Source organism: Nocardia sp. CDC519 (genome assembly GCF_059509835.1).
The window spans coordinates 2,165,013-2,220,984 of record NZ_CM183377.1; the positions used below are offsets into that span (position 1 = coordinate 2,165,013).

Genomic DNA, 55,972 nt, shown 5'->3' on the forward strand with positions numbered 1-55,972 from the left:
ACTGTGGCCGAGGCCCGGGCCAGGGACAAAGCCCGCAGGAAGGCCGAGGCCGAGGCGCAGGCCGCGGCCGCCCGCGAGGAAGCGGCTCGGCGCACCCGCAAGCGCGTGATGATCGGCGGCGCCGCTGTGGTCGGCGTGGCGGCCCTGGTCGGCGGCGGTTATCTGGCCTACCGGGCGGTGGCCGCGCCGGACCGGGTCACCGCCTACTGCACCGTCATCGACGACAACGGCAAGGAGACCGTGGTCGAGGACGATCGCTGCGGCCGGGCGAGCTCGGCAGGCCATGCCGGCGTCGGCGGGATCTTCATCTACAACGGCATGCAGTACCGCTATTACTACGGCGGCAACAACACCGTCGGCCAACCGCCCACCGGCGGAACCACGGTCAAACCCAAGGGCGCGGAGATCACCACCAAGAGCGGCACCGTCATCCAGCGCGGTGGCCTCGGCAGCAAATCGGGCGGAGGTTCCTGATGCGGCGGGTCCGCGACACCCCGCGTCCCGGCTGGCAGCAGATCACCGAGGACCAGGGCCTCGTCTATGGTGCGCCGGGCCGCGACGCCAGCGGTAACCCGCGGCCGTACTGGGACGAATCGGTGCACTACGAGTTCGAGATGGACGAGATCCTCGCGCTGGAAGCCGATGTCGAACTGCTGCATTCGATGTGCCTGCACGCCGTGGAACACGTCGTGCTCACCGAGCGCTTCGGCGATTTCGGCCTGCCCGAATGGAGTTGGGGGCCGATCGCCGAATCCTGGCGTCGTGGCGACCCGTATGTCTACGGCCGCTTCGACCTGCGCTACGACGCGCGGCGCCCGGCCAAGCTGCTCGAGTACAACGCCGACACCCCGACCTCACTGCTGGAAGCGGCGATCGTGCAGTGGCATTGGCTCACCGATCGCTATCCCGGTGGGGATCAATGGAATTCGCTGCACGAAAAGCTGGTGCAACGCTGGACTGACCTGCGCGACGCGCTGCCCGGTGCGCATCTGCACTTCACCTGGTCCGGTGCCGACGCCACCGGCGAGGACAACGTCACCACCGCCTACATGCAGGAAACCGCCGCCGAGGCCGGCTTCGACACCATCGCACTGCCCATCGAGGAAGTCGGTTACGACACCGAACTGGACCGGTTCGTGGATCTGGCCGAGGCGCCGATCGAGGCGATCTTCAAGCTGTATCCGTGGGAATGGGTGCTCGACGACGAATTCGGTAAGCGAGTGGTCGACTCGCTGCCCGAGACCGCATGGATCGAACCGCTGTGGAAGACCCTGCTCAGCAACAAGGCGATTTTGGCCGTGCTGTGGGAGATGTATCCCGGCCACCCGAACCTGTTGCCCGCCTATCTCGATCAGCCGAATGAGCTCACCGAATACATCCGCAAACCCAAGCTCGGCCGCGAGGGCGCGAATATGACGATCGTCGGTGCCGGTCTGGAAACCGCCACCGGCGGGGTGTACGGCGAGGAAGGTTACGTCTACCAACTGCTCGATCCGCTGCCCGTCTTCGATGACATGCGTCCGGTGCTGGGTACCTGGGTGGTCGGCGACGAAGCGGCGGGACTAGGTATCCGGGAGACCGCGGGCCTGATCACCGACGACGGCGCTGCCTTCGTACCGCATCGGATCAGCACCGAATAGATTGCGTGGGCGCACCGCGCTCGCATTCGACGTCCCTCGGAAGGATCACGATGACCGCTCTGGCCCTCGATTCGAGCTACTGGAGTTCGCTGGCGGACGGCGTGGGGGCCATCCTGCTCTACGCCGTCGTCGGCTTGGTGCTGATGGTGATCGGCTTCTACGGCATCGATCTCACCACTCCTGGCCGGCTGCGGGCACTGGTGGCGGAGGGCAGGCCCAATGCCATCGTGGTGACCGCCGCGGGCATGATCAGCATGGCGTTCATCGTGGTCCTCGCGATCTTCTCGGCGGGTGGCAGGCTGCTGGAGGGTTTGATCGCGGCGGCGGTCTTCGGGCTGGTCGGCATCATCGCGCAGATCGTCTCGGTGCGGGTGGTGGAGAAGGCGATCGGCATCGATATCGGTGCGGTCATGCACGCGGACCGGTTCGCCATCGAAGCGCTGATCGTGGCGGCCGCGCATTTCGCGCTGGGTCTGGTCGTCGCCTTCGCCATTCTCTGATCGCAGCTGACGGCTCGGGTCGTCGCGGCGACCCTTGACATTCCACTGTGGAAGGCGCATTCTAGGTGCGTATTCCACAGTGGAATGTGGCTCGATCGTTCGCATGCGGGCCCTGTCATGAGGAGCAGCTATGGACATCTCGCCGGGTACCCGCGCTTCCGACGCCGAACGCGCCCAGACCGCGGAGTTGCTGAGCAGGCATCTCGCCGACGGCAGGCTCGACCTCGCCGAGTACGACCAGCGCGTGGCGACGGTGTGGGCCACCACCACCCGCGATGACCTCGCCCTGGTGCTCTCGGACCTGCCGAAGCTGCCGAAGGTGCGCGCCGAGCAGCCGCAGCGGCCACGCATTCCGATCTGGCAGCGCATCGAAGCCGCCTCCTGGGTGTCGGTCAGCGTGCTGGTGCTGGTCATCTGGGGCACCATCTCGCTGGCAGCCGGCGAATTCACCTACCCGTGGCCGATCTGGGTGATCGGACCATGGGGTGCGGTGCTCGCTTTCCGCGCGCTCACCGGATTCGAATCCGGGCGGTCCTGCCGCTCGGCCTGACCGGGCAGCGGATGCTGCCGGTGTGCTGTACTGCCGCTTCGGCGGCCCGGCGCCGCCGGTGAAATGCCGGGGATTCGGCGGCCGGTGATTAGCCTGGGGTGGACCGCGCTCCGTCGCGGGCGGCTACCATGACTGGTCGCCGGATACGACGGGGCGGTGCCGGGCCAGTGCTCTCCACGGCAGTACACGGAAAGGTCGCCGGATTTGCATCTGAAGAGCTTGACGTTGAAAGGGTTCAAGTCCTTCGCGTCCGCGACGACGCTGCGGTTCGAGCCGGGGATCACCTGTGTGGTCGGTCCGAACGGGTCCGGGAAATCCAATGTCGTCGACGCGCTCACCTGGGTGATGGGCGAGCAGGGTGCCAAAGCGCTGCGCGGCGGCAAGATGCAGGACGTCATCTTCGCGGGTACCGCGGGCCGGGCCGCGCTCGGCCGCGCCGAGGTCACGCTGACCATCGACAATTCCGACGGCGCGCTGCCCATCGATTACGCCGAGGTCTCCATCACCCGGCGGATGTTCCGCGACGGCGCCGGTGAGTACGAGATCAATGGCAGCTCCTGCCGATTGATGGACGTGCAGGAGCTGCTCAGCGACTCCGGCATCGGCCGGGAAATGCACGTCATCGTGGGTCAGGGCCAGCTCTCGGCGATCCTGGAATCGCGCCCGGAGGACCGGCGCGCGTTCATCGAAGAGGCCGCCGGCGTGCTCAAGCATCGCAAACGCAAAGAAAAAGCGGTACGCAAGCTCGACGCCATGCAGGCCAATCTGGCCCGGCTCACCGACCTGACCACCGAACTGCGCCGTCAGCTCAAACCGCTCGGCAGGCAGGCCGAGGTCGCCCGGCGCGCCCAGACCGTGCAGGCCGACCTGCGTGATGCCCGGCTGCGCCTGGCCGCCGACGACCTGGTGACCAGGCGCCGCGAGCTGGAAAGCCAGCAGAGCAAAGAGGCATACGCGCGCGAACAGCAGATCACCGTGCAGTCCGAACTGGACGCCGCCAACGCCGCACTCGCCCAGCAGGAATTCCAGCTCGGCAAGCTCACCCCGAGCGCCGAGGCCGCCGCTCAGCTGTGGTTCCAGCTGTCGGCGCTGGCCGAACGGGTCAACGCGACCATCCGCATCGCCGGCGACCGGGCCCGTCATCTGGACACCAGCGCCCCCGTGGGCACCGGCCGCGACCCCGATCAGCTCGACGCCGAAGCCGATCGTGTGGAAGCCGAGGAGGCCGAACTGCGCGAAGCGGTGGAGATGGCCGCCGAAACGCTCGAGGCGGCCCGCGACGCACTCGCCGAACGCGAACACGCCGCCAAAGCCGCCGAGCAGGCCCATCTGGCCGCCGTCCGGGCCATCGCCGACCGGCGCGAGGGGCTGGCGCGGCTGTCCGGGCAGGTCGACACCCTGCGCACCCGGGCGCAATCGGTGGACGCCGAGATCTCCCGGTTGTCGGTGGCCATCGCCGAGGCCAGGCAGCGCGGTGAGGCCGCCCAGGAGGAATTCGATGCGGTGCAAGCCGAACTCGACGATCTCGACGCCGGTGAGGCGGGCCTGGACGCTCAACACGAACATGCCGTGCAGGCATTGAAACTGGCCGATCAGCGCGTCGACGAACTGCGCGAACAGGATCGCGACGCCGGCAAGCGGGTCGCCTCGCTCACGGCGAGGATCGAAGCGCTCGGCATGAACCTGGCGCGTCGTGACGGTGCGGGCTGGCTCACCGAACATCACGGCGCGGATCTGCTGGGCCCGCTGTCGACGTTGATCCGGGTACATCCCGGATTCGAGGCAGCCGTTGCCGCCGTGCTCGGACCGCTCGCCGATGCCGTCGCCGCTGCTTCCGGCAGTACCGCCTATGCCGCGGTGCAGGCACTCAAGGCCGCCGACGGGGGCCGGGCCGCGCTGGTTTTCGGCACGGGTGCGGCGCGGGCCGGATCCGCCGATGCGAGCGCCGAGGCCGCCGGATCGACCGGAGAGGGCGCCGACTCGACCGGTGAGCGCAGGCCCGCTCGCACCGCCGCCGAGGCCGGCGGAGGGACGCTCCCCGCGGGCGCGCGGTGGCTCGGTGCTGTGGTCGACTGCGCCGATGCCGTGCACGCCGCCGTCGCCGCACTCACCGCCGACGTCGTCGTGGTCGAGGATCTCGCCGCCGCCGCCGAACTGCTCGCGGCGCGCCCGCAGCTGCGGGCGGTGACCACCGACGGCGATCTCGCGGGCACCGGATGGGTGCTCGGCGGATCCGACCGCGCACCGAGCCAGCTCGAGATCCAGGCCGATATCGACGCCGCCGAAGCCGAATTGATCGCGGCCAAGCGCCGGGCCGAGGAGCTAGAGGCCGCCCTGGCCGGCGCGCTCGCCGAACAAGCCGATCGCAAGGACGCCGTCGATCACGCGCTGATGGCCCTGCACGAATCCGATCAAGCCCTGGTCGCGATCTATGAGCGGCTCGGCAGACTCGGCCACACCGCCCGGAGCGCGCACGCCGACATCGACCGGCTCACCGCTCAGCGCGCCGAAGCCGAAGACGGCAGGGAGAAGGCGCTCGCCTCGCTCGCCGAACTCGAGGACCGGCTGCGCCACGCCGAACTCGAACAATCCGGCATCGACGACGACGGCCTCGGTGCCGCGAGCACCGAGGCCGCCGGCCGGGCCCGCGAGGAAGCCGCCGCGGCGCTCGCCGAGGCCCGTTCGATGGAGGTGGAGGCCCGCCTGGCCGTGCGCACCGCCGAGGAGCGCGCCGAATCGGTGCGCGGTAAAGCCGACGGCCTGCGCCGGGCGGCCCGCGCCGAACGCGAGACCCGCGCCCGCGCCGAACGAGCCCAAGCCGCCCGCAAACAGGCCGCCGCGGTGGCCGCCGCGGTCGCCGAATCGGGCGCGAAGGTGGCCGCGGAGCTGGAGGGTGTGGTCGCCCAAGCCGCGGCCCGCCGTGACGAGCTGGTGCGTCGGCGCACCGAATGCGCCGCCCAGGTGGATCAGATCAAAGAGCGGGTGCGTGCCCTGACCGCACAGCTGGCCCAGCTCACCGACGCCGTGCACCGCGACGAAGTGGCCAAGGCACAGGCCGCGCTGCGGATCGAACAGCTCGAGGCCACCATCGTCGAACAGTTCGGCATCGCCCTCGGCGATCTCATCGCCGAGTACGGCCCCGACGTCCCGCTGCCGCCGTCGGCGCTGGAATGGCAGGAGTACGAACAGGCCAAGGAACGCGGCGAGGACGTGACACCGCCCGCACCGATGCCGTTCGATCGCGCGAGCCAGGAGCGCAGGGCCAAACGCGCGGAAAAGGATCTGGCCACCCTCGGCAAGGTGAATCCGCTTGCGCTGGAAGAGTTCGCGGCGCTCGAAGAGCGCTACAACTTCTTGGCGACCCAGCTCGAGGACGTCAAGAGCGCGCGCAAGGACCTGCTGGATGTGGTCGCGGAGGTCGATGCCCGCATCCTGCAGGTCTTCACCGACGCCTACGCCGATGTGGAGCGTGAGTTCGTGCAGGTGTTCGCCAAGCTCTTCCCCGGCGGCGAGGGCAGGCTGCTGCTCACCGACCCCTCGGACATGCTGACCACCGGCATCGAGGTGGAGGCCCGTCCGCCGGGCAAGAAGGTCAAACGGCTGTCGCTGCTCTCCGGTGGCGAGAAGTCACTGACGGCGGTCGCGTTGCTGGTGTCGATCTTCCGGGCGCGTCCCTCGCCGTTCTATGTGATGGACGAGGTGGAGGCCGCCCTCGACGACACCAACCTGCGCCGGCTGATCGGGCTGTTCGAACAACTACGGGAGAAGAGCCAGCTGATCGTCATCACCCACCAGAAGCCCACCATGGAGATCGCCGATGCGCTCTACGGCGTCAGCATGCGCGGTGACGGCATCACCCAGGTGATCTCGCAGCGGATGCGCGGGCAGAACCTGGCCCCGGTGGGTGCGTCGGCGAGCTGAGACGCGGTGCTCCGAGTGCCGGTCGGGAGGCGTGAACACGACCGGCGCGAGTGAGTCCGCGCCACTATCGTCGTCGGCATGGTCACCATCGAAGTGCGCGACATTCCCGACGACGATGCCGAGGTACTCCGACAGCGGGCGGCGGCCGCCGGGCTGTCACTGGAAGAACACATCCGCGAGCAGCTGATCGCCTCGGCGCGCAGGCAGTACCGCGTCGAAGCGCTGGAAGACATCCGCAAGGCGCTGGCCGCCAACCCGCTGCCCGGTGAGGACCCGGACCGGGTCGTGGAGGATCTGCGGCGCGAATTCGAGGACTGCTAGCACTTCGGTACGAACCATCGACCACACCGGCGGCCCGCGCGCGGCGGGTCGCCGGATCGGTGTTCACCCGCTCACAGCAGGTCGCTGACGTCGTCGGGGACATCGACGGCGTATTTGCGCAAGATGTCCATCGAGATCACTTCCAGGGCGTTCTCATGGGTGGCCGCGAGCACCACCGGTGCGGCGACACCGTCCTCGTGCGCGTGCAGCCACCGCACCGCCACCACACACCACCGGTCCCCTGGCTGCAGGCCGGGAAAATTGTTCTCCGGGCGCGGGGTGCTCAGGTCGTTGCCGATCGAAGCCTGGTGTTCCAGAAACTCGGTCGTGACGACCGTGCACACGGTATGACTGCCCAGATCCTCCGGGCCGGTGCTGCAGCAGCCGTCACGGTAGAAGCCGGTCAGAGGATCGGTGCCGCACTCTTCGAGCGGACCCCCAAGCACGTTTCGATCGGTCACGTCGCCGATCCTATTGGCACGCCGCGAGAAGTTCCGCAGGACAAGAAATCTCACGGGCTGTGTCTGGACGACTGACCTGCTCCGGGCGGGTCGATGACCGGCGAGAACTCGTTCTGCAAGGATGGTCGGCGTGAGTTCCGAAGCCTGGATTCTGATCGCGGCTATCGCCGCCGTCGTACTCGTCGCGCTCGTTGTCGGATTCGTCCGGTATCGCAGCGGGCGGGTATCGCTGACGGCGCCGACCGAAGACAAGGAGCTGACCGACAAGTCCGGCGGCTATAAGGCCTCAGGGGGCTTCAGTTTCAGCCAGGGCGGCACCGCCACCGCCACCCGGCCCGAGCCGCTGCCCGCCGAACGCACCGACACCGAGGGCCAGCCACACATCGGCGACGACGCGGCGATTCCGCGCGACGCGCCGCGGCGCGGGATCACCAATGTGCCGCTGCCCGAACCGACCGACCTGGCCGAAGCGCCCGCGGGCGACGCGACCACCGCCGAGGCGCCCGAGACGGTGGCGCCGGAAGCGGAATCGGCCAAGACGGCCGACACCACCGACGTGACGGCTGCGCCCGCCGAACAGGCCGCGCCGGAGATCGTCGTCCCGGAGACGGCCCCCGACGCCGCGCCGACCGACACCGCCGCCGCCGACACCGCCCCTCCCGCCGACGCGGCACCGGAGGCCCCGGCCGTCCCCGACACCGTCGCCGAGGCCGAACCCGCGCCCGCCCTCGAGGAGATCGAACCCACCGCGGGCCGCCTGGTCCGGCTGCGTGGCCGCCTGTCGCGGTCGCAGAACGCGGTGGGCAAGAGCCTGCTCGGCCTGCTCGGCGGCGGCGACCTAGACGAGGATTCCTGGGAGGAGGTCGAAGACACCCTGGTGCTGGCCGACCTCGGCACCGCGAGCACGGCCGCCGTGGTGCAGCGGCTGCGCGAGGAGATGGCCGCGCGCAGCGTGCGCACCACCGATCAGGCGCGCGCGGTGCTGCGTGACGTGCTGGTGGAGGCGCTGCGCCCGGAGCTCGACCGTTCGGTGCGGGCGCTGCCGCATCCGGATCATCCGTCGATCCTGCTGGTCGTCGGTGTGAACGGCACCGGAAAGACCACCACCACCGGCAAACTGGCCCGCGTGCTGGTGGCCGACGGGCGCCGGGTGCTGCTCGGCGCCGCCGACACCTTCCGCGCGGCCGCCGCCGACCAGCTGCAGACCTGGGGCGAACGGGTCGGCGCCGACACCGTGCGCGGTAAAGAAGGAGCCGACCCGGCCGCGGTCGCCTTCGACGCCGTCGCCGCAGGAATCGAACGCGGCGTGGACGCGGTGCTCATCGACACCGCCGGGCGCCTGCACACCAAGACCGGCCTGATGGACGAGCTCGGCAAGGTCAAACGAGTCGTGGAGAAGAAGGCCGCGGTCGACGAGGTGCTGCTGGTCCTCGACGCCACCGTCGGCCAGAACGGACTCATGCAGGCCAGGGTGTTCGCCGAGGTCGTCGACATCACCGGCGTGGTGCTCACCAAGCTCGACGGCACCGCCAAGGGCGGCATCGTCTTCCAGGTGCAGCACGAGCTCGGCGTGCCGGTCAAGCTCGTCGGTCTCGGTGAAGGGGCCGATGATCTGGCGCCGTTCGAGCCCGGAGCATTCGTCGACGCGCTGCTCGGCTGACTCCGCTACACCGCGGTCCGGATCGAGCGCCGCCCGATCCGGACCGGGGCGGCGCGCCGACCGCCGCGCCGATCCTGCCTTCTCGCTCCGATACCCCCTGTTAGCTGCGGGTTCGCTGCTTCGACACGCCGCTCACAGCCTCGGGGAAACCTCCTGTGCACAGTTGGAAACGTGGTAGCAACACGGGGGCGCCATCCGTTCACGTAGGTGAAACACGGGGGCGGCACGGATGAAACACCGAATGAGCAACCTTCTGTGCAGGTCCATTTCGCCGGAATCGGCGGGGCCCGAGATGAGGAGGACATTAAGGTGGCATTTCCCGTAATCGGCGCGCCGGACGCCGGTGACACCGCATGGATGCTGGCAAGTTCAGCACTCGTGCTGCTGATGACACCCGGACTCGCGTTCTTCTACGGCGGCATGGTCCGCTCCAAGAACGTGCTGAACATGATCATGATGAGCATCAGCGCCATGGGCCTGGTCGCCGTCCTATGGGCGCTCTACGGCTTCTCGGTCACCTTCGGTGACGACAAGGCCAACCTCATCGGTGATCCCGGTCAGTACTTCGGGCTGAAGCAGATCTTCGGTGGTGCGTACCTGGCCGACGCCGAGTCCGGCGCCGAGGCCGCGATCCCGCTGGCGGGCACCATCCCGCTGACGGTGTTCGTCGCCTTCCAGGCCATGTTCGCGATCATCACCGTCGCCCTCATCTCGGGTGCGGTCGCCGACCGCATGAAGTTCAGTGCCTGGCTGATCTTCGCCGGCATCTGGGCCACCGTCGTCTACTTCCCGGTCGCGCACTGGGTCTTCGCCTTCGACGGCGTCACCGCCGAGGCCGGTGGCTGGATCGCCAACAACCTGAAGGCGATCGACTTCGCCGGCGGTACCGCCGTGCACATCAACGCCGGCGCGGCGGGCCTGGTGCTCGCGATCGTGCTCGGCAAGCGCAAGGGCTGGCCCAAGACCCCGTTCCGTCCGCACAACCTGCCCTTCGTCATGCTCGGCGCCGGTCTGCTGTGGTTCGGCTGGTTCGGCTTCAACGCCGGTTCCGCGGTGGGCTCCAACGGCATCGCCGGCGCCGCCTTCCTGACCACCGTCGTCGCCACCGGTGCGGCGCTGCTGGCCTGGCTGGTGGTGGAGAAGATCCGTGACGGCAAGCCCACCTCGCTGGGTGCGGCCTCGGGCATCGTGGCCGGTCTGGTCGCCATCACCCCCGCCTGCCATTCGGTCAACGTCGTCGGTGCCCTCGCCATCGGCATCGTCGCCGGCGCGTTGTGCGCCCTGGCCGTCGGGCTGAAGTTCCGCTTCGGCTTCGACGATTCGCTCGACGTGGTGGGCGTGCACCTGGTCGGTGGTCTGCTCGGCACCCTGATGGTCGGCCTGGTCGCGGCGCCGGAAGCGCCCGCGGCGGTGAAGGGTCTGTTCTACGGTGGTGGCATCGAGCAGTTGAAGCTGCAGGCCGTCGGTGCGTTCACGGTGCTGGCCTACTCGCTGGTCGCCACGGCCGTCATCGCCTACCTGATCAAGTTCACGATCGGCCTGCGTGCCGACGACGAGGGCGAGTTCGTCGGCATGGACGAGTCCGAGCACGCGGAAACCGCATACGATTTCGCTGCTGTGGGTGGCACGGCACGTTCGGCCGTCAAGGAGGCATGACGACATGAAACTGATCACCGCAATCGTGAAACCGTTCACGCTGGAGGACGTGAAGACCGGTCTCGAGCAGGCGGGCGTGCTGGGCATGACCGTGAGCGAGGTGCAGGGTTACGGCCGGCAGAAGGGGCACACCGAGGTCTACCGCGGTGCGGAGTACTCGGTGGATTTCGTGCCGAAGGTTCGGGTCGAGGTCGTCGTGGATGACGCCTCGGTGGACAAGGTCGTCGAGGTGATCGTCGAGGCGTCGCGCACCGGCAAGATCGGCGACGGCAAGGTCTGGGTGACCCCGGTCGAGACGATCATCCGGGTCCGTACCGGCGAGCGCGGCACCGACGCGCTGTAGCGGGAAGTCGAATCGAGCGGCGGCCCCGCTCCCGCCGGATCTCCGGCCGGGGCGGGGCCGCCCGCATGGAGGGGGGGGGTGGGGAGTGGGTGGAAATCTGAGAGAGTGAATGGGTGGTGTGGGCAGTGGGTAGCAGTCGGCGAGAACACAGCGATGGCGCCGAGTCGGCGGCGGTCGAGAACACGGTGGTGTCCAACGGCGCGGCCGATCTGGTCAAGGCCAGGCGCCGGTTGCTCGAGGGCGGGCAGCCGCGCAATCCGCGCCTGGATGCCGAATCGCTGCGCTCGGCGCTGGTCGACCTGTACGAACTGTGGCTGACCAGCAAGGGTGCCGAACTCGGGATCACCGCCGACAGCGGGCTCGCGGTCGTCGCGGTGGGTGGGCTCGGACGCAAGGAGATGCTGCCCTACTCCGATCTGGACCTGGTGCTGCTGCACGACGACGTCGACCCCGCGCGGGTGGCCGAGGTCGCCGACCAGCTCTGGTATCCGCTCTGGGACGCCCACATCAAGCTCGACCACAGCGTGCGCACGGTGCCACAAGCCCTGCGAGTGGCCAACGACGACATGATCGCGGCGCTCGGGATGCTCGAGGCCAGGCATATCGTCGGCGACGCCGAACTGAGCAACCTGCTCATCGGCGGGGTGCGCCGGGAATGGCGGACCGGGATCCGAGCCCGCTTCGACGATCTGATCGCCCAGGCCAAGGCCCGGTGGGAGCGCAGCGGCGAGATCGCCCACCGCGCCGAACCGGATCTGAAGAACGGGCGCGGCGGACTGCGCGACATCCAGCTGCTGGACGCACTCGCCATCGCCCAGCTGACCGATGCCATGCCGGGGCTCGGTCCGGATGTGCCCGGCGGCGGTGTCCGCCACGCGCATCGTCGGCTGCTGGATGTGCGCACCGAACTGCACCGGGTGGCCGGACGCTCGCGCGATCAGCTGATGGCACAGGACGCCGACGAGATCGGTGCGGCGCTGCGCATCGGCGACCGTTTCGACCTGGCCCGTACGCTCAGCGACGCCGCGCGCACGGTCAGTTACTCGGTGGACGTCGGGTTGCGCACCGCCGCCAACGCGCTGCCGCGGCGCGGCCTGGCCCGGCTGCGCCGGATGCCGGTGCGCCGACCACTCGATGAGGGGGTGGTCGAGCACGCCGGCGAGGTGGTGCTGGCACGGGACGCGCGGCCGCAACGCGATCCCGGCCTGATCCTGCGGGTGGCCGCGGCCTCGGCGCAGACCGGGCTGCCGATGTCGGCGACTACGCTCAACCGGCTGTCGGAGGACGCGCCGGAACTGCGCGAACCCTGGCCCAAGGACGCGCTGAACGATCTGCTGGTGCTGCTCGGCGCGGGCCGGGGCACCATCGACGCGATCGAGGCGCTGGACCGCACCGGACTGTGGGGCCGGTTGCTGCCGGAGTGGGGCGCGGTGCGCGATCTGCCGCCGCGCGACGTCCTGCACACCTGGACCGTCGACCGGCACCTGATGGAAACGGTGGCCTACGCGAGCGCGCTGAGCACCCGGGTGGCCCGGCCGGACCTGCTCGCGCTCGGTGCCCTGCTGCACGACATCGGCAAGGGCCGCGCCGGCGATCACAGCGTGGTCGGCGCGGAACTTGCCACCCATATCGGGCGCAGGCTCGGGCTGTGGCCCTCGGATGTGCGCACGCTCAGCGCGATCGTGCGCCACCATCTGCTGCTGCCCGACACCGCCACCCGGCGCGATCTCGACGATCCGGCCACCGTGCAACTGGTGGTCGACGCGCTCGACGGCGACGCCCAGCTGCTGGAACTACTGCACACCCTCGCCGAAGCCGATTCGCTGGCCACCGGGCCCGGAGTGTGGGGCGAGTGGAAGGCGTCGCTGATCGGTGAGCTGGTGCGGCGCTGCCGGATGGTCATGGCCGGTGACGAGCTGCCCCGGCCCGAGCCCATCGCGCCGGAACTGCTGGAGAAGGCGGCCGCCGGGGGAGTGCATGTGACGCTCGCGCCCGGCGAAGGCAAACACACTCACATCGTCACCGTCATCGCTCCCGACACGCCCGGGCTGCTGTCCGAGGCCGCGGGAGTGCTGGCGCTGCATTCGCTGCGCGTGCTGTCGGCGGCGCTGGGCAGCGCGGGCGAGTCGGCGATCAACACCTTCGTCGTATCGCCGAAATTCGGTGATCCGCCCGACCCGGGCCTGCTGCGGCAAGAGTTGATCCGCGCCATCGCCGGCGAGCTGGACTTGCGCGGTCAACTCGCCACACGCGAACGCGAGGCCGTCGGCGCACAGCTGAGCCCCTACGCCAAGGCACAGCCGCGGCTGCTGTGGACCGACACCGATACCCCCGGTCAGGTGATCGTGCAGTTGCGCGCCGAAGACCGGATCGGGTTGCTGAGCAGGCTCGCCGGTGCGCTGGCCGGTTGTGGGGTGGACGTGCGCTGGGCCAAGGTCGTGACGATGGGCACCGCCGTGGTCGACGCCTTCTGCCTGGATCTGGGCGCCGATTCGGGACCGGCCCGCCGCGCCCGGATCGACGAGGCGATCCTGGCGGTCGTGCCGCGGCCCGCACCGAAGAAGCCCGCCGACGACAACGGTGCGCACGAAGGTTCCTGAGCCACCGAGGTTTTCGTGCTCAGCGCGGCGAACTGCCCTGTGACCTCGCCGTTATCCGAAAACCAGTCCTTTGCACATGATTTGCTGGAAATCCCTACGGCATGGTCGGTGGCCCTTAGGATCGGTGAGTCGGGCTCGCATACGAGGGGAGCAGGTCGGTGGCAATCGAAGTCGTCGCCTCGTCGATCATGACCAGTGATGTGACCCCGCACGTGGCCCGCTGCGTCGGCGGGGATCTGTGGGTGGTGTCCTGGTTGCCTGGCCGCACCCTGACCGGTCGCCAAGCCGTCACCGCGATGACCATCGCGGCCACGGTCGCCACCTCCGGTCTGCCGGTGGAGGGCGATTGGACCGCGTTGGACGGTCTCGCGCTCGAACTCGGGTTGACCGGCCGTGAGGCCGCGTTCATGGTGGCCAGGGAAAACCACGACTATCGGCGCATCCGCACCCCGCGCCGCCGCACTCCGGAGTAACCTCGCCCACCCGGCACCCACCGGCTGCGTGCGCAGTCCGGTGATCCCATTACGCTGGGATGCAGTGACGTCACTCGAGATCAGGAGCGCGATCGGTGTTCGAATCCCTGTCCGACCGGCTTACCGGTGCCCTCAAGGACCTACGCGGTAAGGGACGTCTGTCGCCGGCTGACATCGACGCCACCTGCCGTGAGATCCGCCTCGCGCTGCTGGAAGCCGATGTCGCGCTGCCGGTGGTGCGCGCATTCATCGCCAAGATCAAGGAGCGGGCCAAGGGCGCCGAGGTCTCCGCTGCGCTGAATCCGGCCCAGCAGGTCGTCAAGATCGTCAACGAGGAACTCGTCGGCATCCTCGGCGGCGAGACCCGCAGGATCACCCTGGCCAAGACCCCGCCCACGGTGATCATGCTCGCCGGTCTGCAGGGTGCGGGTAAGACCACCCTCGCGGGCAAGCTCGCCAAATGGCTCAAGGGGCAAGGACATCAGCCGTTGCTGGTGGCCTGTGACCTGCAACGCCCCGGCGCCGTCACCCAGCTCCAGGTGGTCGGCGAGCGCGCGGGCGTGCCGGTGTTCGCGCCGCATCCCGGCACGTCCATCGGCGGCGGTGACAACGCTCTCGGTGTCACGGCGGCCGATCCGGTCGCCGTGGCCGAGGCCGGTGTGGCCGAGGCGAAGCAGAAGCAGTACGACGTGGTGATCGTCGACACCGCCGGTCGCCTCGGTATCGACGCGGAGCTGATGGCCCAGGCCGCCGGTATCCGCGACGCGGTGCAGCCGGACGAGACGCTGTTCGTGCTCGACGCCATGATCGGTCAGGACGCCGTCACCACCGCCGAGGCGTTCCGCGACGGCGTCGGCTTCACCGGCGTGGTGCTCACCAAGCTCGACGGTGACGCCCGCGGTGGTGCCGCGCTCAGCGTCCGCAACGTGACCGGCGCGCCGATCATGTTCGCCTCCACCGGTGAGAAGCTCGAGGATTTCGACGTCTTCCACCCCGACCGCATGGCCAGCCGCATCCTCGGCATGGGCGATGTGCTCACCCTGATCGAGCAGGCCGAACAGGTCTACGACCAGCAGCAGGCCGAGGAAGCCGCGCGCAAGATCGGCAGCGGCGAACTCACCCTCGAGGATTTCCTCGACCAGATGCTCGCCATTCGCAAGATGGGCCCGATCGGCAACCTGCTCGGCATGCTGCCCGGCGCCGGTCAGATGAAGGACGTGCTGGCCCAGGTCGATGACAAGCAGCTCGACCGCGTGCAGGCCATCATTCGCGGTATGACCCCGGCCGAACGGGAGAACCCCAAGATCATCAATGCCTCTCGCAGACTGCGCATCGCCAACGGCTCGGGTGTGCAGGTCTCCGAGGTCAACCAGCTGGTCGACCGCTTCTTCGAGGCCAAGAAGATGATGGCCGCGATGGGCCGCCAGATGGGCATGCCAGGGGCGAACCGGCGCAGCAACAAGAAGGGCAAGAAGGGCAAGAAGGGTGGCCGCGGCCCCACCCCGCCGAAGGTGCGCGGCGGATTCCCCGGCGGCATGCCCGGTATGCCCGCCGGCATGCCCGACCTGTCCGGTATGCCCGCCGGCCTCGACCAGCTCCCGCCGGGCCTGGAGGGCTTCGATCTGTCGAAGCTGAAGTTCCCGAACAAGTAGCCCCCGACGCCCGACCGGCTCGGCTCCACCGCTGCGTGGGGCCGAGCCGGTCGTCGTTGCGCACCCGCTACGCGGAGGCCTGCATCTGCGTGACGATGGTCGCCACCCGATCACTGGCCTGCGTCGCCCAGTGTGGATGGGTGGTGACGTAGAGGCGATCGGCTTCGACGGCCGCCAGGATGATCTCGGCGGCCTCGGCAGCCGGCATCATCTCGTCGGCCAGTTGGGTCAGTGCGCCGAGGCCGGGCGCGAGTCGCTCCCACTGCTCGGCGGTCAGCGTGCTCAGCCAGCCCTCGGCGGGCTGGGTGGGGGCGCCGTCGCCCAGCAGCGCGCCGATGCCGTCGGTGACCCCACGCAGCATCTGGGTGTCCACCGGTCCCGGGCAGACCACGGTGGCGCCGACGCCGGGCGCGAGGATGGTCAGTTCGCCATGCAGCGATTCGGTCAGCGAGACGACCGCATGCTTGCTCGCGGTGTAGGGCGCGTTGAACAGCCCGGTGGTCACACCCGCCAGGGACGCGGTGTTGATCACATGGCCGCGACCGGCGGCGATCAGATGCGGCACGAACGCATGCATCCCGTTGACGACACCCTGCACGTTGACGGCCCAGACCCGTTGCCAGTCAGTGGGTTCCACCTCCCAGATCGGCCCGCCGGCACCCATCGCCGCGTTGTTGAACACCAGGTCGACGCGGCCGTACAGCCGCAGGGTGGTCTCGGCCAACCGGTGCAGTTGGTCGGGATCGGCCACATCGGTGGGCACCGCGGGGGTGTCGCGGCCGATCGCCTCGGCGGTCGCCGCGAGCGCGTCGGCGTCGATATCGGCCAGCACCACGCGCAACCCACGTTCGTGCAGGGCCTCGGCTACCGCTCGTTCAGGCCGACGCCGGCCTGCCGCTGATATACAGTGGAATCGGTTTCTCACTGCCATCGCTGGGTGAGAACCGCTGGTGGGTTCGGTAGTCGAGATCATGCGTTTTCACAGGCACACGACCGGAGATCGGACGGAATCGAGTATGAGCAGTGCCGAGGTTTCGATGATTCATCCCCTGGGCCCGACGAGCGTTGAAGACTGGCTGGCCGAAGACCAGCCGGCCGATGGATCTCGACTCGAACTGATACTGGGGTACCTACACGTGACACCTGCGCCCGGTGGTACGCATCAGCACCTTTCGTACCGACTGGCTCGTCTTCTGGATGACGCGATCGTCGCTGCGCAGCGCGATGACCTACACATGTTGCAAGCGGTCGGGGTGCGCATCAGCACCCCCTTCCGCACCGGCGTCATCCCGGACATCGTCGTCGTCGACACCGACATCAACCAGACCAGCTTCGCGCCCGAGAACGTGGTGCTGGCGGTCGAGATCTGGTCTCCGGGCAATACGCGGGAGGAACGCGACACCAAGATTGCCGGTTATGCCTCGGCGCGTGTTCCGTACCTGTGGGTGGTCGAAATGCCAGTAGGGAAGCCGGTCACCTTCTGCGGATACTCGATGGGTGAGCAGGGTTATCGGCAAGAAGTGCGTGCCGCGGCCGGCGAGACGATCAAAGCTCCGGCTCCGGTTCCGGTCGTGGTCGACGCAACCCTGCTGCGCTGAGGTCGTGTCGGCCCATCCCGGCGGCGAGCGGTGCCGATTTCTGGCGCGGGTGGGCTGTCTGGCAGAATGGTCGATCGTCCGTATGGACAGTGTCAGCCCGTCTCCGGTTACGCACCGCGCGGCGGTCACACACTTCAACCGCAAAACCGGGCTCGCAGACCATGTGAGTCGCCGAATTGCGCCGTGACCAACCCCGAAAGGTAGATCAGCACATGGCTGTTCGCATCAAGCTCACCCGCATGGGCAAGATCCGCAACCCGCAGTACCGCGTCGTCGTCGCGGACGCCCGCACCCGTCGTGACGGCCGGGCCATCGAGTCCATCGGCAAGTACCACCCCAAGGAAGAGCCCTCGCTGATCGAGATCGACTCCGAGCGCGTGCAGTACTGGCTGGGCGTCGGCGCGCAGCCGACCGAGCCGGTGCAGCGACTGCTGGAGATCACCGGTGACTGGCAGAAGTTCAAGGGTCTGCCGGGCGCCGAGGGCACCCTGAAGGTCAAGGAAGCCAAGCCGTCCAAGCTGGACCTGTTCAACGCCGCGCTCGCCGCCGCCGACAACGAGCCCGTCGCCGAGGCCGTCACCCCCAAGAAGAAGGCCGCCAAGAAGGACGAGGCCGCTGAGGGCGCCGAGTCGGCCGAGGCTGCCGAGTAATCGTGAGCGAGCGCAGCGAGCGAACCGAAGTCACAGCGCGCCCTGCGCTCACGACGGAGCCGAGCGCTAGCGAGGTGGAGTCGTGAGTGCTGTCGTCGCCGATGCCGTCGAACATCTTGTTCGCGGCATCGTCGCCAACCCCGATGACGTGCGTGTCGAGCTGATCACCGGCCGCCGCGGACGCACGGTCGAGGTGCACGTCCACCCCGATGACCTGGGCAAGGTGATCGGCCGCGGTGGACGTACCGCGACCGCCCTGCGCACCCTCGTCGCCGGCATCGGCGGCCGGGGCATCCGGGTCGACGTGGTGGACACCGACGCCTGATGGAACTCGTCGTAGGTCGTGTCGCCAAGTCGCACGGCGTGCGCGGTGAGTTGGTCGTGGAGGTCCGCACCGACGAACCCGAGGCGCGATTCGCGCCCGGTTCGACGCTGCGCGGCCGGTTGGCGCGATCGAAAGAAGTTCGTGAGTTCACGGTGGAGTCGGCCCGGGAACACTCGGGCCGACTCCTCGTGCAGCTGAGCGGCGTCGACGACCGCACCGCCGCCGACGCCCTGCGCGGCACGTTGTTCTTCGTCGACAGCGCAGATCTCGGGCCCTCCGAGGACCCCGATGAGTACTACGACCACGAGCTCGAAGGGCTGCGCGTCGAGCTCGCCGACGGCACCGCGGTCGGCACCGTCACCGAGGTATTGCATTCGGCGGCAGGGGAATTGCTGTCGGTGCGGGCCGCCGATGACGGTCGCGAGATCCTGATCCCGTTCGTGATGGCCATCGTGCCCACCGTCTCGGTGGCCGACGGACTGGTCGTGATCGATCCGCCCGAGGGCCTGCTGGATCCCGAATGAGGCGGCCGAGGCCATGAAGATCGACGTGGTCACCATCTTTCCGGAGTATCTGGAGCCGTTGCGCACAGCGCTGCTCGGCAAGGCCATCGATAAGGGCCTGATCTCCGTCGACGTGCACGACCTGCGTCGCTGGACCCATGACGTGCACAAATCCGTCGATGATTCGCCCTACGGCGGCGGCCCCGGCATGGTCATGAAGCCCACCGTGTGGGGCGATGCCCTCGACGAGGTCTGCCCCGACGACGCCCTGCTCGTCGTCCCCACCCCGGCGGGCGTCCCCTTCACCCAGGCCACCGCCCACCGCTGGGCGGACGAGAAGCACCTGGTCTTCGCCTGCGGCCGCTACGAAGGCATCGACCAGCGCGTCTTCGACGACGCCGCGCGCCGGGTCCGCGTCGAGGAAGTCAGCATCGGCGATTACGTGCTGATCGGCGGCGAGGCCGCGGTCCTGGTGATGACCGAGGCCGTGGTGCGGCTGATTCCGGGTGTGCTCGGCAATCAGCAATCCCACCAAGAGGATTCGTTTTCGGTCACGCCGGAATCCGAGGGTCTCGGGCTGCTGGAAGGGCCGAGCTACACCCGTCCGGTGAGTTGGCGCGGCCTGGATGTGCCGCCGGTGCTGCTGTCGGGTGACCACGCGAAGGTGGCCGCGTGGCGGCGTGCGCAGTCAGTGATCCGGACCCGCGAGCGTCGCCCGGATCTGCTGCCCGACACCGACGAGCCGGGTTCGGAGTAGCCCCGCCGATCCTGGCTCATTCGGCTCGGCGCGGTCGAGCTGCTCATAATGCCCCGACCGCACGTGACGCAAGGTACGTGCACGCCCGCACGGTGCGGTGAAGTGTGTCGACGAGCCGTGCGCGTCTCGGTCGGTGGTTCCTTGCGACCGCTGCTGCAATGATGTGACGTATGAGCGGTCCGGACACGCAGCAGGAGCTGCGTCTGACGAATTCAGTACGCCGCAGCCGGGATTCCCCGTTACCTGATCGTCCGGCTCGACCAGAAGGAAGAGCGGATCGAGGCGGTCGAGGAATACCGGCTCGACTGGTCGGGCCGCCGTTACCGCGCCCATGCGGTCCACCGGCGGGTACTGCTCCTCGATGAACCGGTCGAGGTGACGATCCCGTTCGCGACACTGGAGCAGCCCTGACGGCGGCAGAGCTCAGCCGGGGAGGCCGAGCAGCGACCGCGCCATTTCCCGCATTTCGGCTTTACGCACCTTTCCGGTGACGGTCATCGGGAACTCGTCCACGACGTGCACATAACGCGGCACCTTGAAATGGGCGAGTTTGCCCGCGCAGAACACCCTGAGCGCGTCGGCGTCGAGCGGGGCCGCGCCCTCGCGCAGCCGGACCCACGCCATCAGTTCCTCACCGTATTTCGGGTCGGGGACACCGATCACCTGGGCGTCGAGGATATCGGGGTGGGTGTAGAGGAACTCCTCGATTTCGCGGGGATAGATGTTCTCCCCACCGCGGATGACCATGTCCTTGATCCGGCCGGTGACGGCGACATACCCGTCCTCGTCCATCACCCCGATATCGCCGGTGTGCATCCAACGGGCGGCGTCGATGGCTTCGGCGGTGCGCTCGGGATCGTTCCAGTACCCGAGCATGACCGAATAGCCGCGGGTGCACAGCTCGCCGGGTGCACCGCGCGGGACGGTGTGGCCGGTCGCCGGATCGACGATCTTGATCTCGAGGTGCGGGCCGACCCTGCCGACGGTCGCGGTGCGGCGGTCGAGGCTGTCGTCACGGCGGGTCTGGGTGGACACCGGTGAGGTCTCGGTCATCCCGTAGCAGATACACACCTCGCGCATGCCCATCCGATCGATGACGCGTTTCATCACCTCGACCGGGCAGGGGGAGCCTGCCATGATGCCGGTGCGCAACGTGGACAGATCGGTGTCCTGCTCGTCGAGCTGCGCCAGCATGTCGATGAACATGGTCGGCACACCGTAGAGCGAGGTGCAGCGTTCGGCGGCGACCGCCGCGAGGGTGGCACCGGGTGCGAACGAGGGCGCCGGAATCACGATCGCCGCACCGTGACTGGTGGCCGCCAGATTGCCCATCACCATGCCGAAGCAGTGGTAGAACGGCACCGGAACGCAGATCCGGTCCTGCTCGGTGTAGCCGCACAACTCCCCGACGAAATAGCCGTTGTTGAGGATGTTGTGGTGGCTGAGGGTCGCGCCCTTGGGGAAACCGGTTGTGCCGGAGGTGTACTGGATATTGATCGGGTCGTCCATGGACAGCTGCGCCGCCCGCGCCGCCAGCAGGTCCTGGTCCGCGGTGGTGCGCATGAGCGTGTCCCATTCGGGCGTGCCCAGTATCAGCACCTGTTCCAGGCCAGGGCATTTCGGGCGAACCTGCTCGATCATCGCCATGTAGTTCGAGGTCTTGAACTCCGGCGCCGACACCAGCATCCGTACGCCGGCCTGCTCGAGCACGTACTGCAACTCGCTGGTGCGGTAGGCGGGATTGATGTTCACCAGAATGGCGCCGATCTTCGCGGTCGCGTACTGGATGAGAAACCACTCCGGGCAGTTCGGCGCCCAGATGCCCACCCGGTCGCCGGCGGCGATGCCACGCGCGGCCAGCCCGGTGGCCAGCGAGTCGACCGCCGAACGCAACTCACGGTAGGTCCAGCGGCGCCCGGAGGGGCAGTCGACCAAGGCTTCCCGGTCGCCGAACGCGGCCGCGGTGCGGTCAAGGTTCGCGCCGATGGTGTCGCCGAGCAGTGGTGTCTCGGAGATCCCCGAGGTGTAGCTGGGCAGCGGAGTCGTCATCACCGCACCTCCTGCTGACGCAGCAGGAACCGCTGCACCTTCCCGCTGGGCGTCTTGGGCAGGCTCGGGACGAAATGCACCCGGCGTGGGTAGGCATGCGCGGCGAACTTCTTCTTCACCAGCGTCTGGAGTTCGGCCTCCAGTTCAGCGCTGCCCTCGACGCCCTCGCGCACCACGACGAACGCCTCGAGCACCTCACCGCGCAGTTCGTCGGGCATGCCGACGACGGCTGCTTCGGCGACGTCCTCGTGCAGCACCAGCACGCTTTCCACCTCGAAAGGGCCGATCCGGTAGCCGGCCATGATGATGACGTCGTCGTCGCGGGCGGAGAAATGGAAGAACCCGTCGGCGTCCTGGGAACCGGCGTCACCGGTGAGATACCAGCGGCCGTCCGGGGTGTAGCGCTGCGCGGTGCGTTCGGGCGCGTCGAGGTAGCCGAGGAACCACAGGAGAGGGCTGCGTTCGGTATCGATGGCGATGCGGCCGAGCTGCCCGGTCGGCGCCTCGGTATCGGCATCGTCGGCGAGCACCGCGCAGGCCCAGCCCGGCAGCGAACGGCCCATCGAGCCCGCGGGGGCCTCGGTGTTCAGCTCGTCGTGCCAGGCATTGCAGATCACCATGCCGTGCTCGGTCTGACCGTAGTGATCGCGCACGGCCACGCCGAGGGTGTCGGCGGACCAGGCCACCACCTCGGGGGTGAGCGGCTCACCAGCCGAGGAGGCCCGGCGCAACCGCACCTTCGGCGCCTCGGCGCTGTCGGCGCGCAGGGCCCGGTAGACCGTCGGCGCGGCCGCGAAGTTGGTGACCCCGAATTTCTCCATCACCTGCCAGGTCAGCGCGGGGGAGAAGCCCGCGTGCAGCAGCAGGCTGCGGGTGCCACTGGCCAGCGGGCCGAGGATCGCGTAGTAGAGGCCATAGGCCCAGCCCGGGTCCGCGGCATTCCAGAACACGTCGTCCGGGCGGACGTCGAGCGCGAACTCCTGATAGGCGTGGAAGGACGCGAGCGCGCGCACCGGAATCGGCACCCCCTTCGGTGTGCCCGTGGTACCGCTGGTGAACAGCTGGACCAGCAGGCCGTCGCCGCCGACCGCGGCCGCGGGCTCGACGTCCGCGTCGTCGGCCATCAGATCGCGCATGCGCAGCCCGGCAGCGGCCGGCTCATCGCCGGTGACGATGGTGCGCCACGGCGGATCGACCGGGATGTCGTCGCCGGGTGCGAGTTTGCCCGCCTGATCCGGATCGACGATCACGATCGATGCGCCACTGGCCGACAACCGGAACGCGATCGCCGGCGGCGCGAACGCGGTGAACAACGGCACATGCACCGCTCCGCGCCGCCAGATCCCCAGCAGCGCCACCACCAGGTCTTCGGACTTGGCCATCAACGTGGCGACCCGATCACCCGGCTCGACCCCGAGCCGCGCCAGCGCCGCCGCGAACCGCTCGGACTTCGCGCGCAACTGGCCGTAGGTCAGGTCCGTCGACGACAGGTCGCTGTCGATGATCGTGAAGGCGACGGCGTCGGCCGGGTGCCGGTCGCACAGCAGCCAGGCCGCGCTCGCATCGGCGCGGTCGTAACACTCCAGCAGCTCGCGCACCCGCGCGTTCGGGTCGATACCCATCTCGCATCTCCTCGGTCGTGATCCAGCTCACCGGGCTGTTGCCATAGGATGTAGGTCACACCTGATCCCGCACTACCCCCGAAAAGGGGTGACCACCATGACCGACCCGTCACCGCTGCTGCGCCCGCGCGACGGCGACGCACTGCGCGCCGAGATCCGGCGGGTCGCGAGCGTGACCGGGGTTCCGGTGCTGTTCGGCGGCGAGGTGCACGCCGACACGCTGCTGCTGAGCGAATTCTTCGGTGTTCGCACCAACGGCTTGCGCGGGCTGTCGGTGCTGCGGACCTCCGGGCTCGGCGGGCAGGTGATGGACTCGGGGCGGCCGGGACTGGTCGCCGACTACCGCAACGCGCCGACCATCACCCATCACTACGACGGGCCGGTGATGAGCGAAGGCATCCGTTCGGTCGTCGCCGTCCCCGTGGTGGTCGACGACAACCCGCGCGCGGTGCTGTACGCGGCCACCCGCGGCAACGGAGCTCTCGGCGACCGCACCGCGGACGTGCTGTTGCAGGCCGGACGCAGGCTCGCCACCGAGATCACCATCCGCGATGAGGTGGACCGGCGGCTGCGACTGCTGTCGGCCGCCTCGGCCCCGGCGCAGGCCGGCACCGGCGTCGTCGTCGAAGAGCTGCGCGATATCCACGCCGAACTGCGTGATATCGCGCATTCGGCGGCCGACCAGAAACTGCGCGACCGGCTGCATGCCGTGGGCGCCCGGTTGACAAGGGCGCTGTCCGGCGGGCCCGCTCCGGACGCGCCGAAACTGTCGCGCCGCGAACTCGACGTGCTGATCCAGGTCGCGCTCGGCTGCTCCAACCAGGAGGTGGCCCAGCGCATTTCCGTCGGCCCGGAGACGGTCAAGAGCTATCTGCGCAGCGCCATGAACAAGCTCGACGCCCACTCCAGGCACGAGGCCGTCGTGACCGCCCGCCGCCTCGGTCTGATCCCCTGAGCCGCCGCGGAATTCGCGTTCTCCGCACCGCCCGGCCCACATGCGGGACACTGCCCGCCTCGCCTCTATACTCACCGCCGTGCCGCCGTTGCGAGTAGTCGGACTGTCCCTCGACAGTGCCGACCCCGAAACCCTTGCCCAGTTCTACCTGGATCTGCTCGGCGGAAAGACGCTGTGGCGCAAGGAAAGCAGTGTGGGGGTGCGGATCTCGTCAGGGCTCGCGCTCATCGCGCACCGCGTCCCCGACCATCAGCGCCCGGCCTGGCCCGGCTCCTCGATCGTGCACCTGGACCTGGCCGCCGACGATGAGCGCGATCTCGACGAATGTGTCGATCGCGCTGTGGAATTGGGTGCCAGCGTGGCGCCCATGCAGCCGGGCGACCGGTGGCGGGTGCTGCTCGATCCCTCGGGCCACCCGTTCTGCATCACCACGGTGACGCCGCCCGAATAGGCCGAGTGCGGTACGACGGCCCCGGCGCCGGTCACCTGTCGCCCGGCGACGGTAGTGTGCGGGTCGTGACGACAGCGCCTGAGACCTCGAGTCCCGAGACGACGACCCGCACCGACCAGACCACAGCCACCGGGGCAGGCCCGGTGGTGTCCGCTACCGTCAGCCGTCGGATCGCCGACGAGCTGGCGGTGCGCGAGAATCAGGTCCGTGCCGCCGTCGAACTGCTCGACGCCGGCTCGACCGTCCCGTTCATCGCCCGCTATCGCAAGGAAGTCACCGGCGGGCTGGACGACGCCCAGCTGCGCACGCTCGAGGAGCGGCTGCACTACCTGCGCGAACTCGACGAGCGCCGGGCCGCGATCGTGGAATCGATTCGCGCGCAGGGCAAACTCGACGACGAACTGCACCGCCAGATCATGCTGGCCGAAACCAAGGCCCGCCTCGAGGACATCTACCTGCCCTACAAGCCCAAGCGGCGCACCAAGGCCCAGATCGCCCGCGAAGCCGGTCACGAACCCGTCGCCGACGCGCTGATCGGCGATCCGACCACCGACCCGGCCCAGTACACCGCCGAACAGCTCGACGGTGCGCGCGCCATCCTGGTCGAACGCTTCGCCGAAGATGCCGATCTGGTCGGTGAGCTGCGCGAACTCATGTGGCAGCGCGGCCAGATCCGCTCCACCGTACGGGCCGGCAAGGAGGAGGCTGGCGCCAAATTCGCCGACTACTTCGAGTTCAGCGAGCCGTTCGGCAAGCTGCCCTCGCACCGCATCCTCGCGCTGCTGCGTGGTGAGAAGGAAGAGGTGCTCACCCTGCATCTCGAACCCGACACCGAGGAGCCGCAGCCGGGCGAGCGCACCATCTATGAGGGCCGCATCGCGGTGCGCTTCGGCATCGCCGATCAGGGCCGCCCCGCCGACAGCTGGCTGCTGGACACCGTGCGCTGGGCCTGGCGCACCAAGCTCCAGGTCAGCCTCGGCATCGACACCAGGATGCGGCTGCGGCAGTCGGCCGAGAAGGACGCCGTCGAGGTCTTCGCCGCCAACCTGCGCGATCTGCTGCTCGCCGCGCCCGCGGGCACCCGCACCACGATGGGCCTCGACCCCGGCTACCGCACCGGTGTGAAGGTGGCCGTGGTCGACGGCACCGGCAAGGTGGTCGCCACCGAGGTCATCTACCCGCACAAACCGCAAGGCCAGACCGAGAAGTCGCTGGCGGTGCTCGCCGCGCTGGTCGCGCGGTTCGGAGTGGAACTGATCGCCATCGGCAACGGCACCGCCTCCAGGGAAACCGACGCCCTCGCCGCCGAACTCATCTCCCGTATCCCGGAGAACAAGCCGACCAAGATCGTGGTCTCGGAGGCGGGCGCCTCGGTGTACTCGGCCTCGGCCTACGCCTCCCAGGAGCTGCCGGACCTGGATGTGTCGCTGCGCGGTGCGGTGTCGATCGCGCGCAGGCTGCAGGATCCGCTGGCCGAACTGGTGAAGATCGACCCGAAGTCGATCGGCGTCGGCCAGTACCAGCACGACGTCTCCGAGACGTTGCTGGCCCGCTCGCTCGGCGCCGTCGTCGAAGACGCCGTGAACGCCGTCGGCGTCGACGTGAACACCGCCTCGGTGCCGCTGCTGTCACGGGTCTCCGGCATCGCCGGATCACTGGCCGAGAGCATCGTGGCGCACCGCGATCAGCACGGCCCCTTCCGCAGCCGCAGCGCGCTGCTGGACGTGGCGCGCCTGGGCCCCAAGGCGTTCGAGCAGTGCGCGGGCTTCCTGCGCATCCGTGACGGCGACGACCCGCTCGACAACTCCGCCGTACACCCGGAGGCCTATCCGGTGGTGCGGCGGATCCTCACCAGCACCGGCCGCCCCATCACCGAGATCATCGGCAACACCAGCACGCTGCGCGCGCTGCGCCCGGCCGAGTTCACCGATGAGCGCTTCGGTGTTCCCACCGTCACCGACATCATCAGCGAGCTGGAGAAGCCCGGCCGCGACCCGCGCCCGGAGTTCAAGACCGCCGAATTCGCCGCGGGCGTGGAGAAGGTCGCCGATCTGGAACCGGGCATGGTGCTCGAGGGCGTGGTCACCAATGTCGCGGCCTTCGGCGCGTTCGTCGACGTCGGCGTGCATCAAGACGGTCTGGTGCACGTTTCGGCCATGTCGCACAATTTCGTGAAAGATCCGCGTGAGGTCGTGAAATCGGGGGACGTGGTCAAGGTGAAGGTGCTCGAGGTCGATGTCGCCCGTCAGCGCATCGGGCTCTCGCTGCGGCTGGACGACGAGCCCGGTGCGGGTAAGCCCGAACGCGGTCGCGGTCCGGGCGAACGTGGTCGCGGTGGCGCCGATGGGCAGTCCGCGCAGGGACGTGGCCAGGGCGGTAACCGCGGCCAAGGCCAGAACCGTCAGGGGCACAACCGAGGTCAAAGCAAGGGGCGTCAAGGGCAGGGGCAGGGGCGTCAGGGGCAGCGCCGCGAGGCCGCACCGGCCAACGGCGCCATGGCCGACGCGCTGCGCCGGGCCGGTTTCGGAAAGTAGCGGCCGAAGACGGGAGCGGGGGCAGGCATGCGGCGATGGCTCGACGACGATGTGATCGCACAGGGCAGGCTCCCGCTGCTGTGCTTCCTGCTCGGTTTCATCCTCGGCTTCCTGGTGATCCGGGTCAGCGTGCGGCTGATCCGGGCCCAGGTTCGCTGGTGGCCGGGCAATCTGCGGGCGGGCGACACCCACATCCATCACATGGTGTTCGGCGTCATCCTGGTGCTGACCTCGGGTATCGGGATGATCAGCACCTTCGACGACGGCAGCAGCGCGACCGGCGCGTTGCTGGCGGCCCTCTTCGGGGTGGGCGCGGCGCTGGTGCTCGACGAATTCGCGTTGATCTACTACTTGCGCGATGTGTACTGGGAAGAGCAGGGCCGCACCTCGGTCGACGCGGTGTTCGTCGCGCTGGCCGTGACCGGACTGCTGCTGCTCGGTTTCCACCCGCTGTGGCTGCTCGACATCAACGATTTCCGCCACGACCCCAGCGTCGCGGCGCGGGCGCTGGTGGTGGTGTTCGCGGTGGTCAACCTGATCCTGGCCGCCATCGTGATCGCCAAGGGCAAGATCTGGACCGGGCTGTTCGGCATGTTCTTCCTGCCGCTGCTGGTCGTGGGTGCGCTGCGGTTGAGCCGGCCGGGCGCGCCCTGGGCACGGTGGCGCTACGGCGACCGGCGCAGGCTCATGTACCGGGCCATCGTGCGGGAACGGCGTTACCGGCGTCCGGTGATCCGGGCCAAGATCTTCGTTCAGGATCTGGTGGCGGGCAAACCCGACGTCGAACATGTGCGCTCGGCCGCCGAGGCGGAACTGCAGCGCACCGTCGTTCCCGCACCACCGGCGCCGCATCGTCATCACGCGCTGTGGTCGCACGAGCACGACACGCCGCGCTGAACGGGGCGGGTAGGGTGTGGTGCAGCCGGGGAGCACCGGCCGATTTCCGGCCCGCCGCGCTCATCTGGCACAATGCACAGGTTGCCCTGGGCGATATCTGCCCCGGCGCACCCCTTATTCGGAGCATGAACCGGTAGAGCACGTGCCGCCAGGTTCCTCTGTTCGCGCGAACTCCAGAAGGATGAACATGAACACCCTTGACTTCGTCGACGAGAAGTCGCTGCGCACCGATGTCCCCGAGTTCCGGCCCGGTGACACCCTCAATGTGCACGTGAAGGTCATCGAAGGCTCGAAGGAGCGCATCCAGGTCTTCAAGGGCGTCGTCATCCGGCGCCAGGGTGGCGGTATCCGCGAGACCTTCACCGTCCGCAAGGTGTCGTTCGGTGTCGGCGTGGAGCGCACCTTCCCGGTGCACAGCCCCAACATCGACCACATCGACGTGGTGACCCGTGGTGATGTCCGCCGCGCCAAGCTGTACTACCTGCGCGACCTGCGTGGCAAGGCCGCCAAGATCAAGGAAAAGCGCTGAGCTGCTGCTCCGCGCCGCTATCCCGGTCCCGCCCGGAGCGGTGGTAGCGCACAGAAATACCCGGATAGCCCGGCACCGCACGCATTCTCGCGGTGCCGGGCTAATCTGTTCGGCGTGGCAGACGAGAGTGGGCCGGTGACCGTGCCCGGTGCAGACGACGGGCAACCGCAGGGGCGTCGCGCACGGCGTGACCGACGCGGACGCAAGGACAAGAAACAGCGGCCCTTCTGGCAGGAACTGCCGATCCTGCTGGTCATCGCCGCTGTAATCGCCGCACTGATGGTGACGTTCGTCGGACGCCCGTACGTCATCCCGTCGCAGTCGATGGAACCCACCCTGCACGGCTGCACCGGCTGCACCGGTGACCGCATCTACGTGCAGAAACTCAGCTACTACTGGGGCGAGCCCGAGCCCGGTGACGTCGTCGTGTTCGTCGGCCCCGACTCCTGGAACACCCACTACCGCTCCATCCGCTCGGACAATCCGGTAATGCGCGGCGTGCAGAACTTCTTCTCCTTCTTCGGCCTCGTCCCGCCCGACGAGAACGACCTGGTCAAGCGGGTGATCGCGGTCGGCGGCCAGACGGTCGAATGCTGCGATCCGCAAGGCCGGGTGATGGTCGACGGTAAACCGCTCGACGAGCCCTACGTCGAGGACGATTTCCCGTGGGTCCAGGGCGAGAAGAACGCCTCCTACCCGGTGGGGCGGGTGTTCGGCCCGGTCACCGTGCCCGAGGGGCACCTGTGGGTGATGGGCGACAACCGCAACGAATCCGCCGATTCCCGCGCTCACGTCGGCGACGAACTCCAGGGCACCGTGCCGGTGGACAACGTCCGCGGCAAGGCAGTGTTCAAGATCTGGCCGCCCGGGCGTATCGGCCCGGTCCGAGCGCAGGATCCGCAAACCAACTGATGGCTGTTCGCGCGATAATCGGTCTGTGGGCTGTGTGGACCGGTTCGACCTGCACGACTGGGCGGCGGTGACGCCGATGGCCCGATCCGAGCGTCGCCTGCCGAGTGTGGAGCGTGTCAGCTGGCCGCCGCGGGTGGTCATGCGTAAGGCCGGTGGGCTGCGCACCCTCGAGGCGGCCCTGAACCGCAGCGGTCTCGGGCCGGTCGCCGGCGTCGACGAGGCCGGACGCGGTCCGAGCGCCGGGCCGCTGGTGGTCGGGGCGTGCATGTTGTCCCCCAAGGCTCATGACGCGCTGGCCGGTCTCGATGATTCGAAGAAACTCACCGAGGCGGCCCGCGAGGAGCTGTACCCGGTGATCACCCGGCTGGCGCTGGCCTGGCATGTGGTGGTCATCCCGGCCTGGGAGATCGACGCGATCGGCATCCACGTCGCCAACCTCGAGGGCATGCGCCGCGCGGTCGCCGGACTCGGCCGCACCCCCGGCTATGTGCTCACCGACGGATTCCGGGTGCCCGGCATCCCGGTGCCGTCGCTGCCGGTGGTGGGTGGTGACGCCACCGCGGCCTGCATCGCAGCTGCCAGCGTGCTCGCCAAGGTCACGCGCGACCGGATGATGGTCGAGCTGGATCAGCGGCTGCCCGGCTACGGTTTCGCCGCCCACAAGGGCTACAACACGCCCGAGCACAATGCCGCGTTGCGGCAGCTCGGGCCGTGTGCCGAACACCGGCGATCATGGCGCAATGTGCGCGAGCACGAGCCCGCGGGGGCGGGCGGGAGGCCGGTGCGGCACGAGGTGGTGGTGTCCTCCGGTTCGGTCATCGTGGATCAGGTCACGTCCGACCGACTGGCTACCGAAGCGTTACATACGCGATGATGTCAGGACACGCAGTGCCGCGAGAAGGAGGACGTCCCACCCGATGAGCGCCGAGGACCTCGAGAAGTACGAAACCGAGATGGAGCTGTCCCTGTACCGCGAGTACAAGGACATCGTCGGGCAGTTCTCGTACGTGGTGGAGACGGAGCGTCGCTTCTACCTGGCCAATTCCGTGGAATTGCGACCGCAGAACGCCGACGGCGAGGTGTATTTCGAGGTCAGGATGAGCGATGCCTGGGTCTGGGACATGTACCGGCCCGCCCGCTTCGTCAAGCACGTCCGCGTGATCACCTTCAAGGACGTCAATATCGAGGAGCTGGAGAAGCCGGATCTGCGGTTGCCGGAGTAGCGCTGCCGTAGTTATCCACAGGCCCGGGTTATCCCCAGGGTTTCTGTTTCCCCAGGTGAGCGGTCCGGCGCGGGACGGCCGGCACCGCATGCTGACCGGGTGGCACACAACTTGGCGCTCGGCGCACACGGGGAAGACCTGGCGGCACGATTCCTGGAAGCCGCGGGCATGGACATCATCTGCCGGAACTGGCGTTGCCGCTACGGCGAACTGGACGTGATCGCCCGCGAAGGCGACGTCACGGCGTTCATCGAGGTGAAAACCAGAGCCGGGCTCGGCTTCGGCACACCCGCCGAGGCGGTGACCTTCACCAAACGGCAACGCATCCGCAGGCTGGCGCTGCTGTGGCTGTCCGAACAGGACGGTCCCTGGCAACGCATCCGCTTCGACGTGGTTTCGGTCCTGGTCTCCCATGAGCGCGCACCGGTGATCGACCACCTGAAAGCGGTGTTCTGATGGCGCTCGGGCGGGCCTGCTCGGTCGCGGTGAGCGGCGTGGACGGCCAGCTGGTGGAGATCGAGGCCGACATCGGTCAGGGGCTGCCGTCGGTACACCTGGTCGGATTGCCCGACACCTCGCTGCAGGAATCGCGCGACAGGGTGCGAGCGGCGGTCGCCAACTCCGGTGAGAAATGGCCCGACGGGCGGGTGATCCTCGCGCTGTCGCCCGCGACGCTGCCGAAGGTCGGCTCGGTGTACGACCTGGCCTTGGCCGCGGCCGTCATGGACGCCTCCGATGCCATCCCGTCCAAGAAACTCGACCACACCGTGCTGCTGGGCGAACTGGCCCTGGACGGACGCATCCGGCGGGTGCGCGGCATCCTGCCCGCGGTGCTCGCCGCCAGGAAAGCGGGATGCGCGACGGTGGTGGTGCCGGAGGCCGCCCTGCCGGAAGCCGGTCTGGTCGACGGCATCGAGGTGCTCGGAGCTGCGACGCTGCGATGCGCACTGGCCTGGCTGCGTGGCGAAGCCGTCCTGACCGAACCCGACCGCGATCTGCCCGAGCAGCCGCGGACCATCGGCGATCTCAGCGAGGTCGTCGGCCAGCACGAGGCACGCTGGGCGTTGGAGGTGGCCGCTGCGGGCGGGCATCACATCCTGTTGACCGGGCCGCCGGGCATCGGCAAAACGATGCTCGCGCAGCGGCTGCCCGGATTGCTGCCGCCGCTGTCGGAGGCCGAAGCCCTCGAGGTGACCGCGATCCACTCCGTCGCTGGCACACTGTCCGGCGACCATCCGCTGATCACCATGCCGCCGTTCGTCGCTCCGCACCACTCCACCTCCGCGACGGCGATGGTCGGTGGCGGGTCGGGTTCGGCCAGGCCCGGTGCGGTGAGCCGAGCCCATCGCGGGGTGCTGTTCCTCGACGAATGCGCCGAGATCGGCACGAAGGTGCTCGAAGCGATGCGGACTCCGCTGGAGGAGGGCGAGGTGCGCATCGCCCGCCGCGACGGTGTCGCACGGTATCCGGCCCGGTTTCAGCTGATGCTGGCGGCGAACCCGTGTCCGTGTGCGCCGGCGCGTGACGTCGACTGCATCTGCGCGCCCCTGGCCCGGCGTCGCTACCTGGGCAAGCTGTCCGGGCCGTTGATGGATCGGATCGATATCTGGGTGCAGATGTACGGGATGGCCGGTGGCACCTTCGGCGCAGAGGAATCCGAGAGCAGCGCGACGGTCCGCGAACGGGTGACGGTCGCGCGCCGGGCCGCCGCGCACCGCTGGCGGGAATTCGGGTGGCTCACCAACGCCGAGGTGCCCGGACATGTACTGCGGCAACGGTTTCGGCTACCGTCCGAGGTCACGGCACCGGTGGAGGCGGGGTTGCGGATGGGGCGACTGTCCGCGCGTGGCGCGGACCGGGCCATCCGGGTGGCGTGGACGATCTGCGATCTACGTGGTGGCGACGTACCGAATGCGCAAGACGTCATGCAGGCCCTGAACTTCCGGCAGCGTGGTGCGCAGTGACCGTGGCACGCTCCGGCCGGCCCGGCGACGAGATCGCGGTGGCAGCCCGGGCTGCCGTGCTCGGGCAGGACGGCCGCGATGAGTCCGAGCAACGGCTGCTGGCATGGATCTACCTGTCGCGGGTGGTCCAGGGACCGTGCGCGCCGTTGACGGCGCTGATCGATTCGGTGGGTGTGGTGGAAGCGGCGCGGGCGGTGCGGGAATGCCGGTTACCGCAGGTGCTGCGTGCGGCGACAGCGGCTCGACGTGGGGTCGATCGGGCCGCCGAAGATCTCGAACGCATCCGGGCGCTCGGCGGTCGCGTGGTCACTCCAGAGGATCCGGAATGGCCCGCGTGGCGGCTGCTGGGGCTACAACAGCTCGAACCGGGAAGGGACGTCGATGGTGCGGTGCCGCTGGCGCTGTGGGTGCGCGGCCCGCTTTCGCTTCTCGGCGCCAGCGAACAGGCGCTCGCGGTGGTCGGAGCCCGATGCAGTACCGGCTACGGTGATCGCGCCACCGCGGAGATCGCAGGCGAGCTCGCCTGCCGAGGGTGGACGATCGTGTCCGGTGCGGCGTTCGGCATCGACGCGATGGCCCATCGGGCCGCGCTGGCGGCCGGCGGGTCCACCATCGCGGTATTGGCCTGCGGGATCGACCGCGCGTACCCGGTTCAGCATTCACGCCTCATCACTCAGATCGCCGAAACCGGGTTGGTGATCAGCGAATATCCGCCCGGCACCGTCGCACGCAAGCACCAGTTCCTGGCGCGTAACCGGCTGGTGGCGTCGCTGGCCGACGGTGTGCTGGTGGTCGAAGCCGGGCTGCGCAGCGGCGCCCGCAATACCGTCAAATGGGCTCGGCGCCTGGGGCGTCCAGCGCTGGCGGTTCCCGGGCCGATCACCTCGGCGTCCTCGGTGGGCTGTCACCGGATGATCCGCGAGGGCGAGGCCGTGCTGGTCACGGGGCCCGAAGACGTCATCGATGAGGCAGGGCCCCTGCGCCTGTCGTTACCGATCACGGCCGCCGTCGACGCCGGTGACGAACTCGTCGGCGACCAGCAACTGGTGTACGCCGCGCTACCGGCCGCCGGTTCACGCGTACCGCACGAGCTGGCCACCAGCACCGCGCTGCCGGTGGCCACGGTACGGGCGGTGCTGGCCGAGCTGGAGCTGTCCGGGTTGGTCGGAGTCGGGGGAGAGGGGTGGTACCGGGTCGGGTTCGAGCAGCCGCCGGGAATCAGGTGAACTCAGGTGCTCGGCCGGATACACCCGGCGCACCGGATGTGGCGGTGTTCCGGGCCCGGGATGACCGGGAACACCGCCACCATGTGCTCGCCGGTACGACACCGGCGAGCCGGCCTCATTCCATCCGGACCGAGGAGCCGTAGACGCCGGCGTCCGTGGCGGGATCCACCTCAGCGGTGATCTCGCCGTTGCAGCCGGCATCGACATAGACGACCGCCAGGGAGTCGGTGTCGTTGATCATGTGGAACCGGGCGGGCTGCTCGTGTACCTCGACGCAGCCGGTGGGATTTTCATGCTCGGTGCCGTTGATGACGAGGACTCCCTCGGCACCGGAGGCGGTTCCGGCGGCGGTGAGGATCAGTGTTCCTGCGACAGCACACACAGTTGCGATATGACGCACGGGGTGTCCCTTCTGTGAGCATCGGTGAATCGACTGATCGAACCGGGCAATCTTCGCAGTCCGGACACCCGAAGCGTGGGAGGCCGATACCTCGAACAGGCAAAACGGGTTGTGAGCGGGGCGGCGGCGCGCCGACTTGCCAACACCGGTGTCGCGGGTGACGGTGGAGCGATGGATGCGCTGCCCGAGGACCTGGAGGAATTGCTGGCCGAATACGGGCGCAATCTCCGGCTGGGGAGCAATCGTTCGCCACACACCGTGCGCGCCTATGTCGCCGACGCGCGGTCCTTGCTGACGCATCTGGTGGCGCGCTCGTCGGATTCGTCGGTGCGGGAATTGGATCTGGCGTTGTTGCGCTCCTGGCTGGCGGCACAGTCCGCCGCGGGTGCCGCCAGGACCACGATGGCTCGCCGCTCGTCATCGGCTCGCACCTTCACGGCCTGGCTCACCAGAACCGGACGCTTGGGTGTCGACCCCGGATTGCGGCTCGGTTCGCCGAAGGCGCATCGCGTCCTTCCGGCAGTACTGGGCAAACAGCAGGCCGCCGCGGTGATGGACGCAGCGGAATCGGGTGCGGTACAGCGTGATCCGATGGCCCTGCGGGACCGGCTCATCGTCGAGTTGCTGTATTCCACCGGAATACGGGTCAGTGAGCTCTGCGGGCTCGATATCGATGATGTGGATCGGGAACGCCGGCTCGTGCGAGTCCTGGGCAAGGGCAACAAAGAACGCTCGGCCCCCTTCGGCGCCCCGGCCGACGATGCGATCGGCAACTGGCTGCGTTTCGGCCGCCCCGATCTCGCGACCGCCGAATCCGGTCGCGCCCTCTTACTGGGCCGGCGCGGTCGCCGTCTCGACCCTCGCCAGGCCAGAACCGCAGTACACGAGGTGATTTCGGCCATTCCCGGCGCACCGGACATGGCGCCGCACGGCCTGCGGCACACCGCCGCCACCCACCTGCTCGAAGGCGGCGCGGATCTGCGCGTGGTCCAGGAACTACTCGGCCACGCCAGCATGGCCACCACCCAGCTCTACACCCATGTCTCCGTCGAACGGTTGAAAAAGGTGCACGACCAGGCACATCCCCGCGCGTGAGAGGGCCGCCATGACCCTGCCGAACCCGGATGCCGAATCCGACGATGACGAGGAGCAGATCGACTACCGATTCACCCTCGCCAACGAACGAACCTTCCTGGCCTGGATGCGCACCTCGCTCGGCCTGCTCGCGGGCGGCGTCGCCGTGCACACCCTGGTGCAGCCGTTCCATGTGGCGGGATTCCGGCGTGCGATTGTGCTGTGCTGCCTGGCTCTGGCACTCGTGCTCGCGGTCGGCGCCTACGGCCATTGGCGGCGCGTCGGTGAGGCGATGCGCAGGGGTGGCCCACTGCCCGGCACGGTTATGGTGCCGATTTTGTCCGCCGGCATCACCGCCATCGCGCTGCTCGCCAGTGTCGCGGTGCTACTGCGATGACACCACCCGGCCTGGCCGCGGAGCGAACCGCATTGGCGTGGCGCCGCAGCGCACTGGGCGCCACGGCGGTGACGATGCTGTTGCTGAACGCCGCCATCGCCGACGGCTGGCGCGCCACCTCGATCGCCCCGCTCGCCGGCGCACTCACCATGGCCGTGCTGGCCGTGGTGGGTGCCCTGCGCAGCCACGATCTGCGCCACGGCCGCAACCGGCACGGCACCCTCGCGGTCCGGCTGGCGATGCTCTCGACCGCTGTCACAGCGCTGGTCACGGTGCTGATCGGCGTGACGCACCCGATCCGCTGACGAGTGCCGAGGGCTCGCGCCCGCTGCTGTGGCCCAGCTACCCGGAGCGCGGCAGTGCGTCGATGTACTTACCGGCGATGACGCGTTGGGCGAGGCGGGCCACGGGGCCACCGAGGCGGGTGTACCAGGTGGCGCCGCGAGAGAAGGCCGTGACGACGCCGTAGACGCTCTCGTCCGAGGGGGCGTATTCGACGGCGAACAGTTCTTCCCCGGACTCGGGGTGGCCGGGGAGGGTGCCGTAGGCGAAGCCGCGGCGGTCGGGCTCGTCCAGCACATAGACCACGCGGCAGGGGGCGGTGATGGCCAGTGGGCCGATCCCCAGGCGCACCGTGAGCAGGGTCCCCGGTTCGGCGGTCGGGGTGCTCGCGGCGTGGAAGATGCCGGTTCCGCGCTGCATGCGATAGGCGTTGATCGCCTCGCCTGCGCGTTCGAACAGCTCCCTGCCGTGGCCGATGGGCCTGCGGAGCGAGAACTGGTGATAGCCGGCTGGAAGCGGGCCGTGCGTGGCACCGACCTCGGCGTAGGTGAACGGCGGATCGTCCGGGTTCTGCATGCCTCGATCATGGTCGGTCGATGGTCGGGGAGGAAGCGTCACGCACCGGCTTCAACCGAAGTGGACCCAGGTGCAACAGTCCGAGCGGATCCAGGTATTCGCGCCCTCCCCGGCCGGTCGACTCGCGACGCAACCCCCAGTGCAGACAAGCCGCGGCCGAGCAGCCTTCATGCCCGGCCTGCAGCACCCCGATCCGACTGCCCAGCCCCACCCGGCGGCCGACCGGCACCTCGGCCGTCACCGGTTCGTAGGTGGTGCGCAGCCCGCCCGCATGATCGATCGACACCACCGGTTTCCCCGCCACCGATCCCGCGAAAACGACGATCCCGTCTCCCGCCGCGAGCACCGCCTGCCCAGGCGAACCCACCAGATCTACTCCGCGATGCCCGGGCAACCAGTTCTGCGGCGGCTTCTCGAATCGCCGTTCCACCGCCGGCCGCGGCCGCAACGGCCAATCGAATCGGGTGGCCGGCGCCGCCCCGGCAACGTGCCCACCCGCACCGAGCAATATCCCGACCAGCACCAAGGCAGCCAGCCTCCCGACGACCGTCGGGGTCCGTCCTCGCTCGACCGACTGCGTGCCCCGGTGCGCGGCCGGAACCAAGGTGCTCGGCCACGGGGCCGGCACCTGGGTGGGGCGCCCGGCTGGATCGGGAGTGCTCGGCTGCCCGGCTGGATCGGAGGTGCTCGGCCACGTGGTCGGATCCGCGCCGCTGGGTCGCGCAGCTGGATCGAGGGTGCTGCGTCGCCGCGCGGCTGGAACCTGGATGCTCGGCCGGGCGATCGGCTGCGCGCCATGGTGCGTGGTCGTAATCGGGGCTCTCAGCCGCGCGGCCGGAACCGGGGGGTTCGGCCGTGTGCCAGGAACCGGGGTCCGCACGGCTGGTACCCGCGAAGGCGGCGGCCGATTCATCACCGACGCGCGTGGTTTCCGGTCCACCTGCCTGTGCGTCATCTGCGCTCATCGCGACCCGGACGGCGTGCGCGGCAGCGGTGCGTTGCGGGCCAAACCGCGCAGCAACGGCCCGAGCGCACAGGCCGATCCGCTGCTGAGCACCGCACACGCTTCGGGTTGGCGCTGCCGTGGCGCGGCGGCCACCTCGCCGTCGGGAGCTGTCGCGACGAACAGCCCGACCAACAGCCCCAACGGCAGCAGGCCCGACAGCAGCCGGCGCACCGTTCGGATGCCACTGGCGCCGCGCGAGCCGGCCGCGGTCACACTGCTGCCGGGCCCTGCGCGGCCCGGGACCACGGCAGCGTTGTCGGCGGCCTGGGCGGAGTCGCCGGCTGGCAGCGTGCCGTTGCGGGGCGGCAGGGCAGCGCGGTCGGCGGGCAGGATGGTACCGCCGGTCGGCAGAGTGGCGTCGCGGGGCGGTCGGGCGTTGCCGCTGGTTGGCAGGGCGGCCGCGGCACGCGGCCGGGAGTCGCGCATCGATCGGAGGGGCGAGCAATCACGGGGCGGCAGGGTGGCGCGGCCGATTGGCAGGGTGGCGCCGCCGGTTGGCAGGGTGGCGTCGTGGGGTGGCGCGGGAGCGTGGCCGGTGGGCAGGGCGGTGCCGCTAATAGGCGGTGTGGCGTCGCGGGGCGGTAGTGCAGCGCTGTTGGTTGGCAGGGCGGCCGCTGCGCGGGGCTGGGAGGCCCGCACGGATCGGAGGGGCGGAAATTCACGGGGCGGCAGGGTGGAGCCGCCGGTTGGCTGGGTGGCCTCGTGGGGTGGCGCGGGAGCGTGGCCGGTGGGCAGGGTGGTGCCGCTGATAGGCGGAGTGGCGTCGCGGGGCGGTCGGGCAGTGCCGCCGGCTGGCAGGGCCGCCGCGGCGCGCGGCTCGGAGGCCCGCAGCGATCGGGTGGGCGAGGGATCACAGGGCGGTGTCATGGCTCAACAGTGGCGTGCGCAGGACGCGCCGGACAGCCCAGAGCCGCCCCTTGTGGACAACCCCGGTTGATGTGGATAAACCCTCTTCCACCAGGGCGATTTCAATGGTGGTGATCCACGCCGTAGACTGATCGCGCGGTCTGTGTTTCCCATGGACCGACTTCGCGCGCCACCGTGCTCGTTCGTATGGCGCTGATCGATCCGGTGCGCACTTCATCAGAAGTGTGCCCGGTCGCGCCAGCGCAGCAATGGACGGGGAATCGTCGGCTGGTCCCGATCACGAGATCGGGTCCGGCGGTTCGGGGCGCCAGGGCAGCAGGCCGCCGGCGTGCTGCGTCAACCGGCAACGAAAGAGAGATACGGGAGCTATGGCTGTCGTAACCATGAAGCAGCTGCTCGACAGCGGCGCACACTTCGGGCACCAGACCCGCCGCTGGAACCCGAAGATGAAGCGGTTCATCTTCACCGACCGCAACGGCATCTACATCATCGACCTGCAGCAGACGCTGACCTACATCGACAAGGCCTACGAGTTCGTCAAGGAGACCGTCGCCCACGGCGGCACCGTGCTCTTCGTCGGCACCAAGAAGCAGGCCCAGGAGTCGATCGCGGCCGAGGCCACTCGCGTCGGGATGCCCTACGTCAACCAGCGCTGGCTGGGCGGCATGCTGACCAACTTCTCCACCGTGCACAAGCGCCTGCAGCGCCTCAAGGAGCTCGAGGCCATGGAGCAGACCGGTGGCTTCGAGGGTCGCACCAAGAAGGAAATCCTCATGCTCACGCGTGAGATGAACAAGCTGGACCGCACCCTCGGCGGTATCCGCGACATGCAGAAGGTGCCCTCGGCCATCTGGGTCGTCGACACCAACAAGGAGCACATCGCCGTCGGCGAGGCCCGCAAGCTGAACATCCCGGTCATCGCGATCCTGGACACCAACTGCGATCCCGACCTGGTCGACTACCCGATCCCGGGTAACGACGACGCGATCCGGTCGGCCGCGCTGCTGACCAAGGTGGTCGCCTCCGCCGTCGCCGAGGGCGTGCAGGCCCGTGCCGGCCGCGCCGCCGGTGACGACAAGCCCGAAGCGGGCGCGGGCGAGCCGCTGGCCGAGTGGGAGCAGGAGCTGCTGGCGCAGGCCGCCCCCGCCGCCGAGGCTCCCGCTGCCGAGGCCGCTCAGACCGAGACCCCGGCCGAGGCCTGAGTTTCGGCGTCATCCGCTGTTCCAGTGGTGGCCACCTGGCACTGCCATCGTGGCCACCACTGCCCGGTACCTAACCTTTTCGAAGGAGGCTCGCCCCCGATGGCGAACTACACCGCCGCTGACGTGAAGCGGCTCCGGGAGCTGACCGGCTCCGGGATGATGGACTGCAAGAACGCCCTGGCCGAGACCGACGGCGATTTCGACAAGGCCGTCGAGCTGCTGCGCATCAAGGGCGCCAAGGACGTCGGCAAGCGCGCCGAGCGCACCACCGCCGAGGGCCTGGTCGTCGCCAAGGACGGCGTCATGGTCGAGATCAACTCCGAGACCGACTTCGTCGCCAAGAACGCCGAGTTCCAGGGCCTGGCCGACCAGATCGTCACCGCCGCCGCGGCCGCCAAGCCGGCCGACCTGGAGGCGCTGAAGGCGCTGGACCTCGGCGGCAAGACCGTCGATGCCGCGGTGCAGGAACTGGCCGCCAAGATCGGCGAGAAGCTGGAGCTGCGCCGCGTGGTCTCCCTCGACGGCCCGGTCGCCACCTACCTGCACAAGCGTGCCTCTGACCTGCCGCCTGCCGTCGGCGTGCTGGTCGAGTACACCGGTTCCGGTGACGCCGCCGCCGAGGCCGCGCGCGCCGCCGCCATGCAGGTCGCCGCCCTCAAGGCCAAGTACGTGACCCGCGACGAGGTTCCGGCCGACATCGTGGAGAACGAGCGCCGCATCGCCGAGCAGACCGCTCGCGAGGAAGGCAAGCCCGAGGCCGCGCTGCCGAAGATCACCGAGGGCCGCGTCAACGGCTTCTTCAAGGATGTCGTCCTGCTCGAGCAGGCGTCGGTCACCGATTCGAAGAAGACCGTCAAGGCCCTGCTGGACGAGGCCGGTGTCACCGTGACCCGCTTCGCCCGGTTCGAGGTCGGCGCGAGCTGAGAGCCCTCGCGCCACACGAGCGAGAAGGCCCCTCGTCGCACCGATCATCCGGTCGACGGGGGGCCTTCTGCTGCCGCTCCAACCGAATAAGGCAGGATAGGGACGCTCTGCGTTGCCGACTGTCTGATGCCGCCGTGCCCGGATCTCGGGCCGGCGCCAGCCGAGAACATGCCGATCGCCGAAGGAGACCCAGACCGATGACCGACCCGGGGACCGACCGCCCAGGATATCGCCGGGTACTGCTGAAACTCGGCGGTGAGATGTTCGGCGGCGGCAAGGTGGGGCTCGATCCTGACGTCGTCCAGACAGTGGCCGAGCAGATCGCCGAGATCGTCGCGACCGGCGTGCAGGTGGCCGTGGTGATCGGTGGTGGCAACTTCTTCCGCGGTGCCGAACTGGAAGAGCGCGGCATGGAGCGGGCGCGCTCGGATTACATGGGCATGCTCGGCACCGTCATGAACAGCCTTGCGCTGCAGGACTTCCTGCAGAAGCAGGGCATCGACACCCGAGTGCAGACCGCGATCACCATGGGCCAGGTCGCCGAGCCCTATCTGCCGTTGCGCGCCAAACGGCACCTGGAGAAGGGCCGCGTGGTGATCTTCGGCGCCGGTATGGGCATGCCGTACTTCTCCACCGACACCACCGCGGCACAGCGCGCACTCGAGATCGGCGCCGACGTGGTGCTCATGGCCAAGGCCGTCGACGGTGTGTTCACCGCCGACCCCCGGGTCGATCCGGCGGCCACGATGTACACCGAGATCACCCATAAAGAGGCGATCGAACGCGACCTGAAGGTCGCCGACGCCACGGCGTTCAGCCTGTGCATGGACAACCAGATGCCGATCCTGGTGTTCAATTTGCTGACCAAGGGCAATATCGCCCGGGCTGTCGCCGGTGAGAAGATCGGCACATTGGTTCGTTCCTGACTCCGCGAGCCCGCGGATCATGACGATGACGACGCTGTGGAGGAAACGGTCGTGATTGAAGAAGCGCTCTTCGACGCCGAGGAGAAGATGGAGAAGGCCGTCTCGGTGGCGAAGGACGATCTCGGCACCATCCGCACCGGTCGGGCGAATCCGGGCATGTTCTCCCGGGTGCTGGTCGACTACTACGGATCGCCTACCCCGGTCACCCAGATGTCGAGTATCACCGTGCCGGAACCCCGGATGGTGGTGATCAAGCCCTACGAGCAGGCGCAGCTGGGTGCGATCGAGACCGCGATCCGCAACTCCGATCTCGGCGTGAACCCGACCAACAACGGTGACATCCTGCGGATCTCGATTCCGCAGCTCACCGAGGAGCGCCGGCGCGAGATGGTCAAGCAGGCCAAGTCCAAGGGGGAGGACGCCAAGGTCGCGATCCGCAACGTGCGTCGCAAGGCGATGGAAGAACTCGGGCGCATCCAGAAGGATGGCGAGGCGGGCGAGGACGAGGTCGGGCGGGCCGAGAAGGAACTCGACAAGACCACCGCCAAATATGTCGGCCAGGTCGATGAGCTGGTCAAGCACAAGGAAGCCGAACTGCTCGAGGTCTGACCCAGATCTGGCGGGCCCGCCCGGGCGGGGGACGAAACGGAAACGACGAGTTGAGCGACGGGACAATCGTGGCCGAGAACACCGCTGCGGCCGGTGCGGCGGGACAACAGGCACCGGACGACGGCCCCTTTGACGCCGCTACCGCCGGTGCGGCGGACGCGACGCCGAGCGTGCGCGAATCGCCGGCGCCGGAACCGGCCGCGCCCAAGTCGCGGGCCGGTCGCAATCTACCGGCGGCCTTGATCGTCGGCTTCGGCCTCGGGCTCTCGCTGATCGCGATCCTGCTGTTCGTGCCGAAGGTGTTCATCGGGGTGGCGGGCGCCGCGATCGCGGTGGCCACCTGGGAGGTCGCCAAACGGCTGCGTGAGGCCGACGTGCTCGTTCCCCGGATCCCGTTGATCGCCGGTGGTCAAGCGGTGTTCTGGCTGGGCTGGCCGTTCGGCCCGGAAGGGGTCGCCGGAGCGTTCGCGGCCACGGCGCTGGTGTGCATGGTGTGGCGTTTGTTCGACCACGGCCTGACCACCGCCCCGCGTAACTTCCTGCGCGACACCTCGATCGCGATCTTCACCCTCGCCTGGATTCCGTTGCTCGCCGCGTTCGCGGTTCTGCTGCTGCTCGAGCCGGACGGCAACCTGCGGGTGCTGACGTTCATGATCCTGGTGGTCTGCTCCGACGTCGGCGGCTACGTCGCCGGGGTGCTGTTCGGCAGGCATCCGATGGTGCCCTCGATCAGTCCGAAGAAATCCTGGGAGGGCTTCTGCGGCTCGCTGGTGTTCAGCGTGATCGGCGGTCTCCTGACGGTGACGCTGCTGCTGGACGCCAACTCGATGATCGGTGTGGTGCTCGGCATCGGCCTCGTGCTGGTGGCGACCATCGGTGATCTCATCGAATCGCAGATCAAACGCGAGCTCGGCATCAAGGACATGGGCACGTTGCTGCCGGGCCACGGCGGCATCATGGACCGGCTCGACTCGATGCTGCCGTCGGCGTTCGTGTCGTGGCTGGTGCTCAGCACCCTGCTCTGAGGTCTGCGCGGCGCCGCGGCTGAGCCGCGGTCAGGGGCGTTTGGCGGCGCGGCGCAACTGCATGATGCGTACGCCGCCGACCAGCGCCATCACCAGCGCACCGGCGATCACCGACAGCAGCACCGATACTCCGAGCGGCAGGCCGAAGGTCCAGAACAGGAGGTCGACCTCCACCCGCTCCAGGTTCTGCAGGATGAAGATCAGCAGCACGACACCCAGCAGCGCGGCCACGACGAGGCCGACCCAGGTGTATCCCGCCTTCGACTTCTCCAGCGTGCGGCGGGTGCGCGGAGTGACGGCCGGTTCGGTCTGCGGGATCGGCTCCGGTTCGGGCACCTGGTCAGCGGCATGGGTAGACATATATCGATCATTCCCGACAGCTATCGCTCCCGCACGGATTTCCGTGCCACGGCGCGCTCCCGCGGCCGCAGCGGAGCCGTCGAGGGGATGTGATGTGGTCGACGCCCCGGGGGATGGGACACTGGAGAAACTATGACCGTCTCCCTGCCCCTGGTTTTCGATGCCCCGCGCCGTGGGATGCCGCCGCGCCACCTGGCCGATCTGGACGCCGACGGCCGCCGCGCCGCGATGGCCGAACTCGGGCTGCCGGCCTTCCGGGCCGACCAGATCGCCCGCCAGTACTACGGGCGGCTGCAGGCCGACCCGGAGCAGATGACCGACCTGCCGGCCCCGGTGCGCGCGAAGGTCGGCGAGGCGCTGTTCCCGCCGTTGCTGACCCCGGTCAAGCATGTCGCGTGCGACGGCGGCGATACCCGCAAGACGCTGTGGCGGGCCGGTGACGGCACCCTGCTGGAGAGCGTGCTCATGCGCTACCCGGACCGGGCGACGCTGTGTATCTCCAGCCAGGCCGGCTGCGGTATGGCCTGCCCGTTCTGCGCGACCGGTCAGGGCGGGCTGAACCGGAACCTGTCGACCGCCGAGATCGTCGACCAGGTGCGGGCCGCGGCCGCCGCACTGCGTGACGGCGAGGTACACGGCGGTCCCGGCCGGCTGTCGAACATCGTCTTCATGGGCATGGGTGAGCCGCTCGCCAATTACAAGCGGGTGCTGAACGCGGTGCGGCGCATCACCGCACCGGCGCCGGACGGTCTCGGCATCTCCCAGCGCAACGTCGTGGTCTCCACCGTCGGCCTCGCCCCCGCGATCCGCAAGCTGGCCGACGAGGGCTTGTCGGTGACGCTGGCGGTCTCGCTACACACCCCCGACGACGAGCTGCGTGACACCCTCGTACCGGTGAACAACCGCTGGCCGGTGGCCGAGGTGCTCGACGCCGCACGCTACTACGCCGACAAGACCGGTCGCCGAGTATCGGTGGAGTACGCGCTGATTCGCGATATCAACGATCAGCCGTGGCGGGCGGACATGCTGGGGGAGAAGCTGCACAAGGCACTCGGCTCGCGCGTGCACGTCAACGTGATCCCGCTGAATCCGACGCCGGGCAGCAAGTGGGATGCCAGCCCGAAGCCGGTGGAACAGGAATTCGTGCGGCGGGTCAACGCCAAGGGCGTGCCCTGCACGGTGCGCGATACCCGTGGTCAGGAGATCGCGGCGGCCTGCGGGCAGCTGGCCGCCGAAGGCTGAGCCGCACCTGCGGGCGAGCAGAACGCCGCCCCGGCCGCTGATCCGCGGATCGAGCCGCCGGGGCGCTGGTGATCGAGTGCGAGCGCGCCGGGACTAGCGCGGTTTGCGGCGCAGGATGCTGTCGCGGATGAGGATGACGGCAAGGCCGATCGCGGAGGCGACGAGGAAGATGTAGCCGACGTTGCCGGTGCCGGAAGAGGCGCCCTGCGGGCCCTCGAACAGCATCGCCAGCAGCGCGAGCACGACGATCCAGCCCGCGATCCGGAAGGCGCGCCTGGACTCGCCGCTCCAGCCCCATGCGGCCGACGGAACCTCAGCAGGATCCACAGTGGTGACGGCGCGGTCACTGGTGGTGGTTTCGAGTTCCGTGGCGGCCACGATCGCTCCTCAGCTCGAGAATCGGATACTGCCCGATATCGTGGCATACGACCGGTCGTCGTAGCCAGCAGGGTGCGGTGTCGGTCAGAATGTGCGGGTGTCCGACGTCGTAAGAGTTCTCCTGCTCGGCAGCACCGGTTCCATCGGAACCCAGGCGCTGGAGGTGATCGCCGCCAACCCCGGCAAGTTCGAGGTGGTCGGCCTGGCCGCGCGCGGCGGTAATGCCGATCTGCTCGCCGCGCAGATGGCGGCCACCGGTACCGCCAATGTGGCGGTGGCCGATCCGGCCGCGGCCCAGCGGCTCGGCGTCGAGCTCGGCGGGGCCGGCGCGGTGACCGAGCTGGTGCGCCGCACCGAAGCCGATGTGGTGTTGAACGCGCTGGTCGGTTCGCTCGGACTGGAACCGACGCTGGCCACCCTGCACTCTGGCGCGCGACTTGCGTTGGCGAACAAGGAATCTCTCGTCGCGGGCGGCTCGCTGGTGACTCGCGCCGCCGCGCCCGGACAGATCGTGCCGGTGGATTCGGAGCATTCCGCGCTGGCGCAATGCCTGCGCGGCGGGCGCGCCGAGGAAGTGGACCGGCTCATTCTCACCGCGTCCGGGGGACCGTTCCGCGGCTGGACCACCGAGATGCTGGAAGCGGTCAACCCCGCCGAGGCGAAAACCCATCCCACCTGGTCGATGGGCCCGATGAACACGCTCAACTCGGCCTCGCTGGTCAATAAGGGCCTCGAGCTGATCGAAACGCATCTGCTGTTCGGCATTCCGTACGACCGCATCGACGTCACCGTGCATCCGCAGTCGATCGTGCACTCGATGGTCACCTTCACCGATGGCTCGACGCTGGCTCAGGCCAGCCCGCCCGATATGAAGCTGCCGATCGCGCTGGCACTCGGCTGGCCCGACCGGGTGCCTGGTGCTGCGGCGGCCTGCGATTTCTCCACCGCGACGACCTGGGAGTTCGAACCGGTGGACAACGAGGTCTTTCCCGCGGTGGAGCTGGCCAGGCAGGCCGGTACCGCGGGCGGCTGCGTGACCGCGGTGTACAACGCGGCCAACGAGGTCGCGGTGCAGGCCTTCCTGGACGGCGCGATCCGGTTCCCCGAGATCGTGCGCACCGTCGGTCTCGCGGTCGCCGCTGCCGACGATTGGCGCGCCGAACCGACCAGCCTGGAGGAAGTGCTCGCGGCCGATGCCTGGGCGCGGGAGTACGCACGGAAACTGGTGCTCACCTAGTCGGCACGCGCGGTCCGGCGGCGACCATCGCGGCCCACTGCCCGGCTCACAGCGCCGGACCGCGCGCTGCCGGGTAGACGCATCCGGTCACCGCCGAACGCTGCCGGTACTGTGGACGCGTGCTCGCGGCCGACCCAGGACGCGTGCGTGCCGGGAACTGACGAGCTGCGCAACGCAGGAGGGCTGTAGAGCAAATGGTGTTCGCGTTCGGTTTCGCGCTGTTCGCCCTCGGCATCACGATCTCGATCGCACTACACGAGTGCGGGCATATGTGGGCCGCACAGGCGACCGGGATGAAGGTGCGCCGCTACTTCATCGGCTTCGGGCCGCGCATCTTCTCGTTCCGGCGTGGTGAGACCGAGTACGGCCTGAAGGCGCTGCCGCTGGGCGGGTTCTGCGATATCGCGGGCATGACCGCGCTCGACGAGCTCGAGCCCGAGGAACTGGACCGGGCGATGTATCGCCAGGCCACCTGGAAGCGTCTGGTCGTCATGTTCGGCGGCATCGCGATGAACTTCCTGCTCGGCTTCCTGCTGGTGGTGGTGCTCGCCGTCGGCTGGGGGCTGCCGAACTTCAACCAGCCGCCGGCCACCGCTCTCGGTGAGATGAGCTGCGTCGCCACCCAGAACCCGGATGGCACGCTGGCCGAGTGCACCGGCACCGGCCCCGCTCAGCGGGCCGGGCTGCAGCGCGGTGACGTGGTGAAAGCCGTCAACGGGGTCGAGGTCGAGACCTGGCGGGAGTTCCAGACCGAGACCCAGAACCAGACCGGGCCCTTCACCTACACCATCGAGCGTGACGGTGAGATCCTGACGATTCCGGTCACCCCCGAGCGCGTGATCCGCTATCCGTCCGACGGTGGACCCGGTCGCGAGGTGAGCGCGGTCGGCGTCGGTTCCGACTACTACGGGCCGGTCAAGTACAACGTGCTGGCCGCCATCCCCGCGGCCGGGGCGTTCACCGGCGACATGTTCGTGCGCACCTTCGAATCGCTGGCCCAGATGCCGGCCAAGGTGGCCGACCTGTGGACCGCGGTGACCGGCGGCGAACGCGATCCGGAAACCCCGGTGAGCGTGTACGGCGCCTCGAAGATCGGGGGCGAGACCGCCGAGCGCGGGCTCTGGGGCCTGTTCATCCTGGTCCTGGCCAGCCTGAACTTCTTCCTCGGCGCGTTCAACCTGCTGCCGCTGCTGCCGCTGGACGGCGGGCATATCGCGGTGGTGCTCTACGAGAAACTGCGCAACACCGTCCGCGGCTGGAAGGGGCTGGCGCCGGGCGCGCCGGTCGACTACCTGAAGTTGCTGCCGGTGACCTATGTGGCGGTGGTGATCGGTGGTGCGTACATGGTGCTGACGTTGGTCGCCGACATCGTCAACCCGATCGAACTGTTCCCCTGACCAGCGCACCCGATGTTCGAGTGACGGCCCTCGCGCTGTCACGGTGGTCACACGAGAACGTCACGCGCGCGCGACTAGACTCGCAGGCGAGTAGGCCCGAACCAGACGAAAGCAGGCAGCCGAAGGTGACCAGCACAATCGGATTGGGGATGCCGACCGCGCCCGCGGCCGTGCTGGCTCCCCGCCGCAAGACCCGTCAGCTGATGGTGGGCAACGTCGGTGTGGGTAGCGATCACCCGATCTCGGTGCAGTCGATGACGACCACCAAGACCCATGACGTCAACGCGACGTTGCAGCAGATCGCGGAGCTCACCGCGTCCGGCTGCGACATCGTGCGGGTGGCCTGTCCGCGCCAGGAGGACGCCGACGCGCTCGCCACCATCGCCAAGAAGTCGCAGATCCCGGTGATCGCCGACATCCATTTCCAGCCGCGCTACATCTTCGCCGCGATCGACGCCGGATGCGCCGCGGTGCGAGTGAACCCGGGCAACATCAAGGAGTTCGACGGCCGGGTCAAGGAGGTCGCCAAGGCCGCAGGCGACGCCGGAATCCCGATCCGCATCGGCGTGAACGCCGGTTCGCTGGACAAGCGGATGCTGGAGAAGTACGGCAAGGCCACTCCCGAGGCGCTGGTGGAATCGGCGCTGTGGGAGGCGAGCCTGTTCGAGGAGCACGGCTTCGGCGATATCAAGATCTCGGTCAAGCACAACGACCCGGTGATCATGGTCGAGGCCTACCGCCAGCTGGCCGCGCAGTGCGATTACCCGCTGCACCTCGGCGTCACCGAGGCCGGTCCGGCATTCCAGGGCACGATCAAATCCGCGGTGGCCTTCGGCGCACTGCTCAGCGAGGGCATCGGCGACACCATCCGGGTGTCGCTGTCGGCGCCGCCGGCGGAGGAGATCAAGGTCGGCGGGCAGATCCTGCAATCGCTGAACCTGCGTCCGCGCAAGCTCGAGATCGTCTCGTGCCCGTCCTGTGGGCGCGCCCAGGTCGACGTGTACACCCTGGCCAACGAGGTGACCGCCGGACTGGAGGGCATGGAGGTTCCGCTGCGGGTGGCGGTGATGGGCTGCGTCGTCAACGGACCGGGTGAGGCCCGCGAAGCCGATCTCGGCGTCGCCTCCGGCAACGGCAAGGGGCAGATCTTCGTCAAGGGCGAGGTCATCAAGACCGTGCCGGAAGCGCAGATCGTGGAGACCCTGATCGAAGAGGCCATGCGCATCGCCGAAGAGATGGGCGAGGATGTCGGCGCCGGGGAACCGGTCGTCACCGTCGGCTGAACGCCGCACCGGACCAGGGGTTTCGAGATACCCGGGGCACGCGGCCCCGGTTCATGGCAGGCTGTGAGACGTGCGGAGTCTGCTGGAGCCGACGCGACGCGCGAAGAACCCTCCCGCGCGTCAGCTCGCCAAGCGGGACCTGGCGCAGGTCCTGCGAGTGCTGGATGCCGATCCCGTGGCCTGCTGCATGGTCGCGGCCCGGTTGCAAGAATTCGGTATCGATGGCAGCGGCGGCCAGGGCGAACTGTGGAGCCGCGGCGGTCCGGCCGAGTCGCTGTGCTTCTCCGGGGTCAACCTGGTTCCGTTGCTCGGCGATCAGGACGCGTTGCGCGCCTTCGCCGAACGGGCGGTCCGCTGGCCCCGCATCTGCTCCTCGGTGGTCGGCAGACAAGAGCTGGCGCTGCCGCTGTGGGAGATGCTGGCCGAGCATTGGGGCCCCGCCCGGGAACTGCGGGCCGACCAGCCGCTGCTCGCGTTGGACGAACCGACGGGGGCCACACCGGATCCGCTGGTGCGCCGGGTGCGGCCGGAGGAACTCGACCGCTATCTGCAGGCCGCCATCGCCATGTTCATCGAGGAGGTGGGCGTCGACCCGCGCGCCGGTGACGGCGGCCGCGGCTACCGTCGCCGAGTCGCCGGTTTGATCGAATCCGGCCGCGCCTGGGCCAGGTTCGAGGACGGGCGCGTGGTGTACAAGGCCGAGGTGGGTTCGCTGTCGCGGCGCACCGGCCAGATCCAGGGCGTGTGGGTGCATCCCGATCGGCGTGGCAACGGCCTCGGCACCGCGGGGACCGCCGCCGTCGCCAATGCGGTGATCGCCTCCGGGCGCACGGCCAGCCTGTATGTCAACGATTACAACGAGATCGCGCGCAAGGCCTACCGCCGGGTGGGTTTCCGGCAGATCGCCACCTTCACCACCGTGCTGCTCGACTGAGGTTGCCCGGCCCGAACTGCGGTGCGCCACAGGTGTTTGCCCGGCGGTGGCCGCTACCATCGGTGCCGATGTCGATTCGCGTGTTCCTCGTGCTTGCCGTCGCCGCGCTCGCGGTCGCCGCAACCGGCTGCGCCGCGGGCCCGCAGGGTCCTGCCGCGGCTGCCGAGGCCTTCGTCAGCGCCTTTGCCGCCCATGATGTCGATGCGGCCGCCGGGCACACCAGCCGGCCGGAATCGGCACGGCAGGCATTGGTTTCGGCGTGGGAGGGTTTGCAGGCCGAGCAGTTGAGCGCACGCACCGGTGCTGCCCGCGTCGCCGGTGACACCGCGACCGTCGACTACACCTACGAATGGGTACTGCCGAAGAACCGGGTGTGGACCTACTCCGGGACATTGCAGATGGCCCGCACCGACGGACGCTGGACGGTGCGCTGGACCTCGTCGAATATCCACCCCGAACTCGGTGACACCCAGAAGATGGAACTGCGCGCCGAGCCGGCGCCGCGGGCCAGGGTCAACGAACAATCCGGCAGCGATGTGCTGGTCCCCGGCAAGGTGTCGCGGGTGGTGTTCCGCACGGCCGACGCGAGTGATCCGGGCTCGGTGGCGGGCGCGCTCTCGGCCGCCCTGATCCGCTTCGACAAGGACCTCACCGCGTCGGCGATCCTCGATGCGGCCCGGCGGGCCCAGGGCGCCTACACCGTCGCCAAGCTGAGCGAATTCGAATTCGACCAGGTCAGCATCGAACTCATCGGCCTGCCGGGGGTGACGCTGACCCAGGAGTGGGATCTGGTGCCCACCCGGCGCGAGTTCGCCCCCGACCTGATGACGCAAGTTCGCCAGACCGTGATCGACGAGGTCGACGGCAAGGCGGGCTGGAGCGTCGTGCTCGAGAACGCCAATGGCGCGCAGATCGGGGTGTTGACCGAAGTCGCCGCCCAACCGGCGCCGTCGTTCTCGCTCAGCGTCGACCGCAATGTGCAGAATGCCGCCCAGCACGCGGTCTCGCTGCGCACCGAGCAGACCATGATGGTGGTGATCCAGCCGTCGACCGGTGCGATCCTGGCCGTCGCGCAGAACGAGGCCGCCGACCGGGACGGGCCGATCGCGACCATCGGCCAGTATCCGCCGGGATCGGTGTTCAAGACCGTCACCGCGGCGGCCGCCATCGACGAAGGCCTGGCCACCCCCGACACCGTGCTGCCGTGCCCGAGCCAGACCGTGATCGGTGAACGCACCATCCCCAATTACAACCTCTTCACGGTGGGCAGTGTGCCGATGGCGACCGCCTACGAGCGGTCCTGCAATACCACGTTCGCGAAACTGGCCAGCGGGTTGTCCGCCGAGGCATTGCACGATATGGCGGCGGCGTTCGGGATCGGGCCGACGTACACGGTGGCCGGTTTGCCGACAGCTTCTGGATCGGTGCCACCGGCCGAAGACGAGGTCCAGCGCGCCGAGGACGGCATCGGCCAGGGGCGGGTGGTGGTGAGCCCGTTCGCAATGGCGCTGGTCGCGGCGACCGTGGCCAACGGTTCGGTGCCGGTGCCGTATCTGATCGCCGGACGCGAGACCGTCGTGGACGGCGACCGTCCCTCGATCGACCCGGAGGTGATCGACGGTCTGCGGATGATGATGCGCAAGGTGGTCACCGGCGGCACCGCCGGCCGCATCGCCGATCAGGGCGAGGTGTACGGCAAGACCGGTGAGGCCGAGGTCGACGGCGGCTCACATTCGTGGTTCGTCGGCTACCGCGGTGACCTCGCATTCGCGACGCTGCTGGTCAAAGGCGGGAGTTCCGATAACGCGGTCGCCGTTACCCGGGATATGTTCGCGGCGCTTCCGCCGGGATACTGAGCAGGCCGTCGGCGGGCGACACGTCCGCGGTGCGGCCGGATGGCTGCTGGGCGGCGAGCTGGTGCACCGCGAAGAACAGTTGGGTCGCGGTGACGGGGTCGACGGTCGCGTTCGGATAACTTCGCGGAGATTCGCGGGCGGGTTGAATGTCACGGACGACGGCCGGGTGCACGGCGCCCCCGGAAGCGGCGGTGTCCGTGCCGAGGATTTCGACGACACCGGCGCCGCCCAAAATCATTCCGGCGGTGATGAGGACAAGGGTAGAACGCTTCATGGCCGGCTCCCTCGAATCAGGGTGTGCGGGAAGAGCTCGTGCTGCAGCCTCGTTGCGGCAAGTGAATTCGCCAGATGATGACTGAATGTTTGCTGTTGAGGCCAACCTAAGCGCTCAGCACTGTTCCGGACAAGAAAAATGTGAGCAGGCGGATATCGGAGCGAAAATCGTGACCTGAGGCATGGCCGATTCGTGACCGCCTCGTTATCCGGCGATCGAGGTAGCGAAAAGCTTCACGCGCGACGCAACGTGGCTGCCAGATGATGTTGTAACGGTTCACCGACCGCCGCCATGCGCAGCGTGTAGTCGATGACGTCGCCGGATTGCCGAATTGAGCGGCCGAGCGCGGTCACCGATTTCGCGGTGCCGCTGAGCCCGATATTCGTCGACTCGAATTCGACGCGAATCTCGTCGGAGGTGACGGTCAGGGCGCCTTCGCAGATTTCGGTGATACCCGTCGGATGCGCCAGGATCAGCTCGACGCGATCCGGTCGCGGACAGCGCAGGTACCCGGTTTCGGCGTGTAGCGGGCGATTGTCGTCGGCGGCGCGGGTGCGTTGCCGATAGGTGAGGAATGGCCGGCCGATATGACCGAAGTGGATTTCCTCGAGGTAGTCGAACGGCTCGATCGTCGGGTACTCGCCGTGTCCGGTGCCGCGCCAGGTGCCCAGCAGTGGGGCCAGCGGTGCGATATCGGGATGGGGCGCGATGGGCGGCTGGGGTTCGACCACGGCGGTCAGCTTAAACCCATGGCCGAGATGATGTTTCCCGGCTCCCCGGTTTCTTACACGCTAAGGTGAGCGACGCCTGATGGGTGAGGGGCTGTGTTGTCGGAAGGGACAAGAATGCTGTACGGACACCGGGCCGATTCCGGTAACTGGCGCTCGCGCACGACCCTGCTGCGGATGTCGGCGCTCGCCACCGCTGTCGCGCTCGCCGCGGCCTGCTCGGACTCCGCGACCGGGACGGGCGAGGTCGGGTTGGACGGCAACCGTTATGTCGTGACCGCGCTGGCGTCCGGCGACGAGGGCGCGCACGCCGCGGTCACCGTGTCCGATCTGGTCAACGCGTGGGGTTTCAGCGACCGGCCCGGCGGCCATTTCCTCGTCGGCGCGGGCGGCAAGGCCTTCGGTTTCCTCGGCGATGTGCGCTCGGCGGCGAAACCGGAGCTGCACACGTTGTCCCAGGACGGATTCACGGCTATGACCGTGCCCGGTGTCGATGCCGATACCTCCGACAAGAGCGCGGGCACCGTGACCGGTGTGGTGGCGAATCCGGCGCCGCCGAACTCGGATGCGTTCGTGGTGCGCGATCAGCCGGTGCCGTTCGAGGGGGTGCCGCCGCTGCTGCTGACCGGCTCGGCGCGCAACATCATCGCGACCGATGCGGGCACGCTGGCCGCCTGGACCGATATCGCGCCCGACGGTGCCGTCATCCGGCACGACGGTCCGGCCAACCTGGTTTTCGACGGATCGGCGCAGAAGATGGCGTTCTACGGCATCGCGCTCGCCCCCTCGGGGGACAAGCTGCTCGCCGCCGATTTCGGTGCCGAACCGCAGGTGCGCACGTTCGACAAGAACTGGCAGCTGGTGCCGACATCCGGGTTCGCCAACCCGTTCGCCACCGGCGAGGCTGTCGACGCCGAGAAACCGGAGCTCGGCCGCAAGGCGGTTCCGGGTGATCCGGCGCCGTTCAATGTCACCACCATCGGTGACCGTGTGTTCGTCTCGTACGCGGTGACCAGGCCCGATTCCGATGACGCCGAGAAGTTCGCGGTGGGCGAGCGCGCGGTGGCCGACGCCGACGGTGAAAGCGCTGCCGCGGGCAAGCCGGGCAAGGGCAAGGTCGCCGAGTTCGCCGCCGACGGTTCGCTGGTGCGCATCCTCGATGACGGCGGCAGGCTCAACGCGCCGTGGGCGGTCACCGTCACCCCGTCCACCTTCGGCCCGCTCAGCGGAAAATTGCTGATCGGCAATACCGCGGGTGCGGGCCACATCCTGGCCTACGACGACACCACCGGTGAGTTCGTCGACTACGTCCGGGATACCGGCGGCGCACCGCTGTCGGTGCCCGGCTTGCGCGGGCTCGAGTTCGGTGACGGCGCGTCGCTCGGAGACTCCGACGCGCTGTACCTGACCGCCGCCCCGACGCCGAAGACCGCGCACTTCTCCAGCATCCGCCTCAAGTGAGCCGTGGACTCGCCGAGTGGAACTCAGGAACCACTCGGCGAGTCGGGCACCGCGGGCTGCCTGCGTTCGGCCCAGCGCCACAGCGGCTCCAACGCCTCACCGAGTTCGGCCCCAGCCTCGGTGAGCTCATAGGACTTGTCCGCGTTTTTGGTCACCAGCCCCGCGCTCTGCAAACTCTGCAGCCGCGTCGACAGCATGCTCGACGAGCAATTGCCCATCCGCCTGCGCAATTCGAGAAACCCGAGCCTGCCCGGTTCCAGCTCCCAGATCACCCGCAGCACCCAGCGCTGACCGAGTAGGTCCATGGCGGCCAGCATCGGCGCGACGGTGGGATCGTGTCTGCCGCGGGACGGCGTCGGCTCACTTGCGCTTCTCATTCAGAACCACCATAGTGATTCTAAATCAGAAGCACGGGGTCGGGTTGTCGCGTGGACGGAAGGTAGGCGAGTGGGCGAAACCGAGGCGAAGGCCGGACGGCGCACGGTCGTGATCACAGGCGCGTCCCGTGGCATCGGCGCCGAGACGGCCCGGGTGCTGGCGGCCGGCGGCGACCATGTCGTCATCAACTACCGCGAGAAGCGCAAGCGGGCCGACGCGCTGGCGGCCGAGATCATCGCCGCCGGCGGGGCCGCGTCCACCGTCGGCGCCGATATCTGCGACGAATCCTCCGCGCAGGCGATGGTCGATGCGGTCGCCCAGCGGCACGGGCAGGTGGATGTGCTGGTGCTCAACGCCTCCGGCGGGCTGGAACGCGGTGCCGCACCCGAGTATCCGATGGCCATCAATAGAGACGCGCAGGTGCGTCTGGTGCGCTTGGCGTTGCCGCATATGCCTGCCGGTTCCCGGATCGTCTTCGTCACCAGCCATCAGGCGCATTTCCATGGCCGAAAGCCCGTGCCGGCCGACTACGAGCCCATCGCGGCGAGCAAGCGGGCCGGTGAGGACGCGTTGCGGGCGATGATCCCGGAACTGGCCGAGCGGGGGATTCGGCTGCTCGTCGTGTCCGGGGACATGATCGACGGCACCATCATCGTGCGGTTGTTGCAGCGGCGGGACCCGGCGGCCGTTTCGGCGCGCCGTGAGCAGGCCGAGCTGCCGACGATCGCCGAATTCGCCGAGGCGGTCGCGGCGGCGGCCTCCAGTACCGCGGAGTCCGGGACCACCACCTACGTCGGCGGGCCGGACTATCTGACGGGGCGATCCGCGTCCGTGCCGGCCTGAATCACCGCCGAAATCCGGCGAATCGGATGGACCACCGGTTCTGTGACACCGAGAGTTGCGGAAAACGATGACGGCCGCCGGGAAGTAGTGGACGCTATCGGGGTGAACGGTGCAGTGAGTCCGGGGCCGCGGCGACAGCCGGAGCCTGGCTCGCTACTGCGCCGCGAGCGCGTGCGGGTGCGGGTGCGGGTGCGGTGGTGCCGATGATCCCGAGCAAGGAACTCGTGCTCGCGGCCTGCCGAGGCCTCCCGCACGCCGATCATCCGATGCTCGACGCCGCCGGCGAGCTCACCCAGCTGCACGAGCAGCGCGAGCGCACCCCGGTGAGCGCGCTGGCGAAG

The 55,972-nt window shown here is 68.8% G+C and carries 58 protein-coding genes (2 of these 58 only partly in view); 45 read left to right on the top strand and 13 right to left on the bottom strand.

From position 1 onward, the window contains the following. The 6 genes from AC5W7N_RS09620 to AC5W7N_RS09645 form a co-directional block, all read left to right on the top strand. On the top strand, nt 1-474 hold the 3' portion of the coding sequence (locus AC5W7N_RS09620) for a hypothetical protein (RefSeq protein WP_228815117.1). 270 nt of this gene lie to the left of the window's left edge; the window shows 474 of its 744 coding nt (coding positions 271-744); its start codon lies off the left edge, out of view; its stop codon occupies nt 472-474. After that, nucleotides 474-1,640: a glutathionylspermidine synthase family protein gene (locus tag AC5W7N_RS09625; RefSeq protein WP_194990571.1), complete on the top strand. Its 1,167-nt coding sequence runs from the start codon at nt 474-476 to the stop codon at nt 1,638-1,640. Before AC5W7N_RS09620 ends, AC5W7N_RS09625 begins: the two co-directional genes overlap by 1 nt. 50 nt (nt 1,641-1,690) lie before the next feature. After that, on the top strand, nt 1,691-2,140 hold the full coding sequence (locus AC5W7N_RS09630) for a DUF350 domain-containing protein (protein WP_163811635.1): 450 nt from the start codon (nt 1,691-1,693) through the stop codon (nt 2,138-2,140). A 130-nt stretch (nt 2,141-2,270) separates the two neighbouring features. After that, entirely contained in the window at nt 2,271-2,690 is a 420-nt protein-coding gene (locus tag AC5W7N_RS09635; RefSeq protein ID WP_163811637.1) for a DUF1707 SHOCT-like domain-containing protein, read from the top strand. A gap of 204 nt (nt 2,691-2,894) precedes the next feature. After that, complete coding sequence (smc, locus tag AC5W7N_RS09640) at nt 2,895-6,611, top strand: chromosome segregation protein SMC (protein WP_495923551.1); 3,717 nt, start codon at nt 2,895-2,897, stop codon at nt 6,609-6,611. 78 nt (nt 6,612-6,689) lie between these two features. Then, nucleotides 6,690-6,932, top strand: a complete 243-nt coding sequence (locus AC5W7N_RS09645) for a FitA-like ribbon-helix-helix domain-containing protein (RefSeq protein ID WP_163811639.1) — start codon at nt 6,690-6,692, stop codon at nt 6,930-6,932. A 71-nt stretch (nt 6,933-7,003) separates the two neighbouring features. Here the strand turns inward: AC5W7N_RS09645 and AC5W7N_RS09650 are convergent, their stop codons facing one another. Further along, nucleotides 7,004-7,393 (bottom strand): DUF2237 family protein, encoded by a 390-nt coding sequence (locus tag AC5W7N_RS09650; RefSeq protein ID WP_036538374.1) that lies wholly within the window; start codon nt 7,391-7,393, stop codon nt 7,004-7,006. Nucleotides 7,394-7,523: 130 nt separating this feature from the next. On the opposite strand from AC5W7N_RS09650, the gene ftsY reads away from it, so the two are divergent. The 6 genes from ftsY to ffh all read left to right on the top strand — a co-directional run bounded on the left by ftsY (nt 7,524) and on the right by ffh (nt 15,777). Next, on the top strand, nt 7,524-9,053 hold the full coding sequence (gene ftsY, locus AC5W7N_RS09655; protein WP_194990574.1) for a signal recognition particle-docking protein FtsY: 1,530 nt from the start codon (nt 7,524-7,526) through the stop codon (nt 9,051-9,053). A 357-nt stretch (nt 9,054-9,410) separates the two neighbouring features. Continuing rightward, complete coding sequence (locus tag AC5W7N_RS09660) at nt 9,411-10,709, top strand: ammonium transporter (RefSeq protein WP_178127650.1); 1,299 nt, start codon at nt 9,411-9,413, stop codon at nt 10,707-10,709. Nucleotides 10,710-10,713: 4 nt separating this feature from the next. Further along, the gene (locus tag AC5W7N_RS09665) at nt 10,714-11,052 is read left to right on the top strand and encodes a P-II family nitrogen regulator (protein WP_014352094.1); all 339 of its coding nucleotides are present in this window, start codon (nt 10,714-10,716) and stop codon (nt 11,050-11,052) included. Between the two features lie 185 nt (nt 11,053-11,237). After that, the gene (locus AC5W7N_RS09670; protein ID WP_195007181.1) at nt 11,238-13,652 is read left to right on the top strand and encodes a [protein-PII] uridylyltransferase; all 2,415 of its coding nucleotides are present in this window, start codon (nt 11,238-11,240) and stop codon (nt 13,650-13,652) included. A 158-nt stretch (nt 13,653-13,810) separates the two neighbouring features. Beyond that, complete coding sequence (locus AC5W7N_RS09675; RefSeq protein ID WP_138455124.1) at nt 13,811-14,125, top strand: hypothetical protein; 315 nt, start codon at nt 13,811-13,813, stop codon at nt 14,123-14,125. Nucleotides 14,126-14,220: 95 nt separating this feature from the next. Continuing rightward, nucleotides 14,221-15,777 carry a signal recognition particle protein gene (gene ffh / locus AC5W7N_RS09680; RefSeq protein ID WP_163811645.1) on the top strand — a complete coding sequence of 519 codons (1,557 nt, stop codon included), beginning with the start codon at nt 14,221-14,223 and terminating at the stop codon, nt 15,775-15,777. Between the two features lie 67 nt (nt 15,778-15,844). On the opposite strand, the gene AC5W7N_RS09685 is transcribed toward ffh, so the two are convergent. Then, nucleotides 15,845-16,612, bottom strand: a complete 768-nt coding sequence (locus AC5W7N_RS09685) for an SDR family oxidoreductase (protein WP_495924070.1) — start codon at nt 16,610-16,612, stop codon at nt 15,845-15,847. Between the two features lie 181 nt (nt 16,613-16,793). Here AC5W7N_RS09685 and AC5W7N_RS09690 point away from each other — a divergent pair, with 181 nt between their 5' ends. The 5 genes from AC5W7N_RS09690 (at nt 16,794) to trmD (ending at nt 19,610) form a co-directional block, all read left to right on the top strand. Next, on the top strand, nt 16,794-17,375 hold the full coding sequence (locus AC5W7N_RS09690; protein ID WP_194992418.1) for a Uma2 family endonuclease: 582 nt from the start codon (nt 16,794-16,796) through the stop codon (nt 17,373-17,375). A gap of 212 nt (nt 17,376-17,587) precedes the next feature. Then, nucleotides 17,588-18,025, top strand: a complete 438-nt coding sequence (gene rpsP, locus AC5W7N_RS09695) for a 30S ribosomal protein S16 (RefSeq protein WP_036538364.1) — start codon at nt 17,588-17,590, stop codon at nt 18,023-18,025. An 82-nt stretch (nt 18,026-18,107) separates the two neighbouring features. Beyond that, complete coding sequence (locus AC5W7N_RS09700; protein ID WP_014352088.1) at nt 18,108-18,350, top strand: RNA-binding protein; 243 nt, start codon at nt 18,108-18,110, stop codon at nt 18,348-18,350. Then, on the top strand, nt 18,350-18,874 hold the full coding sequence (gene rimM / locus AC5W7N_RS09705; RefSeq protein WP_163811651.1) for a ribosome maturation factor RimM: 525 nt from the start codon (nt 18,350-18,352) through the stop codon (nt 18,872-18,874). Before AC5W7N_RS09700 ends, rimM begins: the two co-directional genes overlap by 1 nt. A 13-nt stretch (nt 18,875-18,887) precedes the next feature. Continuing rightward, nucleotides 18,888-19,610, top strand: coding sequence for a tRNA (guanosine(37)-N1)-methyltransferase TrmD (trmD, locus tag AC5W7N_RS09710; RefSeq protein WP_194992644.1), 723 nt, complete (start codon nt 18,888-18,890; stop codon nt 19,608-19,610). A 423-nt stretch (nt 19,611-20,033) separates the two neighbouring features. Here the strand turns inward: trmD and AC5W7N_RS09715 are convergent, their stop codons facing one another. Both AC5W7N_RS09715 and AC5W7N_RS09720 read right to left on the bottom strand, forming a co-directional pair. Next, complete coding sequence (locus tag AC5W7N_RS09715; protein WP_163811655.1) at nt 20,034-21,659, bottom strand: AMP-binding protein; 1,626 nt, start codon at nt 21,657-21,659, stop codon at nt 20,034-20,036. Next, on the bottom strand, nt 21,659-23,281 hold the full coding sequence (locus AC5W7N_RS09720; RefSeq protein ID WP_495923552.1) for an AMP-binding protein: 1,623 nt from the start codon (nt 23,279-23,281) through the stop codon (nt 21,659-21,661). Before AC5W7N_RS09720 ends, AC5W7N_RS09715 begins: the two co-directional genes overlap by 1 nt. 97 nt (nt 23,282-23,378) lie before the next feature. On the opposite strand from AC5W7N_RS09720, the gene AC5W7N_RS09725 reads away from it, so the two are divergent. The 11 genes from AC5W7N_RS09725 (at nt 23,379) to dprA (ending at nt 33,972) form a co-directional block, all read left to right on the top strand. Continuing rightward, on the top strand, nt 23,379-24,236 hold the full coding sequence (locus AC5W7N_RS09725) for a helix-turn-helix transcriptional regulator (protein ID WP_194991458.1): 858 nt from the start codon (nt 23,379-23,381) through the stop codon (nt 24,234-24,236). A gap of 79 nt (nt 24,237-24,315) precedes the next feature. Beyond that, on the top strand, nt 24,316-24,687 hold the full coding sequence (locus AC5W7N_RS09730; protein WP_036538351.1) for a VOC family protein: 372 nt from the start codon (nt 24,316-24,318) through the stop codon (nt 24,685-24,687). Between the two features lie 143 nt (nt 24,688-24,830). Next, nucleotides 24,831-27,221 carry a Tex family protein gene (locus tag AC5W7N_RS09735; RefSeq protein ID WP_495924072.1) on the top strand — a complete coding sequence of 797 codons (2,391 nt, stop codon included), beginning with the start codon at nt 24,831-24,833 and terminating at the stop codon, nt 27,219-27,221. 27 nt (nt 27,222-27,248) lie between these two features. Continuing rightward, entirely contained in the window at nt 27,249-28,118 is an 870-nt protein-coding gene (locus AC5W7N_RS09740) for a hypothetical protein (RefSeq protein ID WP_163811663.1), read from the top strand. Nucleotides 28,119-28,305: 187 nt separating this feature from the next. Continuing rightward, complete coding sequence (rplS, locus tag AC5W7N_RS09745) at nt 28,306-28,647, top strand: 50S ribosomal protein L19 (RefSeq protein WP_163811665.1); 342 nt, start codon at nt 28,306-28,308, stop codon at nt 28,645-28,647. Between the two features lie 114 nt (nt 28,648-28,761). Further along, nucleotides 28,762-29,559: a signal peptidase I gene (gene lepB, locus AC5W7N_RS09750; protein ID WP_280212463.1), complete on the top strand. Its 798-nt coding sequence runs from the start codon at nt 28,762-28,764 to the stop codon at nt 29,557-29,559. Between the two features lie 76 nt (nt 29,560-29,635). Beyond that, complete coding sequence (locus AC5W7N_RS09755; protein WP_490724253.1) at nt 29,636-30,433, top strand: ribonuclease HII; 798 nt, start codon at nt 29,636-29,638, stop codon at nt 30,431-30,433. Nucleotides 30,434-30,476: 43 nt separating this feature from the next. Next, nucleotides 30,477-30,782 (top strand): DUF2469 domain-containing protein, encoded by a 306-nt coding sequence (locus AC5W7N_RS09760; RefSeq protein WP_011210678.1) that lies wholly within the window; start codon nt 30,477-30,479, stop codon nt 30,780-30,782. A 99-nt stretch (nt 30,783-30,881) separates the two neighbouring features. Then, nucleotides 30,882-31,238, top strand: a complete 357-nt coding sequence (locus AC5W7N_RS09765) for a YraN family protein (RefSeq protein ID WP_195019717.1) — start codon at nt 30,882-30,884, stop codon at nt 31,236-31,238. Continuing rightward, nucleotides 31,238-32,746, top strand: a complete 1,509-nt coding sequence (locus tag AC5W7N_RS09770; RefSeq protein WP_495923553.1) for a YifB family Mg chelatase-like AAA ATPase — start codon at nt 31,238-31,240, stop codon at nt 32,744-32,746. The genes AC5W7N_RS09765 and AC5W7N_RS09770 overlap by 1 nt, the downstream gene beginning before the upstream one ends. Before the next feature lie 98 nt (nt 32,747-32,844). Beyond that, the gene (gene dprA, locus AC5W7N_RS09775; protein WP_495924074.1) at nt 32,845-33,972 is read left to right on the top strand and encodes a DNA-processing protein DprA; all 1,128 of its coding nucleotides are present in this window, start codon (nt 32,845-32,847) and stop codon (nt 33,970-33,972) included. A gap of 115 nt (nt 33,973-34,087) precedes the next feature. Here the strand turns inward: dprA and AC5W7N_RS09780 are convergent, their stop codons facing one another. Continuing rightward, nucleotides 34,088-34,354 carry a hypothetical protein gene (locus tag AC5W7N_RS09780; RefSeq protein WP_163811671.1) on the bottom strand — a complete coding sequence of 89 codons (267 nt, stop codon included), beginning with the start codon at nt 34,352-34,354 and terminating at the stop codon, nt 34,088-34,090. Between the two features lie 189 nt (nt 34,355-34,543). Here AC5W7N_RS09780 and AC5W7N_RS09785 point away from each other — a divergent pair, with 189 nt between their 5' ends. The 3 genes from AC5W7N_RS09785 to AC5W7N_RS09795 are packed head-to-tail and all read left to right on the top strand — an operon-like array spanning nt 34,544 to nt 36,148. Then, nucleotides 34,544-35,467, top strand: coding sequence for a tyrosine recombinase XerC (locus AC5W7N_RS09785; protein ID WP_175585815.1), 924 nt, complete (start codon nt 34,544-34,546; stop codon nt 35,465-35,467). Between the two features lie 10 nt (nt 35,468-35,477). Continuing rightward, nucleotides 35,478-35,843: a YidH family protein gene (locus AC5W7N_RS09790; protein ID WP_495923554.1), complete on the top strand. Its 366-nt coding sequence runs from the start codon at nt 35,478-35,480 to the stop codon at nt 35,841-35,843. Then, the gene (locus tag AC5W7N_RS09795; protein WP_163811675.1) at nt 35,840-36,148 is read left to right on the top strand and encodes a DUF202 domain-containing protein; all 309 of its coding nucleotides are present in this window, start codon (nt 35,840-35,842) and stop codon (nt 36,146-36,148) included. Before AC5W7N_RS09790 ends, AC5W7N_RS09795 begins: the two co-directional genes overlap by 4 nt. Nucleotides 36,149-36,185: 37 nt before the next feature. Here the strand turns inward: AC5W7N_RS09795 and AC5W7N_RS09800 are convergent, their stop codons facing one another. The 3 genes from AC5W7N_RS09800 to AC5W7N_RS09810 form a co-directional block, all read right to left on the bottom strand. Then, entirely contained in the window at nt 36,186-36,701 is a 516-nt protein-coding gene (locus tag AC5W7N_RS09800; protein ID WP_495923555.1) for a DUF1990 domain-containing protein, read from the bottom strand. 7 nt (nt 36,702-36,708) lie between these two features. Further along, nucleotides 36,709-37,227 carry a M23 family metallopeptidase gene (locus AC5W7N_RS09805; RefSeq protein WP_490724173.1) on the bottom strand — a complete coding sequence of 173 codons (519 nt, stop codon included), beginning with the start codon at nt 37,225-37,227 and terminating at the stop codon, nt 36,709-36,711. A gap of 435 nt (nt 37,228-37,662) precedes the next feature. Continuing rightward, on the bottom strand, nt 37,663-38,133 hold the full coding sequence (locus AC5W7N_RS09810) for a hypothetical protein (protein ID WP_195019711.1): 471 nt from the start codon (nt 38,131-38,133) through the stop codon (nt 37,663-37,665). Between the two features lie 809 nt (nt 38,134-38,942). On the opposite strand from AC5W7N_RS09810, the gene rpsB reads away from it, so the two are divergent. The 5 genes from rpsB (at nt 38,943) to AC5W7N_RS09835 (ending at nt 43,260) form a co-directional block, all read left to right on the top strand. After that, nucleotides 38,943-39,776 carry a 30S ribosomal protein S2 gene (gene rpsB, locus AC5W7N_RS09815; RefSeq protein WP_036538333.1) on the top strand — a complete coding sequence of 278 codons (834 nt, stop codon included), beginning with the start codon at nt 38,943-38,945 and terminating at the stop codon, nt 39,774-39,776. A 99-nt stretch (nt 39,777-39,875) separates the two neighbouring features. Further along, nucleotides 39,876-40,700, top strand: coding sequence for a translation elongation factor Ts (gene tsf, locus AC5W7N_RS09820; protein WP_163811684.1), 825 nt, complete (start codon nt 39,876-39,878; stop codon nt 40,698-40,700). Nucleotides 40,701-40,897: 197 nt separating this feature from the next. Then, nucleotides 40,898-41,626, top strand: coding sequence for a UMP kinase (pyrH, locus tag AC5W7N_RS09825; RefSeq protein WP_036538330.1), 729 nt, complete (start codon nt 40,898-40,900; stop codon nt 41,624-41,626). A 51-nt stretch (nt 41,627-41,677) separates the two neighbouring features. Further along, the gene (gene frr, locus AC5W7N_RS09830) at nt 41,678-42,235 is read left to right on the top strand and encodes a ribosome recycling factor (protein ID WP_130917271.1); all 558 of its coding nucleotides are present in this window, start codon (nt 41,678-41,680) and stop codon (nt 42,233-42,235) included. 50 nt (nt 42,236-42,285) lie between these two features. Further along, nucleotides 42,286-43,260, top strand: coding sequence for a phosphatidate cytidylyltransferase (locus AC5W7N_RS09835; protein WP_228806314.1), 975 nt, complete (start codon nt 42,286-42,288; stop codon nt 43,258-43,260). Between the two features lie 30 nt (nt 43,261-43,290). Here the strand turns inward: AC5W7N_RS09835 and AC5W7N_RS09840 are convergent, their stop codons facing one another. Beyond that, nucleotides 43,291-43,620: a LapA family protein gene (locus AC5W7N_RS09840; protein WP_163811686.1), complete on the bottom strand. Its 330-nt coding sequence runs from the start codon at nt 43,618-43,620 to the stop codon at nt 43,291-43,293. Nucleotides 43,621-43,752: 132 nt separating this feature from the next. Between AC5W7N_RS09840 and rlmN the strand changes: the two genes are divergently transcribed. After that, complete coding sequence (rlmN, locus tag AC5W7N_RS09845; protein WP_163811688.1) at nt 43,753-44,862, top strand: dual-specificity RNA methyltransferase RlmN; 1,110 nt, start codon at nt 43,753-43,755, stop codon at nt 44,860-44,862. Nucleotides 44,863-44,955: 93 nt separating this feature from the next. On the opposite strand, the gene AC5W7N_RS09850 is transcribed toward rlmN, so the two are convergent. Continuing rightward, nucleotides 44,956-45,240, bottom strand: coding sequence for a DUF2631 domain-containing protein (locus AC5W7N_RS09850; protein ID WP_163811690.1), 285 nt, complete (start codon nt 45,238-45,240; stop codon nt 44,956-44,958). Between the two features lie 97 nt (nt 45,241-45,337). Between AC5W7N_RS09850 and dxr the strand changes: the two genes are divergently transcribed. From dxr to AC5W7N_RS09875, 5 genes are all read left to right on the top strand, one after another. Continuing rightward, the gene (gene dxr, locus AC5W7N_RS09855) at nt 45,338-46,477 is read left to right on the top strand and encodes a 1-deoxy-D-xylulose-5-phosphate reductoisomerase (RefSeq protein ID WP_163811692.1); all 1,140 of its coding nucleotides are present in this window, start codon (nt 45,338-45,340) and stop codon (nt 46,475-46,477) included. 194 nt (nt 46,478-46,671) lie between these two features. After that, nucleotides 46,672-47,874: a M50 family metallopeptidase gene (locus tag AC5W7N_RS09860; protein WP_195019709.1), complete on the top strand. Its 1,203-nt coding sequence runs from the start codon at nt 46,672-46,674 to the stop codon at nt 47,872-47,874. Nucleotides 47,875-47,999: 125 nt separating this feature from the next. After that, complete coding sequence (gene ispG / locus AC5W7N_RS09865) at nt 48,000-49,157, top strand: flavodoxin-dependent (E)-4-hydroxy-3-methylbut-2-enyl-diphosphate synthase (protein ID WP_130917267.1); 1,158 nt, start codon at nt 48,000-48,002, stop codon at nt 49,155-49,157. Between the two features lie 70 nt (nt 49,158-49,227). Next, complete coding sequence (locus AC5W7N_RS09870; RefSeq protein WP_194990233.1) at nt 49,228-50,091, top strand: GNAT family N-acetyltransferase; 864 nt, start codon at nt 49,228-49,230, stop codon at nt 50,089-50,091. Nucleotides 50,092-50,159: 68 nt separating this feature from the next. After that, nucleotides 50,160-51,947, top strand: coding sequence for a penicillin-binding transpeptidase domain-containing protein (locus tag AC5W7N_RS09875; protein ID WP_495923556.1), 1,788 nt, complete (start codon nt 50,160-50,162; stop codon nt 51,945-51,947). On the opposite strand, the gene AC5W7N_RS09880 is transcribed toward AC5W7N_RS09875, so the two are convergent. Both AC5W7N_RS09880 and AC5W7N_RS09885 read right to left on the bottom strand, forming a co-directional pair. Next, nucleotides 51,907-52,221 carry a hypothetical protein gene (locus tag AC5W7N_RS09880; RefSeq protein WP_495923557.1) on the bottom strand — a complete coding sequence of 105 codons (315 nt, stop codon included), beginning with the start codon at nt 52,219-52,221 and terminating at the stop codon, nt 51,907-51,909. The two genes, AC5W7N_RS09875 and AC5W7N_RS09880, sit on opposite strands and share 41 nt — an antisense overlap. A gap of 233 nt (nt 52,222-52,454) precedes the next feature. After that, complete coding sequence (locus AC5W7N_RS09885; protein ID WP_163811700.1) at nt 52,455-52,952, bottom strand: peroxynitrite isomerase; 498 nt, start codon at nt 52,950-52,952, stop codon at nt 52,455-52,457. A 114-nt stretch (nt 52,953-53,066) separates the two neighbouring features. Between AC5W7N_RS09885 and AC5W7N_RS09890 the strand changes: the two genes are divergently transcribed. Next, nucleotides 53,067-54,410: a TIGR03118 family protein gene (locus AC5W7N_RS09890; RefSeq protein ID WP_163811703.1), complete on the top strand. Its 1,344-nt coding sequence runs from the start codon at nt 53,067-53,069 to the stop codon at nt 54,408-54,410. A 23-nt stretch (nt 54,411-54,433) separates the two neighbouring features. Here AC5W7N_RS09890 and AC5W7N_RS09895 read toward each other — a convergent pair whose 3' ends face one another. Then, on the bottom strand, nt 54,434-54,787 hold the full coding sequence (locus tag AC5W7N_RS09895; RefSeq protein WP_256673086.1) for a winged helix-turn-helix transcriptional regulator: 354 nt from the start codon (nt 54,785-54,787) through the stop codon (nt 54,434-54,436). 70 nt (nt 54,788-54,857) lie between these two features. On the opposite strand from AC5W7N_RS09895, the gene AC5W7N_RS09900 reads away from it, so the two are divergent. After that, entirely contained in the window at nt 54,858-55,631 is a 774-nt protein-coding gene (locus AC5W7N_RS09900) for an SDR family oxidoreductase (RefSeq protein ID WP_495923558.1), read from the top strand. A gap of 203 nt (nt 55,632-55,834) precedes the next feature. Further along, on the top strand, nt 55,835-55,972 hold the start of the coding sequence (locus AC5W7N_RS09905) for a DUF4254 domain-containing protein (protein WP_163811707.1). The gene runs 288 nt beyond the window's last position; 138 of the gene's 426 nt are visible here — the first part of the coding sequence; the start codon lies at nt 55,835-55,837; the stop codon falls past the right edge of the window.

What these genes read in the sequence shown, in the direction of transcription:
- AC5W7N_RS09645 (WP_163811639.1), top strand. Translation starts at nt 6,690, where the DNA reads ATGGTCACCATCGAAGTGCGCGACATTCCCGACGACGATGCCGAGGTA.
- AC5W7N_RS09740 (WP_163811663.1), top strand. Translation starts at nt 27,249, where the DNA reads ATGCGGCGATGGCTCGACGACGATGTGATCGCACAGGGCAGGCTCCCG.
- AC5W7N_RS09810 (WP_195019711.1), bottom strand. Translation starts at nt 38,133, where the DNA reads ATGCGCGACTCCCGGCCGCGTGCCGCGGCCGCCCTGCCAACCAGCGGC.
- AC5W7N_RS09755 (WP_490724253.1), top strand. Translation starts at nt 29,636, where the DNA reads ATGGCCCGATCCGAGCGTCGCCTGCCGAGTGTGGAGCGTGTCAGCTGG.
- rimM (WP_163811651.1), top strand. Translation starts at nt 18,350, where the DNA reads ATGGAACTCGTCGTAGGTCGTGTCGCCAAGTCGCACGGCGTGCGCGGT.
- rplS (WP_163811665.1), top strand. Translation starts at nt 28,306, where the DNA reads ATGAACACCCTTGACTTCGTCGACGAGAAGTCGCTGCGCACCGATGTC.
- pyrH (WP_036538330.1), top strand. Translation starts at nt 40,898, where the DNA reads ATGACCGACCCGGGGACCGACCGCCCAGGATATCGCCGGGTACTGCTG.
- AC5W7N_RS09660 (WP_178127650.1), top strand. Translation starts at nt 9,411, where the DNA reads ATGCTGGCAAGTTCAGCACTCGTGCTGCTGATGACACCCGGACTCGCG.
- AC5W7N_RS09800 (WP_495923555.1), bottom strand. Translation starts at nt 36,701, where the DNA reads ATGCAGAACCCGGACGATCCGCCGTTCACCTACGCCGAGGTCGGTGCC.
- AC5W7N_RS09785 (WP_175585815.1), top strand. Translation starts at nt 34,544, where the DNA reads ATGGATGCGCTGCCCGAGGACCTGGAGGAATTGCTGGCCGAATACGGG.
- AC5W7N_RS09790 (WP_495923554.1), top strand. Translation starts at nt 35,478, where the DNA reads ATGACCCTGCCGAACCCGGATGCCGAATCCGACGATGACGAGGAGCAG.
- rlmN (WP_163811688.1), top strand. Translation starts at nt 43,753, where the DNA reads ATGACCGTCTCCCTGCCCCTGGTTTTCGATGCCCCGCGCCGTGGGATG.
- AC5W7N_RS09635 (WP_163811637.1), top strand. Translation starts at nt 2,271, where the DNA reads ATGGACATCTCGCCGGGTACCCGCGCTTCCGACGCCGAACGCGCCCAG.
- AC5W7N_RS09795 (WP_163811675.1), top strand. Translation starts at nt 35,840, where the DNA reads ATGACACCACCCGGCCTGGCCGCGGAGCGAACCGCATTGGCGTGGCGC.
- AC5W7N_RS09630 (WP_163811635.1), top strand. Translation starts at nt 1,691, where the DNA reads ATGACCGCTCTGGCCCTCGATTCGAGCTACTGGAGTTCGCTGGCGGAC.
- AC5W7N_RS09895 (WP_256673086.1), bottom strand. Translation starts at nt 54,787, where the DNA reads ATGAGAAGCGCAAGTGAGCCGACGCCGTCCCGCGGCAGACACGATCCC.
- AC5W7N_RS09880 (WP_495923557.1), bottom strand. Translation starts at nt 52,221, where the DNA reads ATGAAGCGTTCTACCCTTGTCCTCATCACCGCCGGAATGATTTTGGGC.
- AC5W7N_RS09875 (WP_495923556.1), top strand. Translation starts at nt 50,160, where the DNA reads ATGTCGATTCGCGTGTTCCTCGTGCTTGCCGTCGCCGCGCTCGCGGTC.
- AC5W7N_RS09760 (WP_011210678.1), top strand. Translation starts at nt 30,477, where the DNA reads ATGAGCGCCGAGGACCTCGAGAAGTACGAAACCGAGATGGAGCTGTCC.
- rpsP (WP_036538364.1), top strand. Translation starts at nt 17,588, where the DNA reads ATGGCTGTTCGCATCAAGCTCACCCGCATGGGCAAGATCCGCAACCCG.
- AC5W7N_RS09625 (WP_194990571.1), top strand. Translation starts at nt 474, where the DNA reads ATGCGGCGGGTCCGCGACACCCCGCGTCCCGGCTGGCAGCAGATCACC.
- AC5W7N_RS09725 (WP_194991458.1), top strand. Translation starts at nt 23,379, where the DNA reads ATGACCGACCCGTCACCGCTGCTGCGCCCGCGCGACGGCGACGCACTG.
- AC5W7N_RS09860 (WP_195019709.1), top strand. Translation starts at nt 46,672, where the DNA reads ATGGTGTTCGCGTTCGGTTTCGCGCTGTTCGCCCTCGGCATCACGATC.
- AC5W7N_RS09715 (WP_163811655.1), bottom strand. Translation starts at nt 21,659, where the DNA reads ATGACGACTCCGCTGCCCAGCTACACCTCGGGGATCTCCGAGACACCA.
- AC5W7N_RS09690 (WP_194992418.1), top strand. Translation starts at nt 16,794, where the DNA reads ATGAGCAGTGCCGAGGTTTCGATGATTCATCCCCTGGGCCCGACGAGC.
- tsf (WP_163811684.1), top strand. Translation starts at nt 39,876, where the DNA reads ATGGCGAACTACACCGCCGCTGACGTGAAGCGGCTCCGGGAGCTGACC.
- AC5W7N_RS09665 (WP_014352094.1), top strand. Translation starts at nt 10,714, where the DNA reads ATGAAACTGATCACCGCAATCGTGAAACCGTTCACGCTGGAGGACGTG.
- trmD (WP_194992644.1), top strand. Translation starts at nt 18,888, where the DNA reads ATGAAGATCGACGTGGTCACCATCTTTCCGGAGTATCTGGAGCCGTTG.
- AC5W7N_RS09770 (WP_495923553.1), top strand. Translation starts at nt 31,238, where the DNA reads ATGGCGCTCGGGCGGGCCTGCTCGGTCGCGGTGAGCGGCGTGGACGGC.
- rpsB (WP_036538333.1), top strand. Translation starts at nt 38,943, where the DNA reads ATGGCTGTCGTAACCATGAAGCAGCTGCTCGACAGCGGCGCACACTTC.
- AC5W7N_RS09840 (WP_163811686.1), bottom strand. Translation starts at nt 43,620, where the DNA reads ATGTCTACCCATGCCGCTGACCAGGTGCCCGAACCGGAGCCGATCCCG.
- AC5W7N_RS09720 (WP_495923552.1), bottom strand. Translation starts at nt 23,281, where the DNA reads ATGGGTATCGACCCGAACGCGCGGGTGCGCGAGCTGCTGGAGTGTTAC.
- AC5W7N_RS09890 (WP_163811703.1), top strand. Translation starts at nt 53,067, where the DNA reads ATGCTGTACGGACACCGGGCCGATTCCGGTAACTGGCGCTCGCGCACG.